Genomic DNA, 57671 nt, shown 5'->3' on the forward strand with positions numbered 1-57671 from the left:
GGCGTGGTGCTGGAGGATATTCCCCTGCTCGTGGAGACCGGCGACCCGTCCGCCTTTGAGGGCGTGGTCGTGGTGCGCACTCCCCTGGCAACTCGCCTGCAGCGCCTCGTATCGTCGCGCGGCATGAGTGAGGAGGATGCACGCGCCCGCATCGCCGCGCAGGCAACCGACGAGCAGCGTGAGGCGGTCGCAACCTGGATTATCGATAACGGCGGCTCGCTGGAGGAAACCGCCGAGCAGGTGCGCGCCGTCTGGGAGCAGATGACCGCCGCCTAAGACCCTTCCCAACAACACCGGGCACAGCAATACAGAGCACAGCAACACCGGGCACGCACCCCGACCCAAACCCCCAATAACGCAAAGAACCCCCTCACCTCCCAAACGGGAGATGAGGGGGTTCCCCTGCTCTAGGCACCCCACGCGGGGGCTACCTATCGGCTATTACGCCTGATGAGTGCTCATCTGAGCGGCAGATTAGTTGCCGGTCAGCTTCTTGCGGAGCTCAGCCAGTGCCTCATCCGATGCGAGGGTACCTGCGGAAGCGGGCTCCTCGGAGGAGTAAGAGGTCGGTGCGGGCTCAGCTGCTGCGGGAGCTGCTGCTGCAGCCTCTGCGTCAGCCTCGAGAGCCTTAGCAACCTGAACCTTGTGAGCCTCGAAGCGAGCCTGTGCCTCTGCGTACTGTGCTTCCCAAGCCTCGCGCTGTGCGTCGAAGCCTTCCAGCCACTCGTTAGCCTCGGGGTCGAAGCCCTCGGGGTACTTGTAGTTGCCAGCCTCGTCATACTCTGCAGCCATGCCGTACAGAGCGGGGTCAAACTCGGTAGCGTTGGGGTCAACGCCCTCGTTTGCCTGCTTGAGGGACAGGGAGATGCGGCGGCGGTCCATGTCGATGTCGATGATCTTAACGAAGACCTCTTCACCAACGGAGACGACCTGCTCAGCCAGGTCAACGTGGCGGGTTGCCAGCTCGGAGATGTGGACGAGGCCCTCGATGCCGTCCTCAACGCGCACGAATGCACCGAAGGGAACGAGCTTGGTGACCTTGCCGGGAACAATCTGACCCAGAGCGTGGGTGCGAGCAAATGCCTGCCACGGATCTTCCTGGGTTGCCTTGAGGGACAGGGACACGCGCTCGCGGTCCAGGTCCACCTCGAGAACCTCGACGGTAACGGGCTGGCCAACCTCGACAACCTCGGACGGGTGGTCGATGTGCTTCCAGGACAGCTCGGAAACGTGAACCAGACCGTCCACGCCACCCAGGTCCACGAATGCACCGAAGTTGACGATGGAGGAGACAACGCCCTCGCGGACCTGACCCTTCTCCAGCTCGTTGAGGAAGGAGGAGCGAACAGCGGACTGAGTCTCTTCCAGGTATGCACGGCGGGACAGAACAACGTTGTTGCGGTTCTTGTCCAGCTCGATGATCTTAGCTTCGATCTGCTGACCGATGTAAGGTGCGAGGTCGCGGACGCGGCGCATCTCAACGAGGGATGCGGGCAGGAAGCCACGCAGACCGATGTCGAGGATAAGGCCACCCTTGACAACCTCGATAACGGTACCGGTAACGACGCCGTCGTTTTCCTTGACCTTCTCGATGTCGCCCCATGCACGCTCGTACTGTGCGCGCTTCTTGGAGAGGATCAGGCGACCTTCCTTGTCCTCCTTGGTGAGGACGAGTGCCTCAACCTCGGAGCCGAGCTCGACAACCTCAGAGGGGTCGATGTCGTGCTTGATGGACAGCTCGCGGGAGGGGATGACGCCTTCGGTCTTGTAACCGATGTCGAGCAGAACCTCATCGTGGTCGATCTTAACGACCTGGCCGGAGACGAGATCGCCGTCGTTGAAGACCTTAATGGTCTGCTCGACAGCCTCGAGGAATGCCTGCTCGTCGCCGATGTCGTTGATTGCGACCTGAGGGATGTTGGTGCTCATGTAGTGAGGGCTCCAATTGGATTTCTAATAGGTCGACGCTACCGGTTCACCGCTCAACACCCCCGGGTGGAGGCGCCGACCGGCTCACTTTTTCACCCCGGCGCGCACGGCATAGGGCCGATAACGCCTTTGAACGGGGTGAGGAAACGTCGAGCTGACGGATACTTACAATGTGTACCACCCACCGGAAGCAGATGCTCTCAGCAGGGTGCACGAGCAGTCCGTGCCCGTTTTCTCCCCGTTTTCTTAAGGAGAAAAAGAGCATAGAAAACCCGTACGTTGGTACACGCGATTAATAGTGTACGGGAATCCCGGGCGTGTCGTCAATGGTTACGCGCCCGGGATTCCCGTACTTATTTGCGGTTTTAGTAACGCTGGGATGCGAGGGGCTGTGCTCGTCCTCGTTCCTACAGGGGCACCCGCCCTCGCTTCGCTTCGGGCACCCTGATGTCACTACGGACGACACCGCCCCTCCTCATGCTCGCACCAGGCTGGAACGAGGGGTAGCTATACCCTCCGGAAGCGACATCAGGGTACCCTCTCGGGTGCTCTCCGCGGCGAAGCAAGGAGAGGGCGGAGCGCCCGAGAGGGTGGGTTCCCCTGCAGGAGCGGAGGAAGGGTATAGCGTACCCACCCACCCCTGCCTGTAGGAACGAGGACGATAACTGCCTTTCCGTGCGGAAATCAATACAAGGTAGTGAGCCTAGTGGCCCGCCTCCTGCCAGGACTTACCCCAGCCGACCTGCACATCCAGAGGAACACGCAGGGAGGCGGCACCGCTCATCTCCTCGACGAGCACGCGTTCGGCGGCTTCACGCTCACCGGTGGCGACTTCGAGGATGATTTCGTCGTGCACCTGCAGCAGCATGCGGGTCTTCAGGCCCTCTTCGCGCAGGCGGCGGTGAATGTTGATCATGGCGATCTTGATGATGTCCGCGGCGGTGCCCTGAATCGGGGCGTTGAGGGCGGCGCGTTCGGCGGCTTCTCGGCGTACACGGTTGGGCGAGTCCAGGTCGGGCAGCACGCGGCGGCGGCCGAAAATGGTTTCGGTGTAGCCGTCCTGGTGTGCCTGCTTGAGCACGCCGCGCAGGAAGCGTCCCACGCGTCCGAAGCGCTTGAAGTAGTTGGTGCGCAGTTCGCCCGCTTCGTCGGAGCTGATGTTCAGCTGCTTGGCGAGGCCGAAGCGGGACAGACCGTATGCCAGACCGTAGGACATGGCCTTGACCTTGGAGCGCTGCTCGGGGGTGACGTCCTCGGGGGCGACACCGAAGACCTCGGAGCCGACGTAACGGTGCAGGTCCTCCCCCGCCTCGTAGGCGGCGATGAGCTTCTCGTCGGCGGCCAGGTGCACCATGATGCGCATTTCGATCTGCGAGTAGTCGGCGGTGAGCAGACCCTCGTACTCCACGCCGTCGATGGGCTCGGGAGCCACGATGAAGGCACCGCGGATGCGGCGGCCCTCCTCGGTGCGAATCGGGATGTTCTGCAGGTTCGGCGCGGTCGAGGAGAGTCGACCGGTGGATGCGGCGCCCTGCTGGAAGGTGGTGTGCACGCGTCCGTCCTCGGTGGCGGCCTTCTGCAGGCCCTCGACGGTCTGGGCGAGCTTGATGTTGTCGCGGTAGGCGATGAGCGCCCCCAGGAACGCTGCGCCGTCGGATTCGGGCGAGATCTTGGAGAGCAGCTCGGTGACGGATTCGGCGTCGGTCGAGTAGCCGGACTTAATCTTGCGGGTGTGCGGCAGGCCGAGGGTCTCGAAGAGCACGGTCTGCAGCTGCTTGACGGAGGCGAGGTTGAGGGGTTCTTCGCCGTCCTCGGTGGCGACCTCCCCGCCGATGATGGCTCGGGCGGATTCCTGCGCCTGGTTGGCGCGTGCCGAGAAGGTGTCGTGCAGCTCGGTCAGGAGCGCATCGGAGACGGCGATGCCGGCCTGCTCCATGTCTGCGAGCACGTACAGTAGCGGCAGCTCGATTTCTTCGTAGACCTTCAGCTGGCCGTGCTCTTCCATTTCGTAGTGCAACAGGCGCGCAAGCTCGTGGATGATGCGGCTAATCTGCGTGAAGTAGCGCAGGTTCTCGACCGGTTCGGTTTCGCCGGGCAGGCTGAACAGGGAGGGTTCTTCGCGCGTCTCGGGCTGGAAGACCAGCTGCGCGTAGGGTTCCTTGGGAATCCACAGGTAGCGTTCGGCGAGATCTTCCATGCGTTCGGAAAAGAGCTTGCGGGTTGCGGTGGGGATGAAGCCGCACATGTACGAGGACAGCGCGGGGTCCTCGACGGCGCCGGCGAGTTCGTAGCCGTAGGCGCGCAGGAGTTTGCGCTGAACCTTGAGGTCCATGACGATTTTGCGGGCTGCTTCGTCGGAGAGCCAGGCGGCGAGGGCGGCGTCGAGTTCCGGGTCGATGGTGCGGGTGTCGATCCAGAGGCTGGTGTTCTTGCTGGTGAGGAGCACGCCGAGCAGTTCGGGGTTTTCTTCGGCGGCGCGGATCTTGGTTTTGGTGACCTTGACGGCGGGTGCGTCGCCGATGGCGGGGCGCGCTACGGGCAGGTTGGTGACCGGGTAGAGGGTCACAGCGCCTTCGAGGCGTTCGGGTACGGCGATGGGCGCGCCCTGTTCGTCGGTGCCGTAGTTTTCTTCGGCTGCGGCGGCACAGAAGGCGCGGAATGCTGCTGCGTCTGCGTTTTTGGTGGGTGCGCTGGTGGCAATGGGTGCGTAGACGGGGCCGGTGGGCGCCTTCTTGATGGCACCCTCCTCCCCTGCTTCTGCGGCGGAGCTTGCAGAGCCTGCGGATCCAGCGGCGCGCACGATGGGGCCGAGGGTGTCGGCGGCACGCTTGCGGATGGTGCGGAACTCCACCTCGTCGAAGAAGGTGTTGAGTGCATCCAGGTCGGGGGTGAATTCGGTGTCTTCGAGGGTGACGTTCAGGTCGAGGTCGTTGACGAGCTGGTTGAGGCGACGGTTGCGTACGACGTTGTCGATGTTTTCGCGTAGTGCTTCGCCCTTCTTGCCGCCGATCTTGTCGCTGTTTTCGATGACGGCGTCGAGGGAGCCGTATTCGCCGAGCCATTTGGCGGCGAATCCGGGGCCCACGCCGGGCACGCCGGGCAGGTTGTCCGCCTGCTCACCAGTGAGGGCGGCAAGGTCGGGGTACATGTGCGGGGGTACCTTGGTTTTCTTTTCGACGGCGGCGGGGTCCATGCGCTGAATACCCTTGGAGGGGCCGGTGGTGACCGGGTAGAGCAGGGTGACGTCGTCGGTGACGAGCTGGAAGATGTCGCGGTCGCCGGAGAGGATGAGGACCTTGTAGCCGGCTTCGGTGCCGCGGCGGGTGAGGGTTGCGACAATGTCGTCGGCTTCGTAGTTTTCGTAGGTGAGCGCGGGGATGTTCAGCGCGCCGAGCATCTTCTTGATGAGGTCGATCTGGCCGTTGAAGGCTTCGGGGATGGCGTTGCGGCCGCCCTTGTATTCGCCGTATTCGGCGGTGCGGAAGGTGCCGCCGGGTAGGTCGAAGGCTACGGCGATGTGGCTGGGCTGGTTGTCTTTGATGATGCTCAGCAGGGTGGAGAGGAAGGCGTGGACGGCTTCGGTGTGCTGGCCGTCGCTGCGCACGAAGATGTGCTGTCCGGTCTTTTCGGCCATGGTGTAGATGCCGAAGAAGGAGCGTAGGGCGAGGGAGTGTCCGTCAATGAGCAGGAGGGTTTTGTTCTCTGTAGTCACTCCTCTAGTGTATCGAGTCTGAGTTTTCTTGGTGGTTGGCTTCGTGGCTGCTGGGTTCGGGGGGCTAGTTTCGGTGGTTACGGGTTAGAGCCCTGTGGGGAGGCACCCGCGCTGTGTTGGGTGTCGGTGCTGTGTTGGGTGTCGGTGCTGTGCCATATAGCGGAATAACGGGGTGTGTGGAAAGAGTTTTACCTCATATATAGGTGCCGGTGGGGTGCGTTTGGTGAGTTTTCCCCTCAAAAATTGTGCCCCAAGCCACTATGTGAGGTGGATAATAATACGGTTTCCAGATAATATATAACCTTATTATCGCCTCCAGCGTAGGAACCCCCACACCCCGTGTATTCATAGGCAGAACTCTACCCAGAATTCACCGGCAGGATTCACTGGACTGTGAGGGCACCTCCCGCGCTTAACACACAACGAACCCTCATTTAGGAAACTATGAAGGCACTCAAAAAACTTCCCCTTCTCGCGTGGATTATCATCGCGATTGCATCGGGTGTGCTCATCGGCATGCTGACCCCCGGAATGATTAGCGGCATCAATGACGCAACCGGCGCAGCCATCCCCACCGACCTCATTGTGCAGCTCTTCGTCTCCTTCTCCACCGTATTCAGCGCCTTCCTGAGCTTCGCGATTCCGCTGATTATTATCGGCTTCATCGTGCCCGGCATTGGTTCCCTCGCGCAGGGTGCGGGCAAGATGCTCGGCATCACCGTGGGTCTGGCGTACATCTCCAGCATCCTTGCTGGCTTCCTGGCACTGACCTGCGCACTGCTGCTCTACCCCATCATCCTGAAGGGTCAGCAGCTCGCTTCCTTCGATAACCCCGAGAACGCACTGTCCAAGGGTTACATCTCCTTCGAGCTGACCCCGATTATGGGCGTGCTGAGCGCACTGATTCTCTCCTTCATCCTGGGCCTGGGTATTACCGCACTGAAGACCCGTGCGATGCTGAACCTCTTCGAGGACTTCCAGGTCATCGTTGAGAAGATGCTCGGCTACGTGATTATCCCCCTGCTGCCGGTGCACATTGTGGGCGTGTTCGCAAACATGACCCTCGCCGGTCAGGTGGCGAAGATTCTCTCCGTCTTCGGTCTTGTGTTCGTCATGGTGATTATTCTGCACTGGGTCACCCTGGCGCTGCAGTACTCGGTGGCTGGCGCGATTTCTCGCCGCAACCCCATCCAGATGCTCAAGACCATGCTCCCGGCATACTTCACCGCAATCGGTACCCAGTCTTCGGCTGCGACCATCCCGGTGACCGTGCGTTCGGCGAAGAAGGCTGGCATCTCCCCCCGCGTGGTGGACTTCGCGATTCCGCTGTGCGCGACCATTCACCTCTCCGGCTCCATGATTACCATTACCTCCTGCTCGGTGGCAGTGCTGTTCATGACCGGCCAGCACCCCGACTTCGGTAGCCTGATCCCCATGATTCTGGTGCTCGGCGTGATGATGGTTGCCGCTCCCGGCGTTCCCGGCGGTGGCGTGATGACCGCAATCGGTCTGCTGCAGTCCATGCTTGGTTTCGATGCCTCCATGATTGCCCTGATGATTGCCCTGTACCTGGCTCAGGACTCCTTCGGCACCGCAACCAACGTGACCGGTGACGCGACCATCGCAGCCCTGACCGAGCGTATCTCCAAGGCAATCGGAGCGAACCCCGATAAGGAAATCCGCGACGAGGACATCGAAAAGGCAGAAGCTATTTCCGCCTAATCCTCTCCGCTTCCATAGCGTTTTTCAGCCCCGCCTCCCCTGTAGGAGGCGGGGCTGACCCGCACCCGGAAGCACCCGCGAAAAGCTATCCCACCCAAAGCAACAAAAACCAAGGAGTACACTGGAAGTCATGACTGAAAACAACACACAGCACACACCCGTCCGCGCGGCAGCGCCCACCACCCTCACCGCAGAAGAAATCAAGGCGCAGCTGACCGAAAGCGGAATCCCCGAGCACCTGCACCCCTACTTCCCCCGCGGTCTGGGCGAGCTCATCCCCGCCATGGGCATTAAGTTCCAGGAACTCACCGCAGAACGCACCGTCGCAACCATGCCCGTCGCCGGTAACACCCAGCCCATCGGCCTGCTGCACGGCGGCGCCAACGTGGTCCTCGCCGAGACCCTCGGCTCCCTCTCCGCAGGTGTGCACGGCGGCGAAAACCTCGTAGCAGTCGGCGTGGACATCAACGCAACCCACGTGCGCCCGGCAGTCTCCGGCGTGGTCACCGCAACCTGCACCGCCGTCAAGCTCGGACGCACCCTGTGCATCCACTCCATCGACATTGTGGATGAGCGCGGCCGCACCACCTGCACGGCGCGCATCACCAATATGCTGATTCCCCGCCCCACTGCCTAACGTCCTACAACTTCAGCAAGTAGCCTAAAATCGTAGAAGCACGGGGTACACGGCACCCCGCCAACACCCCACCAGAAGGTACGACCAGAAGGAGCACCATGGCCCGCGAGCGCACCCCCTATTTCAAGCGTTACCCGAAGATTGTGCGCGCCAAGCGCATTGTCCTGCCCATCGCAATCGGCGTGATGCTGGTGTGCCTGGTCACCGCCATCAACAACCCCGGCAGCTTCTGGTGGCTGGGCGTGATGCTCGGTACCGGCGGCATGCTCTGGGCTGGCTCCCCCACGGACCGCCCCATTAGCGGCCCCAACAATGACGAAGACGATTTGAACCGCTACCTGCGTTAAGTTCCGTGTAGCGTTGGGTTCCCGCCCGCGCTAAGCGCCGGTTTACAACGCACACACGCGAACCGTTAAACACGAACGCCCCGTCCCTCAGCTTCATTGTGAGGGGTGGGGCGTTTGTGTGTCATGAATAAGGCGCTGGTTCATCAATGCACCAGCCGTGTGTGCTCATCGGCGATTCCTAGTCTTCGCCGTAGCGTGCATTCGTACCTGTACTGTCACGTACTTTGCACGTCTTGTGCTTAGGAGAGCTGCTTGATGATGGTGTCAGAAACTTCGCGCATGGACAGGCGGCGGTCCATGGAGGTCTTCTGAATCCAGCGGAATGCTTCCGGCTCGGTCAGGTTCATCTTGGTGATGAGCAGCGACTTTGCGCGGTCAACCAGCTTACGGGTCTCGAACTGGTCGCGGATGGTACCAACTTCCTTCTCGAGGGCGCGAATCTGCTCGTAGCGGCTGATTGCCACCTCGATTGCGGGAACCAGGTCGTTCGGGGAGAACGGCTTGACGACGTACGCCATAGCGCCCGCCTCAACGGCACGGTCAACGAGTTCCTTCTGGCTGAATGCGGTCAGCAGAACGACGGGAGCAATCTGTTCCTTCGCAATTTCTTCAGCTGCGGTGATGCCGTCCATAATCGGCATCTTCACATCCATGAGGACGAGGTCGGGGCGGTGCTTCTGTGCTAGCTCGACGGCGGTCTTGCCGTTATCGGTTTCTGCTACGACGTCGAAACCCTGGTCCTTCAGAATTTCAACGATATCGAGGCGAATCAATGCCTCGTCTTCTGCTACGACGACGGTGCGGGCCGGGGCCTGATTCTCCGCCTGATCCTGAGTGGTCAGCTCTGACATAACTCTTCTCCTTTATCAAATTTCAATCATTTAAAGTCTACAGGACGGATTAAACGTTCATCTACTTTCTCGCCTTGTCTCAGGCGTGTTATATGCGTCCCATGTGCATGTTGAAAAAGTTTTCTGACGCCATTTTGTGACCCTCCATCAGATTTTGCATATTAATGCACATTTTTGTTCTATACTGCTCATGACTGTGAAAACAAAACCGCACAATGCAGAGGTCACGCGGCGAAATTCACACCTAAAACATGGACCCGAAAATGACTCTGACATGCACTAACACCCCCTCGGGTTAGACACAAAAGTAATAAACAAAATATTTATATCGAAACCCCATCACGCGCCGCAGAAGGCCGATACACTGAAATAGGTATTCTCCTCGACTTCTCCGGCACTCACATTTGACCACCCATACTCGATACCCGGAGGGGATTCATGTCAATCACCCGTCAAGCACGCACCCTGTACTCAGACTTCGTCGAGTACAAGGAACTCGATCGCGCCCCGCTGACTTCCATTCACCCCGGAATTCTCATCGCCTTCGACTCCACCGCGCTTGCAAGCCTCTACAACTACCCAACCCACATCAGCGACGAAATCCTCCGCGTCTACTCGCAGCTGCGCGGACACGCTTTCCTCCCCCACCAGGCACTCAAAGAATTCTGGGCAGCACTCGACGGCGCCTCCCCCGTACCCGCCGCCGCAGACCGCGTCCGCTCAGCGCTCGCATCCTTCAAAGAAACCCTGCCCGAAGAACGCAACTCCCCCTGGAGCGCACTGCGTTCAGTCACGCACCAGCTGGACCACTCCATCGCGCAGATCATGAAGATCCTTGAACCCACCACCGACACCGGATCCATCAACATGGCACGCCACGAAGACGACACGATCCTGCCGCGACTGAACCGCATCTTCACCGGCCACGTGGGTGCGGCACCCAGCCCCGAACGCCACGAACAGCAGTGCCGCGAAGCCCTCGCACAGGGCCACCCGTTGCTCGCTAACGCCAGCTTTGACGCCGACTTCGCGCTCTGGAACCAGTGCGTTACCGAAGCAACCACCCGTGTGAAGGGCACCGACTGCGTCTTCGTCACCGGCGGTGTGCGCGACACCTGGCTACGCAACGGTCAGCAGGTACGCGCCGCATCGGGCGGCGAACCCGTACGTCAGCTCGCGAACCGTCAGCTACTGCGTGAATACGCTAAGGCAACCGGAGGCGGCGTATTCCGCATCTACACGGTTGAGGAGATCCTGCGCCTCGCCTCCAACCAGTACGGCGTGACCGTCAGCGACTCAACCTACAACGCGATTCGCGCGGAACAGCCTGTAGCTGTGTAAATTCGCCGTGCACAGTCACCGTTGAGAATAATCCCACCACACCACACTAACCACCACCATTAACCGCGAGAAGCCACATGTGTTTCGAACACATGTGGCTTCTTAGCGTCTGCGGGCAAGGTGTCTACAGAATCAAAGTAGGGCGCGAAAACCTACTTGCCGCGGTTGGTGCGGTACAGCTCCGCGGCGCGCTCCTCCGAGGACTCGTCATCACCGAGCATCAGGTAGCACAGGTACAGGGTGAAGGCGGCGCGGCGGTCGTCAGCGAGCGCGCTGGTTCCTTCGCCGGGCTGGGTGCTGAAAGCGATAACGTCGTGTGCCTGGGACAGGGCGGCAATCAGGTGCGCGGCGGTTTCATAGCCGTCCTGGTCACCAGGCAGGGTGACGTAGTGCGGCTCCGGGTTCTCGGTAGCGCCGGCGCCCTCATGAGCGGCACGGAAATTAGCCTTGAGGACGTCCTCAACACGGCGAATCTGCTCAGTGTCAGGTTGGGTACGCTCATCTGCGGTGAACGCAACGTGGATGCCGTTCAGGGTCTCGTAGGGGTGCTCGCCCGCGTAGTATCCGGCGGCGAGAGCGTAGCCGGTCAGCAGGCGTGCCTCGTCGGCGGTGAAGGTGCCGCGCGCCTCACGCAGGGCGGGCAGCAGAAGTTCGGCCAGGAGCGAGCGCAGGGACTCGGGGGTGTTCGCGATAGCTTCCTGCAGGTATTCGTCTGCCTGCGCGGTGGGCTCGGCGTTGAGCAGGGTCAGGAAAGCCTCATCGGTGCCATCCCAGTAGCGGGCAATCAGCACAAGGGTTGCAACGAGCGCGAGCAGTTCGCGGTAGTCGCCGGAACGGTCAGCGGCGAAAGTGTTAGCAACAACGCGGGCGAGCATACGGGCGGCAATGTTCTCGAGGATGTACTCGTCGTAGGCGTTATCGCCGGGCCAGTTTGCGGGGTCGGGCAGGTAGGTTTCGTCCAGGTATCGCAGCACGGGTTCGAGGGGCGCGGGAGCATCCGCCGCGAGTTCGGGGCAGCACTGCTCAACCCAGCTGTTCACGGTAGCCTCGTCAGCGATACCGGTAGCCTCAGCGAGCTGGACGCGCGAGAGGCTGTACGGTGCAACGAGTGCGGCGAGGTCGTCGCCCGCGCCGTTGGAACGGTAGGTGGGCTGGTAGTTGGGGTCGGGAAGAGTTCCGGGGAGGTGGGTGGCTGCCATGGTAGCTCCTTCGCTGAGGTTCGGGGTGAATTGGGCTGTATGGTGTGCGATGCTCGGGACCGCCTGAGGGGTCGGCACTTTTTCTCGCTACGCATCTTCTAGTTTCAGAATATCCCAGAGCCCCGCATCGTGTGCTGCCCGTCGTCATTACCCGCCCACTAACCGCGAAAAGCCACATGTGTTTCGAGAAGCCACGTCTTTGGTGGCTTTTCGAAACACATGTGGCTTCTCGGCGATTAATTAGAAGTTCAGATCTCCTAGGTGGCCGGCAACCTCATCCACAACATCCGTAAACACAGCACCGGCGCGCTCAATCACCGGGCGGAAACGCAACAGCTTACCGCGAATCTGCACCTTCAGCTTAGCCTTGCCGGTGTTATCCGCAGCGTCCAGAGCCGCAGCATCCGCAACGGAGTCCTTCAGCTGGCGAGCCAACATCACAAGCTCATCCTCCGTCAGAACCTGAGTCAGAATGTCGATTGCGCACAGCTCGTCGTAGACTCGGACCTCGCGAGCAGACAGGCCCAGGCGGCGGCCACGTTCGGCGTCATTCTCAGCCTCGGTAGCCAGCGAGCGAACAGCGAGCAGCAGCTCTTCAAGCTCCTTGCTGCTCTTATTCTCAAAGGCGTTGTAGCGCTTGAGCAGCTCTTCCAGACGCTTCATGAAGTAGACGACTCGTGCCTGCTGGCCTTCCAGGGAGTTCTGGATCTGCATGGTCACCAGATCGGCGGCATTCTGAGCTACCAGAGCGGCCGCATCCGTGCCGGACAGCTGCTCGATTGCCGAATCGGTCAGCTGACGCAGGTCGATAACGCTCTCACCGTTGGCATTCACCGTGATGATGTTGGTGCCACCGGTCTCCACGGCCTCGTTGAACAGGCGTTCCATCTGCTGCTTGATTTCTTCAGCGCTGATGGTCTGTTCAAAAGCACGGTCGGTCAGGCGGCGGTTCTTCACGCCCTTGTGTACTTCACGCAGGAATTCGAGCCGCGCAATCATGGCCGGGGTGAGGACCTTAGATACTTCCTCCTTGTCCTTGAGGGGAATGAGCTGGCGGTACAGGTCGATGATGTGGCTCAGGAGCTTAGTGACCTGCGGTGCATCACCGTGAGGTGCGCGTTCCGCGTCCTGCTCGTAACCCAGGATCTTGCTCTGTACCAGGGTCAGCATGCGTTCGTATTCCCGCGGGTCTACGCCATTTCCGCGGCTTTCAGCCATGGCGTACCAGTCGATGCCCAGGTATTCGGTGAGCTGCGCGTAGGAGGTTTTGAAGTCTTCCAGCAGCTTCTCGCCGCGGGTTACGGGGTTGAAGTTGACCTCTTCACCACCGGTGGCGTACTGCTTCAGGGCCTTGCGCAGGTTGGTGTGCAAGGGCAGGAAGCCAACAATCAGACCGGACTGCTTTTCCTTGTAGGTGCGGTTGATGCGGGCGATGGTCTGCATCAGGTTGTGTTCCTTCTGCAGACGGTCCATGTACATGGTGTGCAGTACGGGGGCGTCAAAGCCGGTGAGCAGACGATCGGCCACCACAATGATTTCCAACTGGTTTTCGGGATCCTTGATGCGACGCTCAACCGCACGGGAATCGGCCTTGTTGCGGCGGAAGGGTGCGAGCTCCTCCGTGTCGCTCGTGGTACCGGAAATCAGCACCTGCACGCGGCCACCGTTGATGTCTTCGGGGCCTTCGGGGGCCCAGTCGGGACGCTTCTCGATGATTTTGTGGAAGAGTCGCACGGCGTGCTCACGACCGGAGGTAACCACCATGGCCTTGCCGATGCCGCCGCTCATTTCTTCACGCATGAGCTCGCGGCGTTCTTCCCAGTGCTCGACAATGTTCTTCGCGACCTCGTCCAGACGCTCGTCAGAGGCCAGCAGCTTCATAATCTGGGTCTGCTCAAGCTTGGTCTTATTGGCCATTTCGAGTTCCAGCGCATCAGTCAGCTCCTCAATGGACTGGCCGATTTCTTCGCTGCCTTCAGTGGTTGCCATCTTAATGTGGCGCGGCTGGTAGAGCAGCGGGACAGTTGCGCCTTCTTCAATGGCGCGGTCGAAGCCGTAGGTGTGAATGTAGTCGCCGAAGACTGCGGTGGTGTTACCGGTCTTGTTGTCGATGGGGGTGCCGGTGAACGCGATGTACTTGGCGTTGGGCAGGGCGGTGTTGAGGTTGTGTGCGTATCCTTCCAGGGTGTCGTAGTGGGAGCGGTGTGCCTCGTCCACCATGACGATGATGTTCGAGCGGTCGGAGAGCTGCGGGAACTTCTCGTCGGGGTCTTCCATGCCGAACTTCTGCAAGGTTGTGAAGAAGATACCTCCGGACTGGATGTCGTTCAGGCGGTTCTTTAGTTCACGGCGCGAATCGAACTGGACGGGTTCCTCGGGGAGCATGTCCTTGGCGTTCAGGAAGGTCGTGTAGAGCTGGCTGTCCAGGTCGGTGCGGTCGGTGACCACGACGATGGTGGGGTTGTGCAGCGCCTTTTCACGCATGGCGGCGCGGGCGAAGAACAGCATGGAGTAGGACTTGCCGGAGCCCTGGGTGTGCCAGACGACGCCTACCTGTCCCCTGCCGGTGTGGGTCTTCACGGCGCGGTCGAGTGCCTCGCGGACGGCGTAGTACTGGTGTGCCTTGGCGAGGATCTTGACGTAGGACTTGCTGCCTTCTTCGCTGCCGGTGCCTACGAAGAGGGTGAAGTGGCGCATCATGTCGAGCAGAATTTCGGGGGTTCCGAAGGCCTGGATGATGCGGTTGAGCGGGGTGCTGTGCTGGCCGTTATCGTCGTGGTAGGTACCGTTGGGGGTTTCTGCACCTTCGGCGTTGTAGTTCCACTGGGCGGTGTGCGAGAGCGGGGTGCCGATGGTGCCGTAGCGTGCGTGGTCGGCCTGCCCCATGATGGTGACGATGTTGTAGATGAATGCCTGCGGGATTTCACGCTGGTAGGTGTTCATCTGGTTGTAGGCTTCGGTGAGCTTCTTGTCCTGATCTTTGAGCTCGATGATGCCTACGGGCAGGCCGTTGCAGTAGAGCACCACGTCCAGGCGGTAGGTGCGTCCGCTGGAGAAGACGGTGACCTGCTGCGCCGCCAGGTAGGTGTTCTGGGCGGGGTCTGCGGATATGACCTGCAGGTTGCGGGTGCGCAGGGTGCCGTCGGGTGCCTTCATTTCCACGGGGATGCCGGCGCTCATGTAGCCGAGAGCTTCTTTGTTCTCAGCCATAATGTTGGCGCTGCGGCGGCGAGTCAGGGTGGTGTAGGCCTTCTGCACGTGGTCTTCGGTGGCGTCCGGGTTGAGGCGGCGCAGGGCTTCCTTGACCTCGCCGGGGATGATGAGGGATTCACGGGATTCACGGCCGTGACGGAACGCCTTGTAGTTGGGCAGAATCGAGTCCGGAACGCGGGTTGCCCGTACGCGCTCTTCGTAGGTGGTGTCTGCCTGAATACCGGATCCGTTGGTTAGCTCCCAGCCCTTATCTGCGAGTTCAGAGAGGACGCTCAGTTCCCAGTTCTTTTCAGCCACGGTGGCTCCTTTCGTTGCTGGTGTCTTGCACCTTGCATGTTGTGTGAATACTTTGCCTGTGTGCCGGTTGCTCATTTTCTGTGGTGAGCTGTGCGGCGTTGTATATCTCTAGAATGCCTGATGACGAGGGGGAATGTCGTTATTGTGTTTTACCCCGGGGTAAGCGAACGCGCTGAGGTGCTGGGTTGATTACCCCGGGGCGCACTGTTGAGGGGAGTATCCGGGCAGTTAGTGGGGCTGTTCCTCGTCGGATTCTCCTGGAGTGGATTCTTCTGAAGTGGCCATTTCAGCCGCCAGAGCTTTCAGGGCTTGTCGGATTCGCGCAGCTTCTTCTGCCTCAAGGCGTTTCCGCTCAGCATCGGCCTCCCAGGTGGAGCGAAGGTCTAGGCGATTAGCCATGAGGTCCCGTTCGTAACGTCCACGGACGGCACGCACATGCTGCAAGGCTTCAGCCAGGGCGGCTTCCACCTCGTCGAAGGCGTTGAGTTCCTGAGTGAGGTAGCGTGCAACGGGGTGGGTGACGTATGCATCCGCGTTTTCGGGTGCGTCACCTGCGGCCTCGGAGTTTTCGGCTTCAGCATCATCAGGCTTTTCGCTGAACCATTCGAGGTCATTGTTGTTCCACGCCAGACCGTCAATATGGGGCAGCGGTTGCTTCTCCCAGCCCTTGATGTCTGTGCTGGTCTTGCGCTTTTCGGGGGCAAGGTGGGTGCTAATCCTGAGGGCGGTGCCTTCGGCTAGGCCGTTGAGGAGCGCTCGCAGAAGGTTCGTGAGCAGCTGGGCGCGCTGAACGTATTCGCTGGTGGCGTGCAGGCTGGAGCGGCTGGGGGTGTAGTGGCGGAATCGGAGTACGGTCATGCCCGGGCCGATGGCCTCTCCCCCGTGTTCGCTCAGGTAGACGGCGGGACCGCCGTAGGCCTGGTCGTAGGCGGGGTAGATGACAATGTCGTTGGCCTGGGTGAGCTGGGTGCCTTCGGTCAGGTCGAGGGCACGCAGGTAGTGGCTCTCAGCGGGCAGCACACCGTAGCGTGCGTAGTGGCCAAGGGCGTGCGCATCGAGAACACGGATGCGTTTCTTGTTGTTTTCGACGTCGCCGTAGCGTGTGCCGGTGATCTGGCGGCCGGTGATTTTGGTGAGTACTTTCTCGGTTTTGATGAGCTGGTTGATGGTGATGTCGTATTCTTCGCCGTGCGGAATGGACCGTTCGTCTTCGGGGGTGCGAAGGTGCGGCACGCTTACAGGCAGGCCGGTGGGGAGAATTTCGAGGAGGGCGGGTAGGTCTCGGGTGAGGCTGGTGAGTAGGCTGAGGCTTTCTTCGGGGGTGTTGTTGGAGACCGGGTTGATGTGCAGCTCGTCGAAGGAGGCGTTTTTGAGCGCGTCGGAGGCTACGATGACGCCGCGGGTGATGTCTTCGGTACCGATTTCTCCGCGTTCGAGGTAGCCGCGGGCGGTGTTTGCGACGAGTTCGGCGACGGAAGTCAGCACCGGCATGCTGGAGCGTTCGGCGAGGGTGTAGAGTTTCTCGTCGTCGAGGGAGCCGAGGTAGACGGATCCCTGGGGTTTGGTTCCGGTCGCGAAGATGCTGAAGAGGCCCAGGCCGAGGCGGGTTTTGGTGTTGACTTTGAGGTGTTCGGGGCCGAGGTCGATGACGGCGCGTAGGCGCATGCCGTGGTTGCCGGGCTGCACGGTGATGGCGGTGAGGAAGTCGTCGACGAGCTTGTCTTGGCGGGTTTCTTCGCCGCGGTGTGCGGCTTTGAGGTGGCGGCCGAAGCCTGCGAGCACGTCTAGGGGTGCCAGCACGGCGAGGCGTTCGCCGGCGCGCACCGGGTAGGTAATGGCTCCGTCCGTGCCGATGTTTTCGTCGACTGTGTAGGCGAGGTCCTCGAGGGCGACCCAGGCGTCTTCCTGCTGCGCGGCGAGGTCGTCGGGGCTGCCTGCGGGGGTGTCGAGCGGCAGGATGATGAGGTGGTTGGCGGGTGCCTCGGGCAGGGTTGCTGCGGGTTCGGGTGCTACCGATTCGGAAGCTCCGGCGGTGCGAGACTGCTGTGTAGCCCAGCGTTCGGCATGGTAGAGGTCGGCGGCCTGCCGTTCGGCGGAGTCCTCGTTGGTTAGGAGCAGGTAGCAGAGGTAGAGGGTGAACGCGGCGCGGCGTTCATCCGCCAGTGCACCGGAGCCGTTACCGCCGGTGGCGCTGAAGGCGATGGCCTGGTGGGCTTGGGGCTGGTAGGCGACGAGGTGCGAGGCCGTTTCGTAGCTGGCGTAGCTTCCGTGCAGGATGAGGTTGCGCTGTTCGGCGTGGTTGCCGGTGAGGCCGCTACCTGTGTGGGTGGCGTAGGAGCCGGCGTTGAGGAAGTCTGCGACGTAGCGGATGAGCTCGGCGTCGGGCAGGGCGTTGGTGCGGTCTGCGGCGGCGAGTGAGGTGTGGATGCTGTTGAGGGTTTCGTGGGGGTGGGCCCCTGCGTAGTATCCGGCGGCGAGGGCGTAGCTGGTGAGCAGCTGCGCTTCGTCTGCGGTGAAGGTGCCGCGGGCGGTGCGGAGTGCGGGTACGAGCAGTTCGTTGAGGATGGGGTGCAGGGCTTCGGATGCAGATTCGATGGACTGCTGTAGTTCTTCTTCAGCGTCTGCGTTGGGCTCGGGGTTGAGCAGGGTGAGGAAGGTTTCTTCGGACCCGCCCCAGGTGCCTGCGAGGAGCACGAGGGTTGCGATGAGTGCGAGGAGTTCGCGGTAGTTGCTGCTGTGCGGGTGATCGGTGCTGAAAGTGGCGGCTACGACGCGGGCGAGCATGCGCGCGGTGATATTTTCGAGGATGTACCGGTCGTAGGGGTAGCTGCCGGGCCACTTTTTGGGGTCGGGCAGGTGCGTCTCGTGCAGGTAGCGCAGGATGGGTGCGAGGGGCACGGGGGCGCCCTGCGGGAGGTTGGGGCAGCACTGTTTGACCCAGGTGTTGACGGTGGGTTTGGTGACGATGCCGACGGCTTCGGTGAGCTGGATGCGTGAGAGGCTGTAGGGTGCGACAAGTTCAGCTAGGGCGCTGTAGGTGGAGTTGTTGGGCCGGTAAGTTCGGTGGTTGGTGGTTGCCATGGTAGCTCCTTTGCTGAGGCGGTCGTGAAGTAGGTGATTGCGTGGTAGCGGGATGGCACGCCCTGCCCGGTCGGTGTGAACCAACCGGGCAGGGCGGATGCGGCGCTCCCCTAGCGTCTAGTCAATGAGGCGCTTAATGAGAGCGTCACGGGTTTCAGCAAGCTGAAGGTTCTCTTGTTCAAGAGAGAAAATCTCTTGTTCAACACTTGTTAGAAAATCTTCTACGCCGTTAGAAATAGCAGTCTCACTGAACGGTATATCCAGCTCGGAGAGACCCTTTTTATTAATGGCACTAAAAATTGTTCCTTCACCCTCGAATTTCTCCCAGAGATTAGGATTAGTTTTCAGAGTGTAGAAAAGAGTATTTTCCTGGCCACACGATGAGCGAATAGCTGCCAGACCTCGCCCAACACAACATGCTTCAACCGAACGATTAAGAGCACCAATCGGAGCACGAACACTGAACAGAATATCCAGCGGTTCTGCCATTCGAGTTGCAGCAGTTGTATATGTGCGCGGTGTGGGGTACCTGAATCCAAAATCTTTTTTACCTTGGAAAAAGAGAACTCCAGAACCCTCAGTGTTTAGAGTCTCTCCCTTCGGAGATTGACCCATAACTATATGAGCAATGTCATTAAGTTTCTGAGTTTTTTGAACTGACTTTAGATACTTACGGGTTGCTGCCTCCCCCAAGGAATCTAGTGTCTGGATGAGGCGGGTGTTTGCTTCAATTTTGTCGTCGAGCGAGCCCAAAATCCCGGCAATCCGTTCCTGCTCTTCTAGAGGGGGAAGAACAATATCAACTGACTCAAATGTCTTTCTATTAACCGTAGAGAAAATAGAACCATGAGAATTCTGTCGAAGTTCTCCAATGACAGTTAACAACAGGTAATACAGATAATTCTGGGAAAGCCCGTCGAAGTTCGAACGAATACCAAAACATGACTGGTTGAAAGCCATGGGTGCGGTAAGTTGAGCAAGCTCACCAACAGTACCTCGAGCCGAAAGAATAAGGTCTCCCGGATTCAGTAATTTGGTTGAGCTATTTTCAAGACCCAGTTGCGTGATGCTCTTAGAAGCATGGCTAACATACCTTGAATCTCCAGAAAAATCGACAACAGAAAGCCAGGGAATTGAACCATTCCAGTACTCTTCAACAGTCGTCTTAGGGGTGCCACCGCCAATTAGCTCAATAACGTCTGATAGACGATGCTCAGTCCACCCCGCCTCACGCTGAGCGTCCGACAGTACAGCCACTACAGCTCACCATCCTCAAGGTCCAGCGAGGCCAGCTGCTCACGCACGACCGCGCCCAAACGCTCCGACTCAGCGAACTGCTCCAGCAGCTGCTCACGCAGACCGGCAATACGCGCATCCAGCTCCTGGGCGCTCTCACCCTCAGACACAGCGCTACCCACGTAACGGCCCGGAGTCAGCACAAAGTCCTGCTCCCGCACATCCTCAAGCGACGCCGAGAAGCAGAAACCAGCCTCATCCTCATACACGCCAGCAGTCGGCTCCTCGCCAGCCTTCACCAGCGAACCGTCCGCGTGATACATCGACGGCATACCGCGCCACGCACACCACGTATTCGCAATCTTCGCGATATCCTCCTCAGAGAACACACGCTCAGTACGAGACACCATGTGGCCCATCGAACGGGCATCCATAAACAAAACCTGACCCGAACGGTCCACAGAACCATTCACACCGGCAGACTTATCCTTCGACAACAACCACACACACGCCGGGGAGCTCGTCGTCGTAAACATATTCGGCGGCAACACCAACACAGCAGCCACAGCATCGCCCTCAACCATGGCACGACGAATACCGCCCTGACCACCAGTATCAGCAGTCAACGAGCCATTCGCCATCACCACAGCAGCTGAACCCTTCACATCCAGCTTCGACCACACGTGCTGCAACCACGCAAAATTAGCGTTATTCTTCGGCGGCACACCAAACACCCAGCGCAGGTCATCCTCAACCCGATGCCATTCCTTGATATTGAACGGCGGGTTCGTCAGCACGTAATCAAAACGCTCACCCGGGTGCGAATCCTCAGCGAACGTATCACGCCAGCGGTCACCCACCGAACCATCAATACCGTGAATCGCCAAGTTCAGGCGCGCCAAACGCCAGGTCGCCTGGTTACGCTCCTGACCATACGCCAGCACACGCTGCTCACCCTCACGGCGGCCATCAAACGCGCCACCGGCACGGTGCACAAAATTATTCGACTGCACAAACATGCCGCCCGAACCACAGCACGGATCATACACGCGGCCACTCATCGGCTGAATCATGCCCACCAGGGTGTTCACCACGGTCGTCGGGGTGTAGAACTCGCCGCCCTTCTGACCCTGCGCACGAGCAAACTTACCCAAGAAGTACTCGTACACGAAGCCCAGAACATCCTTCGACGAGGAATGCTCACCATCACGCACCGCCGCAAAGTTTGCGTTCGACAGCAGGTCAATCACCTGCGCCAGGGTGCGCTGCTCCACCTTCTCACTCGCATACATGGGCTCCAGAGCACCACTCAGCGGCGGGTTCTGAGCCATAATCTCATCCATAGCAGAGTCAACCAGCTCACCCACACGGTCACCCTTCGCCTGCTTTACCAGGTCAGACCAGCGGGCACCGACCGGCACGTAGAACGCATGGCGGGCGTGGTAGTACGAAGGGACCTCCAGCTCCTCAGCCAGAGCCTCACCCTCAAGGCCGTACTCCTCAGCCAGCATGTGCTGAACATCTTCACGTGCCTTATCGAAGGTGTCGCCAATGTACTTCAAGAAGATCAGGCCCAGCATGAAGTCACGGTAACCGCCGGACTCCATGGAACCGCGCAGAATGTCCGCGGACTTCCACAGCATCTCCGCCAACTCAGCCGGAGTGGTAGGGGCACCCGACCCCTGAGATACAGGCTCTTTTGCCATTATTGCGCCTTTCAACGTCACCGGGGGTGGACCCCAGATGTCCTCAATGTAAGTGTCTAACTATCTATTATCCCTGCTGGCCGGAGGTGAGGTGGCCGGGGTGGTCATCTCCCCCTCCTCCCCTCTCTTTCCGCCGAGAAGCCACATGTGTTTCGAAAAGCAACATGTTTGGTGGCTTTTCGAAACACATGTGGCTTCTGGAGACTGCTATAAAGCGCCCTCCCGCAGGAATTCAAAGAATATACTCCCTTTCCCCCGCACCCAGTCCGATAATTTTTCGCTTACCCCGGGGTAAATCAAAAAATCTCAGCTACCCTAAACCCTCCCCCTATTGTGGAGGTACAAGGTCACTGCACGACACCGCACCACCTGCCCCGGTGCAGGCCCAAACGGGCCGGGGCAGCCCCTCCAGATAGGAGAAAAACTCATGGACTTTATCAGCAAGGTTATATTGATTTGTTTCCCTCTGCTCACCGTTATCTTTGCGCTCCCCGCTGCTATCATGCAATTCGCCACTAATATCTTGAACTTCCGCGCAGCACGCTTAAAGTACAATGACGCCAAGAGGGCAGCCGCCACCCCCGGAGCGGGAAATACCACTCAGAAGCTCAGCGTCGGCACCATCAACGGCAATGGCAACCACGTGCACAACACCCACCAGCATGTAGGCAACGGCTCCGCAGCCATTAGCGGCGACGGTAACCGCACCGCCATCGACAACAGCCAGCACACGCACAACCACGCCTCCTCCAAGGGAACGCAGGCAAGTAATGACGATGCCTTCGACAGCATCGCACTTGCTGTTGTTGGCAGTCTCCTTATCGCGGGTGCGTTCCTCATCAGCTGGCCCACTATCAGCTGGATCCTCGCAGCCTGCTGGGTTACCTGTCTCGTACTCATCGGTTGGCAGGTAAAGCTTCTCAGCCCTAAGAGCATCAACTCACCTGAATCTGCCATTCTGAATGTGCTCTACCCTGCATCCCTGCTGGCGATTGTTGGCGGCACCTGGCTCGCTCTCCTCGGGGCAGGTAAGTACAACATGGCGACCATCTACACCACCGTCAGCGGACACTACGAGTCTCACCCTCAGGGCAGTATGGTTGCGCGTTTCATTCAGGCAGTTACTGCGTCATACGGTACTGCAGGGTTCACCCTGATTATGCTCAACCTGCTTGCTGCCCTCTTCATGCTGGGGACTTTGATTCAGTGCTTCAAATACTCGATTAACGTAGTAATTGCAGTCCGCCGTGGCACCGTCACCAACCTCTCCATTCAGGAGGCAAGCATGAGCTTCTTCCTGGCTATTGTGAGCCTGGTAGTATGCCAGCCTGCACTTGCCGAGCTGATTGTTTCGCAGTTCAACAGGTAGCATCCGGTAGGTAAAGTACCGGGCCGTATTCGCTCAACTTATCCACACCCCTCTCGTCGAGAAGCCACATGTGTTTCGAAAAGCCACGTTTTTGGTGGCTTTTCGAAACACATGTGGCTTTTCGGCGTAATAACTAAACGTAACACTTGAACATAAATACTCTCATTTGATGCAATTAAAGCATGTTTACCAGAGAAGAACTATCAATGATGATACGCACCCGCACCGAACTCATCACCTCAGCCACCCACACGCGAATCACCCTGAGCCACGCCCTCAACCGCGGCGAACTCACCCGCATCTCAAAAGGGCACCTTCTCCCCACCCAAACCTGGAACAACCTACACCCCAACGACCAGCACTACGTGTGCATCCTCGCCCACCTCAACGAATACCCCGCCAACATCCTTGCCGCTCAAAGCGCAGCCATCGCCTGGGGCATCTCCTCCCTCAGCCCACCACGTCACGTTCAAGTACGAGGGACCGGAGGCGGCCGCCGAGAAAACATCCAGCGCATCCAAGACACCCTCACCGCGGACAGCCCCATCGTGTACACGCCCGAAGGGATCCCCACCGTCACACCACTAACAGCTATCATCACCTGCGTGAAAACGCTTCCCTTTCGCGCCGGGCTCGTTCTGGCCGAAAGCGCCCTTCAACGCTTCGCTCAGGAACCGGAGATGCTCACCTACGAGAAGCTCAAGAAGGAGCTCTCATCTGCATCTGGCCGCGGGTGCCGAACCGCCCGCCTCGTCGGACATGAGCTCAGCCCACACTCAGAATCCGTTGCTGAAACCTGCATGCGGTTACTTCTCGATGACCAGGGAATCCGATACAAGCAGCAAGAAACCATCATCTGCGAAGGTCATGCCTATCGAGTGGACTTTCTGCTACACACCACTAGCCTCCACGGCAGGCCCGTCATTCTGGAGGTAGACGGCAACGTCAAATACATCGCCAAAGAGGACCTGGTTCGGGAGAAGACCCGACAGGATCGGCTACTCCACGCGGGGTATGCTGTCATCCGTGTTTCTGCTAAGGATGCTATCTACCGTCCGAGGCGGGCCCTGCAGGTGCTGCGTACTGCTGGAGGGCCCCAAACTTAACCGCGAGAAGCCACATGTGTTTCGAAAAGCCACGTCTTTGGTGGCTTCTCGAAACACATGTGGCTTCTCGGCGGAGTATGAGGATGTTAGTCCAGCAGCGCGTCCACGAACGCTTCCGGGTCGAACGGCGCCAGGTCGTCCGGGCCTTCACCCAGGCCGATGAGCTTGACGGGAACACCCAGCTCCTCCTGAATGGCCACGACAATACCGCCCTTCGCGGTGCCGTCCAGCTTAGTCAGCACGATACCGGTCACGTCCACGATCTCGCCAAAGACCTTCGCCTGAACCATACCGTTCTGGCCGGTGGTCGCGTCAATCACGAGCAGAACCTCGGTGACCGGCGCTTCCTTCTCAATCACACGCTTGATCTTACCGAGCTGGTCCATCAGGCCAGCCTTGTTCTGCAGGCGGCCCGCGGTATCCACCAGCACGGTGTCGACGCCTTCCTCCTTACCGGTCTTAACCGCATCAAAGGCGACCGAAGCGGGGTCGGCGCCTTCCTTCTCGGAACGCACGGTCTTCACGCCCACGCGGTCACCCCAGGTGGTCAGCTGCTCGGACGCGGCCGCACGGAACGTATCAGCGGCGCCCAGGAGCAGGGTCTGACCGTCAGCGACCATCACGCGGGCAATCTTACCAACCGTGGTGGTCTTACCGACGCCGTTCACGCCAACGACCAGCACCACGCCGGGGTTGCCGTCGCTGCCGGCGGTCTTCAGTTCGCGGTCCATGTCGGGGCGAACGATCTTCACGAGCTCTTCGCGGAGCATCTTCTTCACGGCGGCGGGGTTGCTCGTACCCTCAACGCGCACGCGCTGCTGCAGCGCCTCCACCAGGCGGGTGGTCGGTTCAGAACCGAGGTCGGCGAGCAGCAGAGTTTCCTCAACTTCGTCCCAGACGTCCTGGTCGATGCGGTCGCGGGAGAGCAGAGCCAGCAGGCCCTTGCCGAGCATGTTGTTGGAGCGTGCCAGGCGGGCGCGCAGGCGCACCAGGCGACCCGCGGACGGGTCAGGCATATCAAGTTCAATAGCGCGAGGTGCCGAGCTTTCGGGTTCTTCCGCCGAACCGCCGGAGGCCTTAGCCGCCTCCTGACGCAAAGACTGCAGGTCCGCGGTCTTCTTGGGTCGGCGCAGAACGGCGAAAAGTATACCGGCGATAACCAGTACACCCAGCACGATTGCGCAAATCATCATCATCGTTTCATTCACACTACTAGCTTACCGGTTTGGGCGGTTTGACTGGTCGAGGTGACGCGCATGCCCGGCTGTCGGCGGAGTAGACTGGACACTGTTAAGTTTTTTAGCCGAACACATGATGGGCAGTTGCGGGTGGGGCCCGCGGCTGCCGTACGGCACCGCACTATTTCGAGGATGAGTATGAGGAACCCTGCCAAAACACCGCCTGTTTTTGACCCGCGCACGATTGACCCGAACCGTGTGCCGACCGGCTTGAAGGTTCTGATTGCTGCGTCGTTCATGATTGCGGTGGGTTTTGGTTTGGTGGCGCCGGTGCTGCCGAACTATGCGCAGAACTTTAATGCCACGGTCACCATGGCGACGATGGTGGTTTCTGCATTGGCGATTACGCGTCTGATTTTCGCACCGTCGGCGGGTCGGCTGATTACCCGCTGGGGTGAGCGTCCGGTGTACACGATTGGCATGCTGATCGTGTCGGTGACGTCGTTCATGATTGCGTTCGCTTGGGATTATTGGGTGCTGCTGGGTTCGCGTGCGGTGGCGGGTATCGGCTCGGTCATGTTCACGGTCTCTGCGATGGGTCTGCTGGTGCGTCTGTCCCCGGCGCATATGCGCGGCCGTATTTCGGGCTATTATGCGACGGCGTTCCTGCTGGGTAACCTGCTGGGCCCGGTGATTGCGAGCGCCCTGGCGCCGTTTGGTATGCGTGCGCCGTTCATTGTGTATGGTTTTTCGCTGCTGGCGGCGGGTCTGATTGTGTGGTTCTTGATGCCTTCGCAGGCGGCTCTGGAGGCGGAGCGTGACGCGATTATGGAGGCGGCGCTGCTGGCTGAGGGTAAGGGCACCGGGGTGCTGCCGTCGGCGGCGGGCTCCCCCGCTGGCGCCCAGGCTGGCGCATCCGGTAAGGGCGCTAAGCCTGCTGCATCCGGCGGCGCTGCTGGTAAGAGCGATCTGCCTGCGATGACGGTTCGTGACGCGTTGAAGTTCTCGAATTACCGTTCTGCGTTGGTTTCGAATTGGGCGATTGGCTGGTCGGTGTTTGGTGTGCAGTCGTCGATTATTCCGTTGGCGGCGGCGTATTTGGCGACGGGCGGTGACATGTCGGATTCGGTGGCGGCTACTCTGTTGGCGTCGTTGGCGATGGCGACGAACTCGTTTGGTAATGCGTTGACGCAGACGTTCTCGGGTCGTTTTTCAGATCGTTTTGGCCGCCGCGTCATGGCGTTTTCGGGTCTGCTGTTGGCGGGTTCTGCGGTGACGTTTATGGGTTTCGCGCCGGTGGCGTGGGTGTTTGTGTCGTTGACGGCGTGTCTGGGTATTGGTGCGGCGTTTATGGGTCCGTCGATTCAGGCTGCGGTGTCTGATGTGATTGGTACTCGCCGCAGTGGTGGTCAGGTGTTGGCGGTGTATCAGATGTGTAGCGATTTCGGTATGATTTTGGGTCCGCTGGTGGCTGGTTTGATTGCGGATGCGTGGGGCTTTGTTCCGGCGTTCATTATCAGTGGTTTGTTGCTGGTGGCGGCGGCGTTTACGTGGGCGCCGTTCCGTAAGGCGCGCTGGCCGAAGGATATTGCGGACGCGGACTATACGGGCCGCTAAGCACTCTATAACAAGTGAAAAGCCGGTGTCTGCTGTGAAGCAGGCACCGGCTTTATGTGTACGAAAGGCGAGCTGGCAGAGCAAGCCAACAACCTGGAACCCCAGACTCAGGCAAGCTAACCAGAGAAGGTAACCACGTACCAACCCCTACCTCAACCAACCCGAGGGGTAGGCGACCTAGAGGGCGTACCGGACACGCGAAGCGGGGGCTCCGTCCTCAAGGCGCCCCAGCGCCGCAGAGGGGGCACTCCCCCGCAAGCGGCGTCCGGTTATGCCTTCTCAAACAACTAACCCACGGAAGCCTCACTCCCCCGCGAGTGTGAACCGGTACAACCTCTCCAAACAACTAACCCACAGGCTAGCGGGTCACAGGCACCTTGGAGAATTCGCGCACGGTACCTTCGGGGTCGCCGGAGCGAACCAGCGCTTCACCGATGAGGATTGCATCCGCACCGGTACCGGCGTAGGCTCGCACATCCTCGATACCTGCAACACCGGACTCGGCAACCTTAATCACCGAGTCGGGCAGGTGCGCGGCGAGGGATGCGTAGTGCTCGTTATTGACCTCAAGGGTCTTGAGGTTGCGCACGTTGATGCCCACAATCTTGGCGCCGATGCGCTGGGCGACCTCAATCTCTTCGGGGGTGTGGGTCTCGACCAGGGCGTTCATGCCGAGCGACTCGGTGAGTTCCAGGAACTCGCGCAGGGTCTTCTCGTCGAGGGCCGCGACGATGAGCAGCACCAGGTCGGCGCCGTGCGCGCGGGCCTCCCAAATCTGGTACTCGTCGACGGTGAAGTCCTTACGCAGCACGGGGATGTTCACGGCGGCGCGCACAGCGTCCAGGTCGGCGAGGGAGCCGTTGAAGCGGCGCTGTTCGGTGAGTACGGAGATCGCTGCGGCGCCACCTGCCTCGTAGCGGGCGGCGAGCGCGGCGGGGTCGGGGATTTCGCCGAGGGCGCCCTTGGAGGGTGAGGAGCGCTTCACCTCGGAGATAATACGTGCGGTCGAGCCGTTGCCGCCGCCGGGTACCTCACCGCGCAGGGAGGCGAGCGCGTCACGGGCGGGTGCGGCGGCGAGGGCTCGCTTCTTCATCTCCTCGAGGGGAACCTGCTGTACGCGGGCGGCGAGGTCTTCGCGGACGCCAACGATGATGTCGTCGAGAACGGTGCTCATGGTGTCTCCTTGGGTTACTGGGCGGCGTTGACGGCCGCGTCCGCGTCGAGGGGTGCCAGGCCGGAGGCGGTCAGCACGGCGCGCAGCGGGGCAGCGGACTTGTTGACGGTTTCGAGGGCTTCGGAATCGGGGTTGGAGTCCATCACGAGGCCCGCACCGGCCTGAACGTAGGCGGTGCCTTCCTTGAGTACGGCGGTGCGGATGGCGATGGCCATGTCCATGTTGCCGGCGAAGTCGAAGTAGCCGCATACGCCGCCGTAGACGCCGCGGCGGGTGGGTTCGTATTCGTCGATGAGTTGCATCGCGCGAGGCTTGGGCGCGCCGGAGAGAGTACCGGCGGGGAACGCGACGCGCAGCACGTCGTAGGCGCTGAACTGCGGGTCGAGTTCGGCGCTGACGGCGGAGGAAATGTGCATGATGTGGCTGAATCGCTCAATAATCATGAACTGGTCGACGGATACGGTTCCGGGCTTGGCGATGCGCGAGAGGTCGTTGCGTGCCAGGTCGACGAGCATGAGGTGTTCGGAGCGTTCCTTCTGGTCGGCGAGCAGTTCCTCGGCGAGTGCGAGGTCTTCTTCGCGGGTTGCGCCGCGCGGGCGGGAACCGGCGATGGGGTGGGTGCTGGCGATGCCGTCCTTGAGGGTGACGAGCGCCTCCGGGGAGGAGCCGACGATGTGGAAGGGGGTGCCGTTGCTGTCTTCAAAGTTGAAGAGGTACATGTAGGGCGAGGGGTTGGACTGGCGCAGTACACGGTACACGTCGAGTGCCTTGGCGTTGGTTTCGGCTTCGAATCGGCGTGAGAGCACGATCTGGAAGACGTCGCCGTCGATGATGTTCTTCTTGGAGCGGTCGATGGCGTCCTTGAAGCCCTGTTCGCTCCAGGTGAGGGTGACGTCTTCGCGGACCTTACGGTCAACGTCTGCCACGCCGGAGAGAGTGGAGGTGGTTGCGGTGGCGCCGCGCTGTAGGCGGCGGAGCATGCTGTGCAGGCGCGCGACGGCATCCTCGTAGGCGCCGTCAACGTTTTCGCTGGTGCCGTTGAAGTTGATGGCGTTGGCGACGAGCAGGACGGTGCCGTCCTTGTTGTCGTGAATTGCCATGTCGGAGACCATGTTGAGCGCGAATTCGGGCAGGTTCACGTCATCGGCGGGCGGGAACGGCAGGTGCTCCCAGTGGCGCACGACGTCCCAGCCGAGGTAGCCAACCAGGCCGGAGGTGAGCGGCGGCAGGGTCGGGTCGGGTTCGGTGTAGAGCATCTGCAGGGTCTTTGCGATGGCTTCTACGGGGTCGCCGTCGACGGGTGCGCCGGCGGGGGTGCGGCCCTGCCAGTGGACTGCGCCGTCAACGGTGGTGAGGGTGGAGCGGGAGGACGCGCCAATGAAGGAGTAGCGGTCCCAGGCTGCGGATTCGCCTTCTGCGGAGATTTTGGCGGATTCGAGCAGGAAGGTGCCGTGGGGTGCGTCGACGGGTTCGCCCTGGTCGTTTTGGAGTACGAGGGATCGGTAGATGCCGATGGGGGTGAGTGAGTCGGCGAGGATTTTGATGTGTACGGGAATGACGCGGGTGCCGGCTGCGCGGGCGCGGAATTCTTCGAGGGTGGGGGTGATGGTGCCCAAATCCTGCATTGCTGTACTCCTTGGTGTTGGGTTGGGAGCGCGTCTGTGCGCTGTGTCCCTTAGCTGCCGCGCGGGGTTTTTACCGGTACATGGGGTTTTACCGGTACATGGGGTACCGGGACATATGTTCCGGTGTGTATCTCTCTGGCGCATACTTGCCAGATCCATAGACGCCCGATAATGCCTGATAAATCCCGGTAAGCCCGGTGCGCGGGTTGTTTCAGTTTAACCGGTACTACGGCCCAGTTCCACGGTGAAGATTCAATAGTTCTCTTCGTGAAACTGAGCCGCGTACCGTTCAGCCGTGTTAGTTGCTGAACTGCTTGAGGGTTGCTGCGGTCTGCAGTGCCGCTGCGGTCGCCTCGTAGCCCTTGTCTTCGTTGGAACCTTCTAGGCCTGCACGGTCGAGTGCCTGCTGCTCGTTGTCGCAGGTGAGCACGCCGAAGCCGATGGGGCGGCCGGTCAGCACGGACACGTCGGTCAGGCCGTTGGTTGCGCCCTGGCAGACGTAGTCGAAGTGGGGGGTGCCGCCGCGGATGACCACGCCGAGCGCGACGATTGCGTCGAACTTCTCAGCGAGGCGGGTTGCTGCGACGGGCAGTTCGAAGGTGCCGGGAACGCGCACGAGGGTCGGCTCGATGCCTGCGTCGCGTGCTGCACGCTGCGCACCGTCGATGAGGCCGTCCATGACCTGGGTGTGCCAGCTTGCCGCTACGATTGCGAGCTTGAAGCCCTTGTAGTCTTCGGGGTTGAGGGTGGTGTCTGCTGCGCCTACGCCGCTCATTGTGTTCTCCTTGTGGGTTTTTGGTTTTTGAAAAATTAGGGGTTTGCAGGGGTGCCGCTACGCGCTTTTGAGCACGTGGCGCATGCGCTCACGCTTGGTCTGCAGGTAGTGTGCGTTCTCGACTCGGGCGGGAATTTCGTCCGGGATGAGTTCGGTGACCTGCAGGCCGAGGCTTTCGAGCGCCTCCTGCTTGGCGGGGTTGTTGGTCACGAGCCTCAGCTCGTTCACGCTCAGTTCCTGCAGGATCAGTGCCGCCTGCGAGTAGTCGCGCATGTCGCCGTCCAGGCCGAGCGCCAGGTTCGCGTCGAGCGTGTCGAGTCCGGCATCCTGCAGCGCGTAGGCGCGGAGCTTGTTGACCAGGCCGATGCCACGTCCTTCGTGGTTGCGCACGTAGATGAGGTACCCGCCGGTGCGGCCAATGATGCGCAGGCCGTTCTCCAACTGGGGGCCGCAATCGCATCGGAATGAACCGAAAATATCGCCGGTGGCGCATTCGGAGTGGATGCGCACCGCGGGCGCTCCCCCGTCCTCGGCGGGTACGGGGGTGCCGTCACGGTCGAGGGCACGGGCACTGAGGTGCTCGGCGCCGTCTGCAAATCGCCAGGCGCGCAAACCGAACACACCCTGCGGGGTGGGTACGGCGACCTCTTCGGTGCTTTCTACCAGCAGCGGGCTGGGGTTGGGCACCATGTCGAGGGGGCTGACTCGGTAGCCTTCAGCGAGCTGGGAGGCGATGCGCAGGGATTCGGCGCTGAGCTCTTCAGCCTGCGCCTCAACCGGCTCGACCAGGGTGCCCGGCTCTGCCAAGGTGACAGCCGCGGGGGTGCTCAGCTCTGCGGGAGTGCCTGGCGTTGCTTGGGTGTTAGGGGTTTCGCTCATGCGTTCTCCTACGCCTTAGCTACGTACTTGATGAGGTCTTCGATAGAGATCATGGGCAGGTTGTGCTCGGTGGCGAAGGCGCGCAGTGCGTCGAAACGCATCATGGAGCCGTCGTCGTGCACGACCTCGGCGATAACGCCCACACCGGACAGGCCCGCCGCGAGGGAGAGTTCCACTGCGGCTTCGGTGTGGCCGGGGCGCTCCGCCACGCCGCCGTCCACGGCGCGCAGCGGGAAGATGTGGCCGGGGCGGGTGATGTCCGCCGGACTGGAGGAGGCATCGGCAAGAATCTGCACGGTGCGTGCGCGGTCCGCCGCAGAGATGCCGGTGCTCACGCCGGAGGCCGCATCGCAGGAGACGGTGTAGGCGGTGCCTTTGGGGTCCTCGTTGTTGGTGACCATGGGCGGCAGCTTCATCTCGTCGGCACGCTTGTTGCTCATGGGGGCGCACACCACGCCGGAGGTGTAGCGAATCATGAAGCCCATCAGCTCGGGGGTTGCGTGCTCGGCGGCGAAGATGATGTCGCCCTCGTTCTCGCGGTCCTCGTCGTCCACCACGACCACGGCGCGACCGGCGGCGATAGCGTCCACCGCGGTCTGCACGCTGTCGAGAACGCTTGCGGCGTCGGCGCGGCGGGGTGCAACCTGCTCACCGGAGTGCGCAGAGTCAGCCTGGGGCACGCCTGCGAACGCGGTCAGGCGCTGCACGTACTTAGCGAGCGCATCGGTCTCAAGGTTCACGCTGTCGCCGACCTTGAGCGCGCCGAGGTTGGTTGCCTTCAGGGTTTCGGGAATCAGACCGACCTCGAACCATGCGGGGGTAACACCGGGCTCAGAAACGGCGGTGACGGTCAGGGACACGCCAGAAACAGCGATGGAGCCCTTCTCCGCGAGCAGGGGTGCCAGCTCGGCGGGCAGGTTGAAACGCAGGGTGCTCCACGCCTCGTGCGCGGTGACGGATGCGAGGGTGCCCACCGCATCCACGTGGCCCTGCACGACGTGACCGTCGAGGCGGCCACCGGCGGGCAGGCAGCGCTCCAGGTTGACGGTGTCGCCGGGGTTCAGGTTGCCGAGGTTGGTGCGGCGCAGAGTCTCACCCATAGCGTAGGCGCGGAACTGGCCGGGCTGCAGCTGGTCGAGGTCGATAGCGGTGAGGCATACACCGTTGACGGCGAGGGATCCGCCGTGTTCGAGGTCGGCGACGATGTCTCCGGCGTTGAGGGTCAGGTAGGCTGCGTCGCTACCTTCGATGGGGGTGATGGATTCTACGGTGCCGAGGGCGCCAATAATTCCGGTAAACATGTGTGCTTTCCTTTTCTCGCCGTGTCCGCCGGGGCGTCGTCGTTGAGGGCGACGGGCGGCGATGGTTTGTTCGTCGGTATAACTATACGTATTTTTCGAATATTCCCCGTGACGGGGAGCTTTTGTGCCAGCATACGAACCAGCCGGCACAAACTAGCCGGGCGCAGGCGGGGGGTCCTTGAGGTACTACTCCCCCGCCCGCGCTCAGCCGAAGGGAGACTAGCCCAAGCGGAGGCTAGTCCAGCCGCGACTAGTCCAGCCGCTGCTAATCTAATCTCGGTTCGGGCGCGTGGCAGGCGTCCAGCTTCGGCAGGGTACGCCGCTCACCCGGTTCCTGCGCCGTTCCGCGAGGTGCCGGCACCAGGTGCGTTGCGGTGTCATTACCGAGCACGCGCACCGCCGGGAACATGCCCAGATCGTCCAGTTGCAGGCGCGGTGCCTGCGCGAGGGTGTCCACGAGCAGACGGTACACGGCACTCTTGCCCTGCCCCATGATCATGGGGGCGCGGTACCAGACCATCTCGTCGATGAAGTCTTCACCGGCGAAGAGGCCGACCATGCCGGGGCCGCCCTCAATCATGAGGTGCCGCACCCCGCGGGCGTACAGCTCATCGAGCAGTTCGCGCGGGTCGTGGGTGAAGACCTGTAGGAAGTTCTGCGGGTCCGCCTCCACGCCTTCGGGCGGGTTGAGGCCGCGCACGCGGTAGTTCTCGGTAATCTCGGTTTTGCCCATGACCACGCGCAGCGGCTGCTTCTCGAAGCGTTCACCGTTGGCGTCGCGCGCGTCCAGGGTCGGGTCGTCCATGAGGGTGGTGCGGGTGCCAATCATGACGGCGTCGGCGCGGTGACGAATCAGGTGCCCGTCAACGCGCGCGGCGGGGCCGGTAATCCACTTGCTCGTGCCATCAGCAGCCGCAATGAACCCGTCCAGGGTGGAGGCGCTCTTTGCGGTAATGAAGGGGCGGCGTTCGGCGGCGGCAATGAACCAGCGTTCGTTCAGCAGGTAGGATGCGTTCGCGAACTCCTCCATGGCGTGCACGGTGACGCCCTGCGAGCGCAGGTAAGCGGCGCCTCCGGCGGCGTTTTCGGTGTCGTCGCTGTAGGCGTAGTAGAGTTCGCTGATGCCCGCCTCAGCGACGGCGTGGGAGCAGGGGCCGGTGCGTCCGGTGTGGTTGCAGGGCTCAAGGCTCACGTACATGCGGGCGCCGGTGAGGTCGGTTCCCGCGGCTCGGGCGGCGGCGAGCGCGTCGGCTTCGGCATGCGGGGTGCCTGCGCCTCGGTGGTAGCCCACATGTAGCAGGTGCCCGTGCGCGTCAGTGATGACGGCGCCGACGAGGGGGTTCGCACCGCGGATACCCTGGCGTGCCGCCTGCAGTGCCAGGGTCATGGCCTCTGCGTGGCTGAGCTCTTGCTCGGGGCCGGGCAGCTGGAGGGTGCGTGCGGCGGGCAGCCCCGCGAGGTGACCGTACTCCGCGGCGGAGTAGTCCACATCGTTGCGCGGCGAAGATACGCTCGGGGCGATGGTTACGGGCAGGTGCGCGCTCACCAGCACCTGCAGCGAGGGGTTCTGCGACATTTATGCACGGCCCTTCTTCACATCGGTTACCTCAACGGTCACGTCGGGGAACTGGGTCTGCACCCGAGTCTTCTGCGCCTCCAGGTTGCGGGTGCGCCACCAGACGAAGAAACCAACCAGGGTGAAGCATCCGTAGAACACGTACATGAAGGAGGTCGCGTAGTAGCCTGCGCTCCACAGCAGCGGCACGCCGACCAGGTCGACGGCAACCCAAATGAGCCAGAATTCAACCCAGCCGCGCGCCATGCCGTAGGTGGCGAGCAGCGAGCCGGTGAAGATCCAGGCGTCGGACCAGACCGGTTCGTAGGAGCCGAGGGCGCGGAAGATGGGGGTGAGCAGCAGGGTGCCCGCGACCATGGCGACAACCAGGCCTGCGCGTTCGGTGTTGGTAGCCCACTTGGGGATTACCGCGGCACCTTCGGAGGCGTCACCACCGGCTGCGCGGGTGGCACGCCAACGATGCCAGCCCCAGATGGACACTGCAATAAACATGATCTGGCGGCCTGCCTGGCCGAGCATGGTGACGGGGTGCGGGCTGCCGACGAGGGCGCCCAGGAAGACGGTGAGGAGCAGCAGGTTGCCGAGAATGCCGACAGGCCACGCCCATACTTTGCGTCGCATTCCGCCGAGCGCCGATGCCAGGCCGAATGCGTTTCCGAGAACTTCGCGCACGAGGAGGGACTGGTCCCCCACGTGAATTTGTGCGTCGAAGAGCCACCGCAAGATGTCCATTGTTTCTTTCCTCTCTGAGTTGGACCGTGTTTCGGATGCGCTGGGTGCGCATCTGCGGCGGCTCCGGGGAGAGGAACAGAAAGGGCGGCTACCGCGGGCCTCTTAGGGAGTGCCCGGTATCCGTGGTGAGGCGGGAGCGCGAATCAGCCAACCGTGGCTGAAAACCGTAGCTGAGATCAGCCGGCTGCGGTCGAGGGGAATAACGTACCGGCACCTACGAAAGGTGCCTCTCCCCTGTCTTACAGAAAGCCGTCTCGCAAAAAACCGCTGCGCTCTCGAGCAACAGTTTTCTCAAGTAACTGCTTTGGTGCACCCTGCATGCTATCCCGGTTTTCGGGAGGTGCGGCGGAGTGCGCTCCTGCCTTTTTCTGCTCGTGCTACCTTCCATCCAGACTGTACTGTCGGCACCGGATTTTCACCGGTTCGGCCTCTCTTGCGGGCGGGCTTCTCTAGCGGAGTCTTGGCGTCCTGTGCGGATGCGAAGATTCGTACGATTTCTGCCTGCCTGCGAGAGCGGTTCGCGGGCTGTGACCGCCGGTTCGGAATTTCACCGACCCCGGAGCACGATGTCGATACTGATTATGCCACAGCGCACGCCGGGGGTTTAATTTGTTTTCTCTGGGATAACTTCCGTGACAAGATGACGTTTTATGACTGTACTCTCGGCGCATCTTCAAGCCCCTCTCAACAAGTCCCCACAGCAGCCACTCGCGGGACCGTTTTGGAACCCGATTCTTCAATTTTCGGGAATGATTTATCACGGTTTCATAACGGTGGAGAGCGCCAAACAGACCAAAGAGTTATGAGGGTCTCCAGGGGGTTACTCAGAGCATATTGAACACTCTTCAATACCTTTATGACAAGGAATTATAACAATAAGGTTAAATTATTGGTTTAAGGTTTACTCTAGGGGTAATTTAAGGTTATTCTTATCTACAGGAGCTCCCATCACCGATAAAACCGGTTCCGTTGAGAGCGACATGATTCGGACCAACCGAGCACTCACATCAAACCCTTAAGCTTCTGCCATTTGAAGCTGGAAGACTACTCCGTGGACTGCATTCTTTGGATAGTTTTCGACGCAGCATCTGCGCGCACTAAACTGCGCGGTTTATGCGGCACACGATGCTGAGGTGCTTCACCATCGGGAGGCAACCACACCGAATTGTTTTTCTCAACGGAACCGGCGTGGGAGCTCTTCCGAATAAACTTCCGGAAGAACGCGTAGCGTGCGCCTTTGTAAACCTTTACGAGGGGGCGTTGTGCGTGTCGAACGGTCATAGACTCCCATTCTTCTGTCGTCGCCTACCGTGGTGCGCGATGGGGGTTACGGGAACCTTGCGGGATGGTTGATCCCGCGCGCTCTGCATTGTCTTGTGGAGTGTGGTGTGTTTGGGTGGCGTATTCGCAGTGCCGGAGCGAATACGCCACCCGTTTTTAACATCTAAAACAGGGGCACCCCAGACTGAGGCAAGCTAGCCTGAGAAGGAAACCCCGCACCAAGCCACCCATATTCCCTACCCCAAGGGATTGGCGCGTTACCTCTGAATCCCAACCACAGACCAACCCCTATATAAACCCCACCGAGGGGTAGGCGACCTAGAGGGCGTACCGGACACGCGAAGCGGGGGCTCCGTCCTCAAGGCGCCCCAGCGCCGCAGAGGGGGCACTCCCCCGCGAGCGGCGTCCGGTATGCACTTTCCAAACAACTAACCCACGGAAGCCGCACTCCCCCGCGAGCGGTGTCCGGTATGCCACTCTCTCGCAAACGCATTCAGAAAACGTAACGCTCCCCCAGCTACACACGGTAGTTGAGGGAGCGTTATATCTATATAAGGCTAGAAGCCCTGAGGGATTAGCCCTCTACGGAACGGAATGCTACAACCGCGTTGTGACCGCCGAAACCGAAGGAGTTCGACAGTGCCACGATCTCGCCGGCGGGCAGCTCGCGTGCCTCGGTCACCACATCCAGGTCAATCTGGGGGTCCTTGTTGTCCAGGTTGATGGTGCAGGGTGCGGTGCGGTGGTGCAGTGCCAGTACGGTGAGTACGGCTTCGAGTGCGCCCGCGCCGCCGAGCAGGTGGCCGGTCATGGACTTGGTTGCGGAGACGGCAATGTTCTTGGTGTGCTCGCCGAAGGTTTCGTGCATTGCGGTTGCTTCGGGCAGGTCACCGGCGGGGGTGCTGGTGGCGTGCGCGTTGATGTGCACGACGGTCTTCGGGTCGATGTTGCCGTCTTCGAGGGCTTCGCGCAGTGCGCGGGTTGCGCCGAGTGCTGCGGGGTCCGGTGCGGTGATGTGGTAGGAGTCGGCGGATACGCCGGTGCCTGCCAGTTCCGCGTAGACGCGTGCGCCGCGTGCCTTGGCGTGCTCTTCGGATTCGAGGATGAGCGCTGCTGCGCCTTCACCCATGACGAAGCCGTCGCGGTCGACGTCGTAGGGGCGGGATGCTTTTTCGGGTTCGTCGTTGCGGGAGGAGAGTGCCTGCATCTTGGCGAATGCTGCCATGGGAAGCGGGTGGATTGCCGCTTCGGCGCCGCCGACGATGACGACGTCTGCCTTGCCGCTGCGGATCATTTCAGCACCGAGCTGCATGGCTTCGGTGGAGGATGCGCATGCGGAGACGACGGTCTGTGCTGCGGCGCGTGCCTTGAGGTTCATGGAGACGGCTGCTGCGTTGCCGTTGGGCATGAGCATGGGAACGGTCATGGGGAGGACGCGGCGGGGGCCCTTTTCGCGGAGGGTGTCCCATGCGTCGAGGAGGGTCCACACGCCACCGATGCCGGTGCCGAAGGCTACGCCGGTGCGTTCGGGGTCGACTTCTTCTGCGGAGTCGGCGTCGGGGCCGGAGAACCCTGCGTCTTCCCATGCTTCGCGTGCGGCGATGAGGGCGAGCTGGCCCGAGGGGTCCAGGCGCTTTGCTTCTACCTTGGTGAGGCGTCCGGAGTCGAGGGCGGGCACAGCGAGCTGGCCTGCAATGTATACGGGCAGGTCGTATTCCTTGACCCAGGGGTAATCAAGGGTGGATACACCAGATACGCCCTTGGTTGCGTTTGCCCAGGTGGTGGGGACGTCGCCGCCAATGGGGGTGGTCGCGCCGAGGCCGGTCACCAGCACTTTTCGAGACATTGTGGCACTTTCTCTTCGGTGGTCGATTTGGTGGTTTATCCGGTGGTGTGTGGATAAAAACCTGTAGGGCCCGGGGGTATGCGGTGTGTATTCCGCGCGGGGTCCACGCTACGGGGTCCGCGCTGTGCTCCCGGGGGTATGTTGGGTTGATACTGAGTGAATAGCGATGCGGCGCGGGCCGGTGAGAGCCCGCGCCGCCTCGTTATTGGTTATAGCTTAGGCAGCGTTCGCGATGAACTCGACTGCGTCGCCAACGGTCTTGAGGTTCTTGACCTCTTCGTCCGGGATGGTCACCTCGAACTTCTCCTCAGCGTTCACGACGATGGTCATCATCGAGATGGAGTCGATGTCCAGGTCCTCGGTGAAGGACTTGTCCAGCTGAACGTCCTCAACCTCAACGCCGGTCTCTTCGTTAACGATTTCTGCCAGACCTGCGAGGATCTCTTCCTTGTTAGCCATTCAGGGGCTCCTTTGTTGTTCGATGGTCATCGCACCCGCCGGGTGGGGGTACGCGTGCATTACCGAGTTTATCGTGTCTGCGTGGTGTACGCATGCGGCAACTCGGAGTTTAGGGGATGCTTTCCCGCTTTATTTTCTTTCTCGTGTACCGGCACTGTGCCGGTCGTGAGGGGCGGTGAGCATCGGGCTCCAGGGTTTTCCTTAGGGAAGGACGACTACCTGAGCTGCGAATGCCAGGCCGGCACCGAAACCAATCTGCAGGGCGAACTTGCCGGAGAGTTCCGGGTTCTCCTTGAGCAGGCGGTGTGCGGCGAGGGGAACCGATGCGGCGGAGGTGTTACCGGCATCAACGATGTCGCGTGCCACTGCCACCGTGTCGGGAAGTTTGAGGGTCTTGACCATCTGGTCAATGATGCGGGCGTTTGCCTGGTGCGGGATGAGTGCGCCGAGCTCGTCGGGGGTGATGCCGGCAGTTTCGAGTGCCTGCTTGGCGACCTTTGCCATTTCCCATACTGCCCAGCGGAAGACGGAGGGGCCGTCCTGGCGCAGGGTGGGCCAAATCTTTTCGCCTTCCTGCACGGGGTTTGCTACGAAGTCGCGGTTGCGGATATCCAACAGGGAGTGAGTCATACCCACAGTACCCCAACGGGAGCCGTCCGAACCCCATACGGTCGGGGCAATGCCGGGTTCGTCGGAGACGCCTACGACTGCTGCGCCTGCGCCGTCGCCGAGCAGGAAGGAGATGGTGCGTTCGGTGTTGTCGATGAAGTCGGAGAGCTTCTCAACGCCGATGACCAGCACGTGCTTTGCGGTACCCGCGCGGACGAGGGCGTCTGCCTGGGCGATACCGTAGCAGAAACCTGCACACGCTGCGGAGATGTCGTATGCGGGGCACTTGGAGCCGATTGCGTCGGCGACCAGGGTTGCCAGGGAGGGGGTTGCGTAGGGGTGCGAAATGGTCGAAATGATGACCGCCTCAATGTCCTCACCGGCTACACCGGATGCTTCGAGAGCATCCTTGGCGGCACCGATGGCAAGGTCTGCTACCGACTGGTTTTCGCTGGCGCGGTGGCGGGTTGCGATACCGGTGCGCTGCTTGATCCACTCGTCGGAGGAGTCGATTGCCTCAACGATGTCGTCGTTGGGGACGATGACCTCGCCGCGGGCTGCGCCGTAACCGAGGATGCGGGAGTAGCGGTTGATTTCGTACTGCTTGAGGGTAGTCACGTATTCAATCCTTAGTGCTGATGCTCGCAAGACACTGTGTGCCTCGCAGGTCTAAAGTGCATGTCTAGTGTGAAGGGTTCCCAGTGCGGGGAGGGCGGGGTGCTCTCCCCCGGTGTTTAGCCCTTCAGCGAGGCGAGGTCCTCGGGAGTGTTGATGGAGGTGCCGGGCACGCCGCGCATCGCGCGCTTTGCCAGGCCGACCAGAGTGCCTGCGGGGGCGACCTCGATAATGCCGGCGACCTCACGCTCGAGCAGGGTTGCCATGCACAGATCCCAGCGGACGGGGCTGGTGACCTGGGAGACGAGGGTCTTGACGAACTCTTCACCGGATGCCACGGCGGAACCGTCGCGGTTGGTCAGCAGTGCGGAGGTCGGGTCGGAGACCTGCAGGGACGCGGCGAACTCTTCCAGTGCGGGCACGGCGGGTGCCATTGCCTCGGTGTGGAATGCGCCAGCAACCTTCAGGGGGATGACGCGAGCGCGTGCGGGCGGGTTCGCGGCGAATGCCTCAATGGCGGGGATGGGGCCTGCGGCTACGATCTGGCCGCCGCCGTTGGAGTTTGCTGCGACGAGGCCTGCTGCGTCGATGGCTTCGCGGACGTTTTCTTCAACGCCGCCGAGTACTGCAGCCATGCCGGTCGGGGAGGCGGCTGCCGCCTCCGCCATGCCGTTGGCGCGCACGCGTACGAAACGCATTGCGTCTTCGTCGCTGAGCACACCGGCGAGAGCTGCTGCGGTGATTTCGCCGACGGAGTGGCCCGCGAAGATGAGCTCTTCACCGTCGAGTTCGCGCAGGGCGAGGCGGCCGGTGACGATGCCTGCAGCCACGATGAGGGGCTGGGCGATTGCGGTGTCCTTGATGGTTTCTTCTTCGGCTTCGGTGCCGTAGTGAATCAGGTCGATGCCTGCCGCTTCGGAGAGTCGTTCCAGGTGCTCACGCACACCTTCAATCTCGAGCCAGGGGCTCAGGAAGCCCTTCTTCTGGGAGCCCTGTCCGGGGCAAACGAGTGCGCGCATGCGGTGCGACCTTTCTGGTTTTTAGTACTCGTACGCGGTGCCGTTATAGAGACGGAGACCACGGTTAGTCTGTTACCTATGCTACCTTGTTCAGCCGCCCTGTATAAACATCACTGTGCAGAAACTTTGGGCTGCACTGGGAACCTAGACAGAGAGGTTGAACAGTGTATAGCTTAGATTGAACTCACCCATTCGTACAACCCGGACGGGCAAGGTTCAAATAGAGAGACATTAGCGGCGGCGTTCAGAGTACCCTTCAAAGCGCTACCCAGAGCTCTATTTACGGCACAGTCCAGCAAAGCGCAGGCCGGAGCGCTCCCCCGCACCTGCGCATGACCCTTAGACACACGAATGTCCTACGCTCGCGGATGCGCCCGCGCGTACGTCTCCGCCAGACGCTTCATCGACACGTGCGTGTAAATCTGCGTGGTCGCCAACGACGAATGCCCCAGAAGCTCCTGCACCGAACGAATATCGGCACCACCATCCACCAGGTGAGTCGCCGCCGAATGACGCAAAACGTGTGCACCCGACGCCTGAGTATTCTCCACCGTGCGCAGCAGGCGGGTCAGGTCCTCACGAATCTGACGGGCATTCGCACGCCCACCCCGAGGACCAATAAACAGCGCCGTCACGCCCTGGGCCCCCTCCTGGATCCACTGCGGACGACCATAGGACACCCAACGATTCAGCGCCTTAAGCGCCGGGGTACCCAGCGGCACCACGCGCTCCTTATTGCCCTTACCCAGCACGCGCACCGTCTTATTCGCCCGGTCCACGCTCTGCAAATCCAGGCCGGTCAGCTCAGAAATACGCATGCCCGAGGCGTACAGCACCTCAACCACAGCTTCCAGGCGCAGCAGGCGCGCATCCCGAGGATCCTGCGCCCGACGCTCCTGCAGGGTAGTCAGCAGCTGGTTCATCTGCTCACGGCTCAGCACCGGCGGCAGGTGATTCTCCCGCTTGGGGGTGCGCATACCGCGGGTCGGGTTGGCGTGTACCAGCTCCTCTTCCTGAGCCCAGGTGAAGAACGTGCGCAGGGTCGAACCGCGGCGCGCCACCGTAGAACGAGCCGCCTGCCGCAGATGTAGCGAACCCAACCACTCACGAATCAGGGACGCATCAATGCTGTCCAGATGCCGCACACCGCGGCGCGCCATATAGCCGAAGAAGCCCTCCAAATCGGAGATATACGAGCGGATTGTCTCTTCGGAACGGTGCTTCTCGTAGCGCAGAAAACGCTCAAAACGGTCCAGGACGGGGCGGAACACCTCGCCGGAAACCCCTAGCGCCGATTCAGGCAGTGCAGAATCAGGTAGAGCAGAGCTCTCTACTTGCTCCGGCGCAAGCGTGCGAGTATAGGTCACCGGCAGGGTCGTGGAGGGAGCATCATCCCGGTACTCTTCCCGGCTTTCGCTCCGGTTCTCTGCCTGGTTTTCAGCCTGGTTTTCGTGCTGGCGGGCGGGGGTCATGCGTCCCTCCTTTCGGGTTTCTGGTTCCTGGCTCTGCTCTGGCGGCGTTGATGCTTCTCGACGTTGTATTTCTGCCCCCGGCGTATCTGCTGATAGCGTGGCGGCGGGGTAAGCTCCGCGCCAGTATGCGCAAGCCTACCCCCAATTGTAGAGAGGTTCCGAGCTCTCCACGTGCCGCCCCGTCATCAGGAAGAACCCTACGCAGCGACAGTCGGGCGGACCTTCCGCCAGCTCGTTCCGCTACTCTCCGCCAGACCGCAACGACCCAGGTGGAACAGGTCAGCCATCACGTCGCGAGCGCTCAACCCGAGGGCTGCGGCAATCTCGTCCACGCCGCGGTAGGAGCGCGGGCTCAAATCATCCCAGACCCTACCCTGTCGTTCGGTCAGCTCATCCAGCGCGCTGGAGGAGGCAGCCTGATCCCATTCGCTCTCGTGCTCGGTGCCCAGCTCGAAACCCGCGGCGGCATCGTACTCGAGGATGTCCGCAGCCTCGGTGAGTGTTTGCGCTAGTCCATCGCGCAACAGGCGGTTCGTGCCCACCGAGTTCGGCGAATTAATCTGCCCCGGAACCGCCCAGAGGGTACGCCCAATCTCCATCGCGTGACGAGCCGTGTTCAGGGCACCGGAACGCCAGCGCGCCTCCACCACAATGGTGTGCCGCGCCAACGCCGCAATCAGGCGGTTACGCTCCAGAAAACGCCAACGCGTGGGGGTGTTACCCACGCTCACCTCGCTCATAATGAGCCCGCGATCGACAATCATGTTCAGAGCATCCGAGTTCTGCGCCGGGTACAGCCGGTCCAGCCCACCCGCCATGAAAGCGATGGTCGGCAAGTCGCTACCCTGCTGGGTCAGCGCCGCCCGATGCGCCGCAATATCAATGCCCATCGCACCGCCAGAAATCACCGTGTACCCGCGGCGCGCCAGCTCCGCGGCGAGGTGGGTCGTCGCCTCCGTACCGTAGATGCTCGGGTCGCGCGAACCGACCAGCGCCACGCTCGGGGCAGAGGCCAAATCCAGCAGGTGCCGCGAATCGCCTCGGCACCACAGCCCGTACGGTCGAGCAGGCCCCAAATCGTTCAGCTGCGGCGGCCACAGCGGATCGGCGGGAGTGACCAGCCACGCCCCGCAGGTTGCCGCCATATGCGCCTCCGCGTTCAGGGTGCGTTCCATACGGCGGTTCCAGCGCAGGCGGCGAGTCGCGAGCGCCTTGCCGAACTTATCGCGGCTCATCTGATGTTCGCCCGGCGTGTAGTAGCCATTCGCGCTACAGAACAGGGCGGACTCCCCTTCCGCGGGTGCACCCACCGAGTGCAGAAATTCACCGAGTTGTTTGTCGGGTTCGCCGTGCTCCCAGGTGTACTTATCCGGGATGTGCCCGGTCAGCAGGTAGTGCAAGGTCAGCGGCGCACCCAGGCTGGCGAGGGATTCAACCACGAGCTCATCGGCGGGCTCCGCGTAGCGCATCAGCTGGGCGGTGCAGCAGCGGATGTACTCGCGGCACGCCGCCTCAACCTGCTCCGCGCTGAGGGCGGGGTTGAACAGGGGTGCTGGATTGAGCAGGGGTGCTGGGTCAGAACCGCTGGAGGCGGTGCCCATCACAGGTTCGGGGCGCTCACCCTGTAGCGCCTCACCCTGTAGCCGCTCCCTCTGCTGTTCCTGCTGATTCATCTCATTCAGGTGCATCTCTTCCAGGTACACCGGGTTCAGGCAGGATGCGAGGAACCCCGGCAACCGCGCCGCGTTATACGGGCTCGGCGAAGGCTCCTGCCCCAGCGACAGGATATGCGCCACTCTCTCACGCGCCAGGGCGTGCGCATCCAGGGTGCGACCGGGCAGGCGAATCTGCAGTTCCTCCTGCACAAAATCCTCCGCCGCGCTCTCTTCAGGCGCGCTCTCCCCCGTTACTTTCTCTTCTGGCACACACTCGTCCGGCGCTGTTTCTCTCAGCCCATTTTCTTTCAATTCGGCCTCTTCAGCTCGTTTTCTGAGCTTCTTCTCACTCATGACGTTCTTCTCCTCTCGTGAGTGATTCGTTCTATAAACCGGCACGCTATGTCAGCGGTCCCTATTTCAATTGCCCCTGCTGCCGCAGAAAAAGCGCCACATCCAGGTGCTCCCGGCTCGGGTAGGCGGCACCCTCCAAATCGGCGAGGGTCCAGGCGATACGCAACACTCGGTCGTAGCCGCGCGCCGTCAGCGTTCCGCGGTCCACGGCGGCGTTCAGCTCGCCGGTGAGCTTCGCGTCCAGACGCAGCGGGCCGCGCAGAATCTTGCCGTTCATCTCCGCATTCGTCTTCAACCCGTACGGTTCCAGGCGCTCCCGCTGAGCCTGCCGTGCCGCCATGACGCGCTCGCGAATCTGCGCCGAACTCTCATTCACCTGACCGCCCGCAAGCTCCGTGGACGACACCTTCGGAACCGTCACATTCACATCAATGCGGTCCACCAGCGGGCCGGACAGACGCCCAAAATAGGCGCGACGCTCACGCGGAGCGCACGTGCACTCCGTACCGGTGCCCACGTTCATGCCGCAGGGGCACGGGTTCGCCGCCAGGATCAGCTGAAACCGCGCCGGATAGGTCGCCGACGCGCTTGAACGATCCAAGGTCACGGTCCCCGACTCCAGGGGCTGACGGAGCGAATCGAGCACCGTGCGTTTGAACTCCGGCGCCTCGTCGAGAAAGAGCACGCCGCGGTGCGCTTTAGACACACAGCCCGGGCGGGGAATGCCGCTACCGCCACCAAGAATCGCCGGCGCGGAGGCGCTATGATGCGGCGCCTCAAAGGGCGGCTGACGCACCAGCTCGCTCAGGTGCTCCCCCGCCGAGCAGAGGGAACGAATAGCGGTCACTTCCATCGCGGCATCATTATCGAGGGTCGGCAGGATGCTCGGCAGGCGCTCCGCCAGCATGGTTTTACCCGAGCCGGGCGGGCCTGTCAGCAGCATATGGTGGCCGCCGGCAGCTGCAATTTCCAGGGCGAAACGGCCCTGTGACTGACCGGCAACATCGCTCATATCGGAGGGAATTTCAGTCGGTTTCGCTACCGGTGCGCTCGCCTCCGTCTGCGGGGCGGGCGGGTAGGTCAGCTTCTGACTCTCCGCGCCGAGCGCGGCAAAAACCTCAGCCAGGCAGCGGAAACCGCTCACCTGCGCGCCGGGAATGAGCGCCGCCTCCTCAGCGTTTTCGGCGGGCACAATCACGCGGTGGTGTCCGGCGTCCACGGCGGCTTTAACTGCCGGCAGGATGCCCGGCACGGGGCGTAGCGTTCCGTCCAGGCCCAGCTCACCCAGGAAGACGCTATCGCCGCTGGGGTGCAGTTTCTTCTCCGCCTGCAGCGCCGCAACCACAATGGCTAGATCGAACGCCGAGCCGCGCTTGGGCAGGGTCGCCGGGGTCAGGTTCACCGTAAGCCGGTGCTGAGTGAGGGTGATGCCGGTGTTTTTCGCTGCGGAGCGCACACGCTCTTTCGACTCGTTGAGGGCGGTGTCAGGCAGACCCAGCAGCACGAAGCCGGGCAGGCCCTGTGAGATGTCAGCCTCAACGTCAACAATGTGCCCGCGCAAGCCCACGAGCGCCACGGAATAGGTGCGTGCGAATCCCATTACGCCACCGCTTTCAGATGCTCGAAGGTAAAGGTTTCGCAAGTTCCGGTCACCGCAATTGCGTCGATGCGAAAGCGCGGAAAATCCAGGTTCTCGCGCAGCCTGCACCAGAGAATCGCCAGCGAGCGCGTGCGGCGCGCCTTATCACGGTCAATGGACGCGAACGGGTGCCCAAAGTCTTCGCTGCTGCGGGTCTTGACCTCAACGAAAACCAGTTCGTCCTCGGGGTCAATGGCGATCAGGTCGAGCTCCCCGCGAATCTGTTCGTGTTCCAGTCCAGCGGGCGGTCGCCAATTCCTCTCCAGAATCCGGTAGCCGTTCGTCTCCAGGATGCGGGCGGTCAGCTCCTCGCCCCACCTACCGACGCTGTGGGCGCGAGGCGAGGTTCTGCGGAGCAGGGGTCTGTTGGGTGCGCTTCGGGTTGCGGCGCGGGCTGTTATTCGGGCTGTTGTCATGGGTCTCTCCCCCGGTAGATAGCGGTAGTGCTTCTACTGTGCCCGCCGCGCGCGTGCCCGAACGCGGTTAACGAAAAACTGTGGATAACCTCGGTTCCCAGAAGGAATTAGAGGTTATCCACAGTCGGTTATTTGAAATTTTGGGGCATATTTTTCAAAAACACCGCTCGAGTGCCGATTCGCCGCGTCATATTCGTGCTGGTTTATCACGCGGTTTCATCACCCAGCGCTGCCGCCCGGTAGCTCAGCAGCCGCCTGCTTCCCCCGGCAATGCGGTGAATCAGGCGTGAGCTAGGTGTTAAAGTCCGGCATTTCCGGCACGGTGAACTCCTGGTTGGGCAGGCGCTCCTCCACGTTCACGTCACGTACCGAGTAGGCGTGCACCTTCTTCACAAAGCGGTTGGAGCGGAATACATCCCACACCCACACGTCGCTCATGCTCACCTCAAAGTAGAGGGTGCCGTCCTGCACGTGCGGGGTGACGTCCACCTGGTTTGCCAGGTAGAAGCGTCGGTCGGTTTCTACCGCGTAGCTAAAGAGCGACATGACGTCTTTGTATTCGCGGTAGAGCGCCATTTGGGCGTCGGTCTCGTAGTTTTCGAGGTCTTCTGCGCTCACTGCTCTTCCTTTCCTGGTTAGTACTGATTCAGCGGTGGCACGTTAGGTTTTCGCCAGCTTCCGAGGCGCGGTTTTCAGGAGTGCCACGCGCCCTAGCCGCGCTGTGCCGCGGCGGCCTCAATCTGCTCGGCGGTCGCCGGAAGCGACCATGACAGTCGATGCTGCGGGCTGGGGCCCTGCACGCTAATCGCCTCGCGGTGAGCGGCGGATCCGTAGCCCTTGTTCTTTGCCCAGCCGTACCCCGGATAGCGGGTATCCAGCTGGACCATCAGCTCATCACGTTCTACCTTCGCTACCACCGATGCGGCGGCAATGGAGGCGCACTTGTAGTCGCCCTTAATGACCATGGTCACCGGCATCTGCGCGGGCTCATCTGCACCGCCTGCGCCTTCCCAAGCCTGGGCGAGCAGTGCGTTGTAGTGTGCCTGCGCCGGGTCCGGTGCCAGCGCACTGAACAGGTCTTCCTGCGGAGGGGTGAACCAGTCGTGCTTACCGTCCAACAGGGCGGCGTCGGCACGGTATCCGCGGCGCGCCAGCTCTGCGAGCGCACGCTGGGCGGCAAGCCTCAGCGAGAGGGTCATGCCGAGCCGGTCAATATCTGCCGGTTCCACGTGCCCGACCGCCACGGCGCACCACTGGCGGATTTCGGGAACCATGGATTCGCGGCGTGCCGGTGAGAGCGCCTTGGAGTCGATCAGCCCGCCCACCTCGAGGGTGGCGTCCGGGGTGAGGATTGCGACGCCCACGGTGACCGGGCCCGCCATGGAGCCGCGGCCTACCTCGTCGATTCCGGCAACCGTGCGGGCACCGGAGGCGAAGAGCTGCTGCTCGTACTCGAGGTCGGCGGCGGGCGGGGTTGTTTTCGCGGGCTTAGCTTGAGCGGGTTTCGTTGCGCTCTTCTGAGCGCTCACCATCATTGCCACGCTCGCTTATTCGCTCGGGGTGGAGGTCGGTGCGGGAATCGAGGAGAACACCGAGCTCTGATCCTGCAGCAGACCGAAGTGGTTCAGCGGCCACGCCACCACGAACACGTTACCCTGCACGTCGTCCTTGGAGATGAACGCGGTGCCGTCGCTAATGTGGTAGCGGGAGTCGGCGGAGTTGCTGCGGTGGTCACCCATCACGAAGTACTTGCCGGCGGGCACGGTCACCTTGAAGGGCATCTCCGAGGGCGGGTTGCCGGGGTACAGGTACGGTTCGGTAATCTCTACGCCGTTGACCTTGATTTTGCCGTTGCCGTCGCTTTCGACCACGTCACCGGGAGTACCGATAACGCGCTTGACCAGGAAGTTCGAGGAAGTATCCGGCAGAATACCCGCGAAGGACAGGGCGTCCTTGAGCGGGCTGCTGGTCTTCTGGGTGGAAGGAATCCAGCCCTGAGAGTCCTTGAAGACGATGACGTCGCCGCGCTTAGGCTCGCTAAAGTAAGAGCCCGCCACGTTAATGAACACACGGTCGTTGACCTGCAGGGTCTGCTCCATGGAGCCGGAAGGAATGTAGAAGCCGCGCAGCAGGAAAGTCTTGACCAGGAATGCGATGACCAGCGCGTAGAGGATGACGGTACCGCCCTCGCGTGCCTGCACCCAGAGCCATTCGCCGAGGCGGCCTTCTTCCTGTGCCTGGGAGTAGGTCAGCTCTGCCTGTTCGGCGCGCTTTGCCTTGCGGCGTTCCTTGGGGGTCATTTCGGAGAAGTCCTTGGTGGTTTCCACGTCTACGGCAGTCTCTTCTTCGGTGGTTTCTTCGCGCTCGGCATTCTTCGCTACGGCGCTCTGCTCGGCATCCGCCTTCTCAGCTGCTGCCTTTTCGGCGGCGAGGCGCGCGAAGTATTCTTCCATTTCGCGGCGCTCGCGGCGGCTTTGAGGCTGGTATCCCTCAGGGAAGGGGCTGGTGTTCGCAGTGTTCTTGTCGTCTGCCATGCTGGAGTGAGCCTTTCGTTTGAGAGATACCTAGCTCGGGTGAAACGGTACCTAGCTATTGTATCGAGAGTGTTTACGCTCTTGGGCTTTTATTTTCTGAGAGCGGCAAGGTTCTCAGAAAGCGGGGTTTCAGAAAGCGGGGTTTCAGAAAGCGGGGTCTCAGAATATGCAAAAACCGCTCCTCTCCCGCGGAATGCGGTTGGGGAGCGGTTTGCAACAGAATTCTGTATCTATAAAGATTAGAACTCGCGCTTCTCGCGGATACGAGCAGCCTTACCGTGGCGGTCGCGCATGTAGTACAGCTTTGCACGACGGACGTCACCGCGGGTCACAACCTCGATCTTCTCGATGGAGGGAGAGTGAACCGGGAAGGTACGCTCAACACCAACACCGAAGGAAACCTTGCGGACGGTGAAGGTCTCGCGAACGCCTGCACCCTGGCGGCCAACGACGAAGCCCTTGAAGACCTGGATACGGTGGTTCTTACCTTCAACGATCTTAACGTGAACGTTCAGGGTGTCACCGGGGCCGAATGCGGGGATGTCGTCACGGAGGGACTTCTTGTCGAGGAAGTCAAGAGTCTGCATAGTTGTAGATCTCCAGAGTCATCTGCCGCAGGTCAAATAGACTCAGATTGCTCTGCCCCACTGCGGGACAGAAAACTTCATGCTTCGGACAGGATTGGTGCCCGAAGGTTGACATCGTTGGTCGCTCTTCCCCCTGCGGCAGGGGCGTGCCCGATGTCAACACAATGCTCCATTATCCCAATGCACCCGCGTTTATGCAAGCATCCGGGGAGCACTTTTAGAAGGGGGGTTCGTCACTCTGCGCTCCCCCGCCCTGGGATGCGCTATTCTGCACTCCCCCGTTCTGTGCAGGAGCACCCGGAGCGGCCACACCCGACGCCTCCGCGTTCTGCTGGGGTGCGTGCGGCGGGGCATAGTGCTGCGTGTACTGAGACATGCCCGGTTGTGGCGCCTCCTGCAACGGCGCACCCGGCATACCCAGCTGAGGTGCGCCCTGCTGAGGCGCGCCCTGCAGGGCCCCCTCATTGACCGTGCGCTTCTCCACGGTGCGGGCGAAGGTGCTCGTACCGTAGTTCAGGTCGTGACCGATGCCGAGGGCATCCACCTCTACGGTAGTGCCCTGCGTGCCGTCTTCGCGGTTCCAGCGGCTAATGCGCTGGCGGCCACTCACGACCAGCGGCTGCCCCTTCTCAATGGAGGTGGCAATGTTCTGGGCGAGGCGGCGGTAGGCTTTCACGGTGTACCAGTTGGTGGTGCCTTCTTTCCAGGTGCCGGTGGCGTCCTGCCAGCGCGGGGTGCTGGCGAGGCGAAAGTTCACGACGGGCACCCCGTTGGGCAGGGTGCTCAGTGCCGGGTCGGAGGCGGTGAATCCGCGGATCAGGATGGTGTCGCTCATGGTTTCTCCTTAGAAGCTAGTGGGTGGGTTCCTTCACCTTGCCAGCGCTGACCCGCTCCTGCACCCGGTGGTTACCGGTTCTGTGGATAACCTCGCGTTTTGCGGTTTTGGGCACCGCCTGTGGATAGAGTTTTTGAACTTTTCACCCCGTTTTTTCAAAAATCACCCGAGGGCAACACACTCCCTGCAGAAATATGACGGCTACGCCCCATCCGACGTCGTGATAGGTATCTCAGCGTCGGGGCGGCTATTTTTGCCCTCAAGTTAACTATTTCAGCCCCTCGCGCTCTATCCTTGATGATGCGGTGCACTCAGCCGCATCCCGTCTACCCGCCTTGGAGAACCCGTGAGCAAAAAGCCCGCGAACAACAACCTGCCCTCCCTGCAGGAACTTCAGCAGCTGCAGCGCAACCTACCCAAGCTGCCCGATTCGATGGACCCGCAGAAGAAGCGCCTCATTTACGGTCTGCTCGCCCTGTTCACCGTGATCGTGCTGATTATTGGTCTGGTCTATGTGAGTAAGAACGGTGTGGACGGGCTGCTCGGTTCGGATAAGACGACCTCCGCCACCGAGGATGAAGAGACCAACGTTCAGACCGAAACCCTCGCCGAGGTCAAGAACCCGTACAAGGCGGTTGATCCCGCGACCGCGCTCGCACCGGATCTGGCGACCGCGAAGAGCGAGCTGGCGTCCCTGCAAGTGAAGGAACGCGCGTCGAAGGTTGGCTACTCTCGTGATCAGTTCGGTCCCGCCTGGGATGACGTTGACGGCAACAAGTGCAACACCCGCGACGACATTCTGCGCCGCGATCTGACCAATGTTCGTTTCAAGGTGAGGACCCACGCTTGCACCGTCATCACCGGCACTCTAGCTGACCCGTACACCGGCAAGACCATCGAGTTCAAGCGCGGTAAGAAGACCTCCTCGGCTGTGCAGATTGACCACGTGGTGGCTCTTTCGAACGCATGGCAGACCGGCGCGCAGGATCTGACCGCAGAGCAACGCCGCCAGCTGGCGAACGACCCGGAGAACCTGCTCGCTGCAGACGGCCCGGCGAACCAGCAGAAGTCCGATGCGGACGCCGCCGACTGGCTGCCGAGCAACACCGCCTACCGCTGCACCTACGTGGCACGCCAGGTGCACGTGAAGGCGAAGTACAAACTGTGGGTGACCGCGGACGAGAAGAAGGTTATGGAGCGCGTCCTCAACTCTTGCAAGGACACGAACCCCACTAAGAAGTAGCCCCGACCAAGAAGTAGCTTCCCGGCACGCACGCAAAAAGCATAAAGAAAACCGCCCCGCACCCTGAGTTTAGGGTGCGGGGCGGTTTTTGCATGTGGCGCCCCAGGAGGGAATCGAACCCCCGACCAAGAGATTAGAAGGCTCCTGCTCTATCCTCTGAGCTACTGAGGCCTTCCTCTAGGGTACATGAGAATTTATGCTTCTCATGCACAGCGCATCTCACGCGGGGCTGTTCCACTGAGCTAAGCCAGGCTGGCGAACTAGGAGTTCGCGCTAGGAACCTACCTTGGCGGCTTCCCGTTCTGCCTTCTTCACCTCGCGGCGGCGTGCACGGCGGCTTGATGCGCCGGGGAACAGCTGCCACCACAGGCGGATGGTGGTGCGGCGAATCTGCGTGGGGTGCAGGCTCACGTACACCAGGCGGCGGGTTGCCGGGTCGAGGGCGACCAGGTAGATGATGTAGCCCAGGCAGATGACGGTCGCGATGAGTCGGCCCATGTCCTGGTTGAAATCGCGCAGGTAGGGCGACACGTTCAGCTGGTCGCTCACACCGTACGCCATGAAGAACAGCGTGGTGATGAAGTACCACATGAGCTGGAAGTGCGAGCGCAGACCGGTTGCGGCGAGCATCGGGATTGCCCAGAGCAGGTACCAGGGCTGAATCATGGGGCTGCACAGGAGCATGAACAGGATCGCGAGGCCGGCGTGGCGCACGATGTTGCGGTCGCGTCCGACGAATGCCATTGCCACGGCGCCAAGCATGCCGATGCCCTTGCCGACGGTTTCGATGAGCTTGCGGATGACCTCGAATGCGTCGCCTTGAACGAATAGGGAGGCGGCGCCGATGAGCAGACCGAAGGGGGTGTACCAGATGTACTGGCCGCCGGTGGTGGACAGTGCCTTAATCCAGCCGAATTCCAGTCCGGTCGCCCAGCCCATGAGCGCCATTTCGGCGAGCAGTAGCACGCCGGAGAGTGCCCAGAAGATGAACTTGCGCGGCCAGGAGGCGTTCTTACCCGCCCAGAGCAGACCCACGAAGGGCAGCACCACGAGGGCGAGCGGCTTGACGGCAACGCCGAGGGCTACGAAGGTCACACCGAGCGGGCCACCCCACCAGGTGTCGCGGTAGCGCTTAGCGTAGTAGAGGCCACCGAGCATGAACATGGTCATGAGCGAGTCGTTGTGGCCGCTGGCGATGAACGATGCGATGAACAGAGGGTTCGGGCCGATCTGCCAGAGAGCGCGGACCTGGTTGAAGCCGTGTGCCTTGGCAAGTTTTGCTACGTAGAAGAGGATGCCGATGACCGCGAGCACGGAGAGCAGGCGGAAGTAGAAGAGGGAGAGGTCGATGTTCTCCCCCGCCAGGCGCACAATCCACTCTTCGAGCTTGAGGGAGACCGGTCCGTACGGGGGCGGGGATTCCGCCCACATGGGGTCCGCACCGTTCTGCATGAAGTTCGAGATTTCGGAAACGCCATGCTTGTACGGGTTGAGGCCGTGCGCCATGACCATGCCCTGACCGTAGTAGGAGAACATGTCGCGGCTGTAGATGGTGAACGCGAAGATCTGCGGCAGGGACCAACTGGCGGTGACGGCAATCATCCATCGCATGGCGTTGGGTTCGTTCCAGTCGCCCATTTTCTGGTAGATTCGCAGCCATTCGCGGCACATGATCATAGCGCCGAGGGCGAGCATGATAATGCCGGTGATGACCCATGCGGCTTCGAATCGGATGGCTCGAATAATGTCGTAGCGCCAGAAGCTGGAGCTGTCGGCGAGCCAGCCGACGGCGTAGGAGCCGAGGGTGACCATGATGGAGCCGATGGTGCCGATAATCACCGTGCGCAGACGGTGGTTATTGACGTAGTCCAAGAGTTTGGGTGAGAGAGGTGCGTCGTGTGCGCCGGGGGTGGTGAGCCGGTGTGCTAGCTCCTTTGGTGCGCGCATAACTCCCTTTCTGTCTGCATCGTCGTTCCGGTTTTTATCATACCGGAGCCCTTGGATGCACTTGCGAGAATCACTGTTGCGAAGGCACTTGTGGACGTTCCTCAAGGGCACGCAGAGGGGTGCAGTTCTCCCCCATTGCCGCCGTTTGCGCATCCGCCTGTGCCGTCTTGCACCATCTTGTGCCCCTTTGTGACGTGCTGCCCGCCGGGCCGGCGGCATTTGGGGGTAGAGTGGGAGGGTGAGTATTTCTAGTGAACGTATTGTATGGATTGACTGCGAGATGACCGGCCTGGACGTGGAGAATGACGCTCTCGTCGAGGTGGGCGTTCTAGTCACGGATGCCGATTTGAACATTCTGGGTTCTGGCGTTGAGTTCGTCATTAAGCCCGGTGACGAGTCTCCTGCCGGTGCGCTGGAGAACATGAATGACTTTGTGCGTTCGATGCATGAGGCGTCGGGTCTGCTGCCCGATATTGAGCACGGTGTGTCGATGGATTACGCGCAGGAGCAGGTGCTTCGTTACATCAAGAAGTATGTTCCGGTGGCGGGCAAGGCGCAGCTGGGCGGCAACTCGGTGGGCATGGATAAGCGTTTCTTGGAGCGTTACATGCCCGAGGTCATGGCGCACCTTCACTACCGTGTGATTGACGTGTCCACCATTAAGGAGCTAGCGTCGCGCTGGTACCCGGCGGCTCGTCACAGCGCCCCGGCGAAGACCGGTAACCACCGCGCGCTGGGCGATATCAAGGACTCGATTGATGAGTTGAAGTATTACCGCCGCGCTATTTTTGTGCCGCAGGGCCCGGATGCGATTGCTTCGGCGCAGATTGCGCGTGAGGTGGAGGCTGAGCGTGCCGCACGCGAGGCGGCTGAGCGCGAGGCTGAGGCATCCGCTTCTGAGGCGGCAGAGGCGTCCGAGGCGTAAGCACGACATGTAACGAGCATCACGGCTTTTCAACTTGGCAGGTTTCTGAATCTCCTGTACAGTAGTATCCGTTGCATATCGCAAGGGAAACCAAGCGAAGCACATGGTGGTCGTAGCTCAGTTGGCAGAGCGCCTGGTTGTGGTCCAGGAGGTCGCGGGTTCAACCCCCGTCGATCACCCCGATGGAAAGGGTCGTTATGGTTATCCGTAACGACCCTTTCGCTTACCCTCAATCCGGTTCACCCGCGCACGGTGTACCCGGCAAGTTCCCACTCAACAGTTCCCGTTCAACACAAGCAAAGGATAATTCCGTGGCTATTCGCCCCATCGTTATTCACGGCAACCCCGTTCTGCACCGCCCCGCGGCACCCGTCACCGAGTTTAATGATGAGCTCAAGGAGCTCGTGGCTGACATGTACGAGACCATGGACGCATCCAACGGTGTGGGCCTGGCGGCACCGCAGATTGGTGTGGGCCTGCGCATCTTCACCTACAAGATGGAGAATGAGGACGGCGTTCCCCCACGCGGCTGCATCATCAACCCGGTACTGACCCTGGGCAAGATTTCTACCGCTGACCCGGACCCCTACGAGGAGGAAGAGGGCTGCCTGTCCTTCCCCGGTTACGGCTTCCCCCTCAAGCGCGCCGAGTGGGTGACCGTGAACGGTCTTGACGAGCACGGCAACCCCGTCCACTTTGAGGCGACCGGCTGGTTTGCACGCTGTATGCAGCACGAAACCGACCACCTGGACGGCAAGCTGTACGTGAACCGTCTGAACAAGAAGTGGACCAGCAAGATGAAGAAGGTCGTGAAGAAGGAAGGCTGGACCGTCGACGGTAACTCGTGGATGCCCGGCGTGGATCCGGATCCGTTCGGTCACTAATCACGAGCACTTCTGAAGGTCAGAGACCTTTCGAGAAGTTTAAAACGAAGACCGCGAATGCACTCTCAAGCGCATTCGCGGTCTTCGTTTTCCATCAGCCGATGATGTTTTTCATCAGTCAACGGTAGCGTGAAACGGGTCATCCTATGAGCCGGGTTCTGTCTAAAACGCCGCCCGAAGGGGCGTTTCGAGGCAATCATCTATCTAGAACGTACGTTGCCGCACGTCTCAAGCAGCCTACCCGAATACGCACCCCACCTCCGTGAAGGAAGCTGACGGGGATCGGGCGCACTACCCTACCATGGCGTATTCTGTTTGACCTTGCTCCGAATGGGGTTTACCTAGCCGAGCGCGTCACCGCGCCCGCTGGTGGTCTCTTACACCACCCTTTCACCCTTACCGCGGCGAACCGCGGCGGTTTACTTTCTGTGGCACTGGCCTGCGGGTTACCCCGAGTGGATGTTATCCACCATCCTGTGCTGTGGAGCCCGGACTTTCCTCGAAGCACGTATGCCTCGCGATTGCCCAGACGGCCCGTTTCACCCAACCCATTATACGCACACCCTTGGAGGTGGCTATGTTCCGGGTTCGTTTTGCGGGTACACGGACGTACTGGGGCACGCCGGCGCCTCGCAACTACACAGCGCCTCGTAGCTACACTGCGTCTCGCGGGTACACTGGAGAGATGCTGATTCTTCTTCCCCCGTCCGAAGGTAAAACTCCCGCCCCCGCAGGCAACGCGCCCGTATGCTTTGCTGACCTCTCGTTCCCCGAACTGACCGCCGAGCGTGAGAGCGTCCTGGAGGAGCTGACCGTAGTCAGTTCGGGCCCCGATGCTCTCACGGAGCTCAAGGTGGGTGCTTCCCTCGCAGCAGAGGTGGAACGCAATACGCGCCTGCTGACCGAACCGGCACAGCCCGCGATCCGCACCTACACGGGTGTGCTCTTTGAGGCGCTAGATTATGCGAGCTTCTCCCCCGCCGAACGCGATGCCGCGCACTGGTCGTTGCTGATTTCTTCGGCGCTGTGGGGTATTCTGCGCCCCGAGGACGCAATTCCCGCCTACCGCCTGTCGATGGGCGTGAAGCTGGGTTCGGTGGGTGCGCTTGCATCCTTCTGGAAGGGTGCGTTGGGTACCGCCCTGGAGTCGACCGCGAGGGACCAGCTGATTCTGGATTGCCGCTCTGCAGCGTACGCGAAGTCGTGGGTGACTCCCCCGTCGCAGACTCTGGCGGTTCGTGTGGAGCGTGTGGCGGCTGATGGGTCGCGTAAGGTCGTTTCGCATATGGCGAAGCATTACCGTGGCTTGTTTGCGCGTTACCTGATTCAGTCGGGTTTGGCGGCTCGTCCTATTGATGGTTCTACGGCTGGTATTGCCGAATTTTTGGAGGCGGTCAGCGAGGACTGGTCGGTGGAGTGCACCCTACCGACGGCGCGTAAGGCAGGCGTTTTGACGTTGCTGGTACATGAGCAGTAGGTCGCCCAACTATTTGTTTTCGCCTATTTTTTGCATCATATTGAAAATTTTTTAACTATTTTTCTAGGGGCTTAAGTCTGTATTTCCCCCTGTAAAACCACATTTCCCCACATTAAGCAGGTAGGTTTTTGCGGGGCAGAAGGCGGGTAGTGTCTATCTATCCGCCTTCTTTTTGTGCACAGAAGTGCTTATAGTATTAAACGTCTCGCCATTGGTGGCGGGTACATCACTCACTAGCATTCACATTCTCAACTCAGCACACATGGAAACACGTCACGCCGCGTACGCATAGCAAACGACTAGAGGCTTAACCAATGGTTATTGGTTTGCTAGCGTAGAAGTAACCACTCAGAAACACATCGATGGGACAATGATATGTCTACTTTTTCCTCTCGTCGCGCCCTTTTTAAGGGTGCGGCAGCGCTAACAGTCGCTGGCGCTTTGGGTGCACACCATGCCGGCGAGCAGAGCGTCCAGGCTGCCACCTTGGACGTTAAGACCACCCCGCTGACGTTCAAGATTACCGAGGCATCGTTTGATATTAGCGGCTTCAACCTCAGCTATGAGATTACCGGCTTGCAGGCCGTGATTGATAGCGGCCTGTACACCCCGTACATTGAGGTCGGCTACTACACCAAGGAGAAGGGCTTCACCCAGTTCTATTTCTTCTCTCTTGAGCCGAAGAAGCGCATCGAGAATGATGTCTACATTAGGCATCACGTCATTGATTCTGAGATCACCGGTGGCCCGAATGGAAACTACGGGGTTCGCTTGTCTCTTCGTCCGCGCCGTCAGCAGTACACCATTCTGCGCACTCTTGAAGTTCGCCCCAAGATTGACACGGAGTTCGCGTGGGCACCTTTCATTGTGGACATTGATATGGATGGCGAGTACGCCCCCGATATCTACAGGTCATGTAAGGCAAAGGTTCTGCTGCTCGATAAGGAACGTTGCTTCTACCCTAAGCGTGCGGTGACCCGCGGCGACCTGATGGATGCAATCTACCGAGGCGCCTGCTCGCCGAAGGTGAAGCTTCCTGCGCGTTCTCCTTTCCCGGATTTGTCCCCGAAGGATGAGCGTTACCCGGCGTATATTTGGGCGTATCAGAACGGTCTGACTTCCGGCTGGTCTGACGGTAAGATGCACCCGGAGGCGGTGGCTAGCCGCGCTACGATGGCTGCGTTCTTCTACCGTTACTTTATGCTTACCCCCGGTCGTCGTTCTTATTGGTTCCGTCCCACTACCCCGCAGGATATGAAGCCGGGTGCCCC

43 protein-coding genes, 2 tRNA genes, 1 other RNA gene and 1 riboswitch (2 of these 47 running past the window's edge) are annotated in these 57671 nt (G+C 61.0%); of the genes, 14 read left to right on the forward strand and 32 right to left on the reverse strand.

The features are described from left to right. Positions 1-276: the final stretch of a dephospho-CoA kinase gene (gene coaE / locus HMPREF2710_RS06605; RefSeq protein WP_044150491.1), read on the forward strand. 360 nt of this gene lie to the left of the window's left edge; 276 of the gene's 636 nt are visible here — the last part of the coding sequence; its start codon lies beyond the left edge, outside the window; it ends in the stop codon at positions 274-276. A gap of 198 nt (positions 277-474) precedes the next feature. Here the strand turns inward: coaE and rpsA are convergent, their stop codons facing one another. Both rpsA and polA read right to left on the reverse strand, forming a co-directional pair. Beyond that, positions 475-1929: a 30S ribosomal protein S1 gene (gene rpsA, locus HMPREF2710_RS06610; RefSeq protein ID WP_012903633.1), complete on the reverse strand. Its 1455-nt coding sequence runs from the start codon at positions 1927-1929 to the stop codon at positions 475-477. A gap of 703 nt (positions 1930-2632) precedes the next feature. Then, positions 2633-5641: a DNA polymerase I gene (polA, locus tag HMPREF2710_RS06615; protein ID WP_070600229.1), complete on the reverse strand. Its 3009-nt coding sequence runs from the start codon at positions 5639-5641 to the stop codon at positions 2633-2635. 444 nt (positions 5642-6085) lie between these two features. Between polA and HMPREF2710_RS06620 the strand changes: the two genes are divergently transcribed. The 3 genes from HMPREF2710_RS06620 (at position 6086) to HMPREF2710_RS06630 (ending at position 8347) form a co-directional block, all read left to right on the forward strand. Further along, complete coding sequence (locus tag HMPREF2710_RS06620) at positions 6086-7363, forward strand: dicarboxylate/amino acid:cation symporter (RefSeq protein ID WP_005506227.1); 1278 nt, start codon at positions 6086-6088, stop codon at positions 7361-7363. A 130-nt stretch (positions 7364-7493) separates the two neighbouring features. Next, positions 7494-8000: a PaaI family thioesterase gene (locus HMPREF2710_RS06625; RefSeq protein ID WP_070600231.1), complete on the forward strand. Its 507-nt coding sequence runs from the start codon at positions 7494-7496 to the stop codon at positions 7998-8000. 98 nt (positions 8001-8098) lie between these two features. Next, entirely contained in the window at positions 8099-8347 is a 249-nt protein-coding gene (locus HMPREF2710_RS06630; protein WP_005506231.1) for a hypothetical protein, read from the forward strand. 239 nt (positions 8348-8586) lie between these two features. Here the strand turns inward: HMPREF2710_RS06630 and HMPREF2710_RS06635 are convergent, their stop codons facing one another. Next, a complete protein-coding gene (locus HMPREF2710_RS06635; RefSeq protein WP_070600233.1) occupies positions 8587-9198 on the reverse strand; it encodes an ANTAR domain-containing response regulator in 612 nt (203 codons plus the stop codon). Positions 9199-9636: 438 nt separating this feature from the next. Between HMPREF2710_RS06635 and HMPREF2710_RS06640 the strand changes: the two genes are divergently transcribed. After that, on the forward strand, positions 9637-10539 hold the full coding sequence (locus HMPREF2710_RS06640; RefSeq protein WP_070600235.1) for a PIN-like domain-containing protein: 903 nt from the start codon (positions 9637-9639) through the stop codon (positions 10537-10539). 152 nt (positions 10540-10691) lie between these two features. On the opposite strand, the gene HMPREF2710_RS06645 is transcribed toward HMPREF2710_RS06640, so the two are convergent. The 5 genes from HMPREF2710_RS06645 to HMPREF2710_RS06665 all read right to left on the reverse strand — a co-directional run bounded on the left by HMPREF2710_RS06645 (position 10692) and on the right by HMPREF2710_RS06665 (position 21271). Further along, entirely contained in the window at positions 10692-11738 is a 1047-nt protein-coding gene (locus HMPREF2710_RS06645) for a glycosyltransferase (protein WP_070600238.1), read from the reverse strand. Between the two features lie 240 nt (positions 11739-11978). Continuing rightward, complete coding sequence (locus tag HMPREF2710_RS06650) at positions 11979-15248, reverse strand: type I restriction endonuclease subunit R (RefSeq protein ID WP_070600240.1); 3270 nt, start codon at positions 15246-15248, stop codon at positions 11979-11981. A 228-nt stretch (positions 15249-15476) separates the two neighbouring features. Then, positions 15477-18329, reverse strand: coding sequence for a hypothetical protein (locus tag HMPREF2710_RS09505; protein ID WP_070600242.1), 2853 nt, complete (start codon positions 18327-18329; stop codon positions 15477-15479). A gap of 117 nt (positions 18330-18446) precedes the next feature. Next, complete coding sequence (locus tag HMPREF2710_RS06660) at positions 18447-19586, reverse strand: restriction endonuclease subunit S (protein WP_083303505.1); 1140 nt, start codon at positions 19584-19586, stop codon at positions 18447-18449. Further along, entirely contained in the window at positions 19586-21271 is a 1686-nt protein-coding gene (locus tag HMPREF2710_RS06665; RefSeq protein ID WP_070600246.1) for a type I restriction-modification system subunit M, read from the reverse strand. Before HMPREF2710_RS06665 ends, HMPREF2710_RS06660 begins: the two co-directional genes overlap by 1 nt. Before the next feature lie 427 nt (positions 21272-21698). Here HMPREF2710_RS06665 and HMPREF2710_RS06670 point away from each other — a divergent pair, with 427 nt between their 5' ends. Beyond that, the gene (locus tag HMPREF2710_RS06670) at positions 21699-22640 is read left to right on the forward strand and encodes a hypothetical protein (RefSeq protein WP_070543103.1); all 942 of its coding nucleotides are present in this window, start codon (positions 21699-21701) and stop codon (positions 22638-22640) included. A 206-nt stretch (positions 22641-22846) separates the two neighbouring features. Further along, a complete protein-coding gene (locus HMPREF2710_RS06675; RefSeq protein ID WP_070600248.1) occupies positions 22847-23746 on the forward strand; it encodes a hypothetical protein in 900 nt (299 codons plus the stop codon). A gap of 86 nt (positions 23747-23832) precedes the next feature. Here HMPREF2710_RS06675 and ftsY read toward each other — a convergent pair whose 3' ends face one another. Continuing rightward, a complete protein-coding gene (gene ftsY, locus HMPREF2710_RS06680) occupies positions 23833-24942 on the reverse strand; it encodes a signal recognition particle-docking protein FtsY (protein ID WP_070600251.1) in 1110 nt (369 codons plus the stop codon). 180 nt (positions 24943-25122) lie between these two features. Here ftsY and HMPREF2710_RS06685 point away from each other — a divergent pair, with 180 nt between their 5' ends. After that, positions 25123-26541: an MFS transporter gene (locus tag HMPREF2710_RS06685; RefSeq protein WP_070600253.1), complete on the forward strand. Its 1419-nt coding sequence runs from the start codon at positions 25123-25125 to the stop codon at positions 26539-26541. A 358-nt stretch (positions 26542-26899) separates the two neighbouring features. Here the strand turns inward: HMPREF2710_RS06685 and trpC are convergent, their stop codons facing one another. The 20 genes from trpC to ssb all read right to left on the reverse strand — a co-directional run bounded on the left by trpC (position 26900) and on the right by ssb (position 49924). Next, complete coding sequence (gene trpC / locus HMPREF2710_RS06690) at positions 26900-27715, reverse strand: indole-3-glycerol phosphate synthase TrpC (RefSeq protein WP_070600255.1); 816 nt, start codon at positions 27713-27715, stop codon at positions 26900-26902. A gap of 14 nt (positions 27716-27729) precedes the next feature. Next, positions 27730-29340: an anthranilate synthase component I gene (locus tag HMPREF2710_RS06695; RefSeq protein WP_070600257.1), complete on the reverse strand. Its 1611-nt coding sequence runs from the start codon at positions 29338-29340 to the stop codon at positions 27730-27732. A gap of 298 nt (positions 29341-29638) precedes the next feature. Further along, positions 29639-30115: a 6,7-dimethyl-8-ribityllumazine synthase gene (gene ribH, locus HMPREF2710_RS06700; RefSeq protein ID WP_005506244.1), complete on the reverse strand. Its 477-nt coding sequence runs from the start codon at positions 30113-30115 to the stop codon at positions 29639-29641. A gap of 57 nt (positions 30116-30172) precedes the next feature. Next, positions 30173-30994, reverse strand: a complete 822-nt coding sequence (locus HMPREF2710_RS06705) for a GTP cyclohydrolase II (RefSeq protein WP_141746614.1) — start codon at positions 30992-30994, stop codon at positions 30173-30175. 8 nt (positions 30995-31002) lie between these two features. Continuing rightward, entirely contained in the window at positions 31003-32295 is a 1293-nt protein-coding gene (ribB, locus tag HMPREF2710_RS06710; RefSeq protein ID WP_070600258.1) for a 3,4-dihydroxy-2-butanone-4-phosphate synthase, read from the reverse strand. Between the two features lie 265 nt (positions 32296-32560). Further along, the gene (gene ribD / locus HMPREF2710_RS06715; RefSeq protein WP_070600260.1) at positions 32561-33871 is read right to left on the reverse strand and encodes a bifunctional diaminohydroxyphosphoribosylaminopyrimidine deaminase/5-amino-6-(5-phosphoribosylamino)uracil reductase RibD; all 1311 of its coding nucleotides are present in this window, start codon (positions 33869-33871) and stop codon (positions 32561-32563) included. After that, positions 33872-34603, reverse strand: coding sequence for a nicotinamide riboside transporter PnuC (pnuC, locus tag HMPREF2710_RS06720; protein WP_044150500.1), 732 nt, complete (start codon positions 34601-34603; stop codon positions 33872-33874). 370 nt (positions 34604-34973) lie between these two features. Then, a riboswitch (FMN riboswitch) is annotated at positions 34974-35172 on the reverse strand. A gap of 1286 nt (positions 35173-36458) precedes the next feature. Further along, complete coding sequence (gene fabF / locus HMPREF2710_RS06725; RefSeq protein WP_070600262.1) at positions 36459-37730, reverse strand: beta-ketoacyl-ACP synthase II; 1272 nt, start codon at positions 37728-37730, stop codon at positions 36459-36461. A 216-nt stretch (positions 37731-37946) separates the two neighbouring features. Beyond that, positions 37947-38189 carry an acyl carrier protein gene (locus HMPREF2710_RS06730; protein ID WP_005507475.1) on the reverse strand — a complete coding sequence of 81 codons (243 nt, stop codon included), beginning with the start codon at positions 38187-38189 and terminating at the stop codon, positions 37947-37949. Positions 38190-38390: 201 nt separating this feature from the next. Beyond that, a complete protein-coding gene (locus tag HMPREF2710_RS06735; RefSeq protein ID WP_070600264.1) occupies positions 38391-39416 on the reverse strand; it encodes a beta-ketoacyl-ACP synthase III in 1026 nt (341 codons plus the stop codon). Positions 39417-39532: 116 nt separating this feature from the next. Beyond that, a complete protein-coding gene (locus HMPREF2710_RS06740) occupies positions 39533-40432 on the reverse strand; it encodes an ACP S-malonyltransferase (protein WP_005507477.1) in 900 nt (299 codons plus the stop codon). Positions 40433-40788: 356 nt separating this feature from the next. Beyond that, the gene (locus HMPREF2710_RS06745) at positions 40789-41904 is read right to left on the reverse strand and encodes a tyrosine recombinase XerC (protein WP_049349982.1); all 1116 of its coding nucleotides are present in this window, start codon (positions 41902-41904) and stop codon (positions 40789-40791) included. Positions 41905-42101: 197 nt separating this feature from the next. Next, positions 42102-43829, reverse strand: a complete 1728-nt coding sequence (gene dprA / locus HMPREF2710_RS06750) for a DNA-processing protein DprA (protein ID WP_246824545.1) — start codon at positions 43827-43829, stop codon at positions 42102-42104. A gap of 145 nt (positions 43830-43974) precedes the next feature. Then, positions 43975-45513: a YifB family Mg chelatase-like AAA ATPase gene (locus HMPREF2710_RS06755; protein ID WP_049337706.1), complete on the reverse strand. Its 1539-nt coding sequence runs from the start codon at positions 45511-45513 to the stop codon at positions 43975-43977. Continuing rightward, positions 45513-45968, reverse strand: a complete 456-nt coding sequence (locus tag HMPREF2710_RS06760) for a YraN family protein (RefSeq protein ID WP_012903656.1) — start codon at positions 45966-45968, stop codon at positions 45513-45515. Before HMPREF2710_RS06760 ends, HMPREF2710_RS06755 begins: the two co-directional genes overlap by 1 nt. 291 nt (positions 45969-46259) lie before the next feature. Next, on the reverse strand, positions 46260-46586 hold the full coding sequence (locus tag HMPREF2710_RS06765; protein ID WP_049337707.1) for a DUF2469 domain-containing protein: 327 nt from the start codon (positions 46584-46586) through the stop codon (positions 46260-46262). 92 nt (positions 46587-46678) lie between these two features. Beyond that, entirely contained in the window at positions 46679-47509 is an 831-nt protein-coding gene (locus HMPREF2710_RS06770; RefSeq protein WP_049337708.1) for a ribonuclease HII, read from the reverse strand. A gap of 6 nt (positions 47510-47515) precedes the next feature. Continuing rightward, positions 47516-48502, reverse strand: coding sequence for a signal peptidase I (gene lepB / locus HMPREF2710_RS06775; protein ID WP_049337709.1), 987 nt, complete (start codon positions 48500-48502; stop codon positions 47516-47518). Between the two features lie 239 nt (positions 48503-48741). Next, the gene (gene rplS / locus HMPREF2710_RS06780; RefSeq protein ID WP_049337710.1) at positions 48742-49089 is read right to left on the reverse strand and encodes a 50S ribosomal protein L19; all 348 of its coding nucleotides are present in this window, start codon (positions 49087-49089) and stop codon (positions 48742-48744) included. Between the two features lie 217 nt (positions 49090-49306). Further along, positions 49307-49924, reverse strand: coding sequence for a single-stranded DNA-binding protein (gene ssb / locus HMPREF2710_RS06785; RefSeq protein WP_049337711.1), 618 nt, complete (start codon positions 49922-49924; stop codon positions 49307-49309). Between the two features lie 346 nt (positions 49925-50270). Between ssb and HMPREF2710_RS06790 the strand changes: the two genes are divergently transcribed. Further along, positions 50271-51167 (forward strand): HNH endonuclease family protein, encoded by an 897-nt coding sequence (locus HMPREF2710_RS06790; RefSeq protein ID WP_070506503.1) that lies wholly within the window; start codon positions 50271-50273, stop codon positions 51165-51167. Between the two features lie 95 nt (positions 51168-51262). Here the strand turns inward: HMPREF2710_RS06790 and HMPREF2710_RS06795 are convergent. Continuing rightward, a tRNA-Arg gene (locus HMPREF2710_RS06795) sits at positions 51263-51338 on the reverse strand. Between the two features lie 102 nt (positions 51339-51440). Continuing rightward, positions 51441-53114 carry a polyprenol phosphomannose-dependent alpha 1,6 mannosyltransferase MptB gene (mptB, locus tag HMPREF2710_RS06800; protein WP_070600269.1) on the reverse strand — a complete coding sequence of 558 codons (1674 nt, stop codon included), beginning with the start codon at positions 53112-53114 and terminating at the stop codon, positions 51441-51443. A 238-nt stretch (positions 53115-53352) separates the two neighbouring features. Here mptB and orn point away from each other — a divergent pair, with 238 nt between their 5' ends. The 3 genes from orn to def all read left to right on the forward strand — a co-directional run bounded on the left by orn (position 53353) and on the right by def (position 54923). Continuing rightward, positions 53353-54039, forward strand: coding sequence for an oligoribonuclease (gene orn / locus HMPREF2710_RS06805; RefSeq protein WP_012903665.1), 687 nt, complete (start codon positions 53353-53355; stop codon positions 54037-54039). Between the two features lie 106 nt (positions 54040-54145). Continuing rightward, a tRNA-His gene (locus HMPREF2710_RS06810) sits at positions 54146-54218 on the forward strand. Positions 54219-54350: 132 nt separating this feature from the next. Further along, positions 54351-54923: a peptide deformylase gene (def, locus tag HMPREF2710_RS06815; RefSeq protein ID WP_049334074.1), complete on the forward strand. Its 573-nt coding sequence runs from the start codon at positions 54351-54353 to the stop codon at positions 54921-54923. Between the two features lie 131 nt (positions 54924-55054). On the opposite strand, the gene rnpB is transcribed toward def, so the two are convergent. Continuing rightward, an RNA gene (rnpB, locus tag HMPREF2710_RS06820) (RNase P RNA component class A) lies at positions 55055-55460 on the reverse strand. A gap of 148 nt (positions 55461-55608) precedes the next feature. Between rnpB and HMPREF2710_RS06825 the strand changes: the two genes are divergently transcribed. Then, complete coding sequence (locus tag HMPREF2710_RS06825) at positions 55609-56400, forward strand: YaaA family protein (RefSeq protein ID WP_070600271.1); 792 nt, start codon at positions 55609-55611, stop codon at positions 56398-56400. A 375-nt stretch (positions 56401-56775) separates the two neighbouring features. Then, positions 56776-57671: the 5' portion of an S-layer homology domain-containing protein gene (locus tag HMPREF2710_RS06830; RefSeq protein WP_070600274.1), read on the forward strand. Its footprint extends 175 nt past the window's final position; only the first 896 of its 1071 coding nucleotides appear in the window; it begins with the start codon at positions 56776-56778; the stop codon falls past the right edge of the window.

The sequence above is a fragment of the Rothia sp. HMSC069D01 genome, from assembly GCF_001810135.1.
In the GTDB taxonomy this organism is placed as follows: Bacteria; Actinomycetota; Actinomycetes; order Actinomycetales; family Micrococcaceae; genus Rothia.

Excerpts from the sequence above, each read along its gene's own strand:
- rpsA (WP_012903633.1), bottom strand. The coding sequence starts at position 1,929 with ATGAGCACCAACATCCCTCAGGTCGCAATCAACGACATCGGCGACGAG.
- HMPREF2710_RS06620 (WP_005506227.1), top strand. The coding sequence starts at position 6,086 with ATGAAGGCACTCAAAAAACTTCCCCTTCTCGCGTGGATTATCATCGCG.
- HMPREF2710_RS06625 (WP_070600231.1), top strand. The coding sequence starts at position 7,494 with ATGACTGAAAACAACACACAGCACACACCCGTCCGCGCGGCAGCGCCC.
- HMPREF2710_RS06630 (WP_005506231.1), top strand. The coding sequence starts at position 8,099 with ATGGCCCGCGAGCGCACCCCCTATTTCAAGCGTTACCCGAAGATTGTG.
- HMPREF2710_RS06635 (WP_070600233.1), bottom strand. The coding sequence starts at position 9,198 with ATGTCAGAGCTGACCACTCAGGATCAGGCGGAGAATCAGGCCCCGGCC.
- HMPREF2710_RS06640 (WP_070600235.1), top strand. The coding sequence starts at position 9,637 with ATGTCAATCACCCGTCAAGCACGCACCCTGTACTCAGACTTCGTCGAG.
- HMPREF2710_RS06645 (WP_070600238.1), bottom strand. The coding sequence starts at position 11,738 with ATGGCAGCCACCCACCTCCCCGGAACTCTTCCCGACCCCAACTACCAG.
- HMPREF2710_RS09505 (WP_070600242.1), bottom strand. The coding sequence starts at position 18,329 with ATGGCAACCACCAACCACCGAACTTACCGGCCCAACAACTCCACCTAC.
- HMPREF2710_RS06665 (WP_070600246.1), bottom strand. The coding sequence starts at position 21,271 with ATGGCAAAAGAGCCTGTATCTCAGGGGTCGGGTGCCCCTACCACTCCG.
- HMPREF2710_RS06670 (WP_070543103.1), top strand. The coding sequence starts at position 21,699 with ATGGACTTTATCAGCAAGGTTATATTGATTTGTTTCCCTCTGCTCACC.
- HMPREF2710_RS06675 (WP_070600248.1), top strand. The coding sequence starts at position 22,847 with ATGATGATACGCACCCGCACCGAACTCATCACCTCAGCCACCCACACG.
- ftsY (WP_070600251.1), bottom strand. The coding sequence starts at position 24,942 with ATGATGATGATTTGCGCAATCGTGCTGGGTGTACTGGTTATCGCCGGT.
- HMPREF2710_RS06685 (WP_070600253.1), top strand. The coding sequence starts at position 25,123 with ATGAGGAACCCTGCCAAAACACCGCCTGTTTTTGACCCGCGCACGATT.
- trpC (WP_070600255.1), bottom strand. The coding sequence starts at position 27,715 with ATGAGCACCGTTCTCGACGACATCATCGTTGGCGTCCGCGAAGACCTC.
- HMPREF2710_RS06695 (WP_070600257.1), bottom strand. The coding sequence starts at position 29,340 with ATGCAGGATTTGGGCACCATCACCCCCACCCTCGAAGAATTCCGCGCC.
- ribH (WP_005506244.1), bottom strand. The coding sequence starts at position 30,115 with ATGAGCGGCGTAGGCGCAGCAGACACCACCCTCAACCCCGAAGACTAC.
- HMPREF2710_RS06705 (WP_141746614.1), bottom strand. The coding sequence starts at position 30,994 with ATGAGCGAAACCCCTAACACCCAAGCAACGCCAGGCACTCCCGCAGAG.
- ribB (WP_070600258.1), bottom strand. The coding sequence starts at position 32,295 with ATGTTTACCGGAATTATTGGCGCCCTCGGCACCGTAGAATCCATCACC.
- ribD (WP_070600260.1), bottom strand. The coding sequence starts at position 33,871 with ATGTCGCAGAACCCCTCGCTGCAGGTGCTGGTGAGCGCGCACCTGCCC.
- pnuC (WP_044150500.1), bottom strand. The coding sequence starts at position 34,603 with ATGGACATCTTGCGGTGGCTCTTCGACGCACAAATTCACGTGGGGGAC.
- fabF (WP_070600262.1), bottom strand. The coding sequence starts at position 37,730 with ATGTCTCGAAAAGTGCTGGTGACCGGCCTCGGCGCGACCACCCCCATT.
- HMPREF2710_RS06730 (WP_005507475.1), bottom strand. The coding sequence starts at position 38,189 with ATGGCTAACAAGGAAGAGATCCTCGCAGGTCTGGCAGAAATCGTTAAC.
- HMPREF2710_RS06740 (WP_005507477.1), bottom strand. The coding sequence starts at position 40,432 with ATGCGCGCACTCGTTTGCCCCGGACAGGGCTCCCAGAAGAAGGGCTTC.
- HMPREF2710_RS06745 (WP_049349982.1), bottom strand. The coding sequence starts at position 41,904 with ATGACCCCCGCCCGCCAGCACGAAAACCAGGCTGAAAACCAGGCAGAG.
- HMPREF2710_RS06755 (WP_049337706.1), bottom strand. The coding sequence starts at position 45,513 with ATGGGATTCGCACGCACCTATTCCGTGGCGCTCGTGGGCTTGCGCGGG.
- HMPREF2710_RS06760 (WP_012903656.1), bottom strand. The coding sequence starts at position 45,968 with ATGACAACAGCCCGAATAACAGCCCGCGCCGCAACCCGAAGCGCACCC.
- lepB (WP_049337709.1), bottom strand. The coding sequence starts at position 48,502 with ATGGCAGACGACAAGAACACTGCGAACACCAGCCCCTTCCCTGAGGGA.
- rplS (WP_049337710.1), bottom strand. The coding sequence starts at position 49,089 with ATGCAGACTCTTGACTTCCTCGACAAGAAGTCCCTCCGTGACGACATC.
- ssb (WP_049337711.1), bottom strand. The coding sequence starts at position 49,924 with ATGAGCGACACCATCCTGATCCGCGGATTCACCGCCTCCGACCCGGCA.
- mptB (WP_070600269.1), bottom strand. The coding sequence starts at position 53,114 with ATGCGCGCACCAAAGGAGCTAGCACACCGGCTCACCACCCCCGGCGCA.
- HMPREF2710_RS06825 (WP_070600271.1), top strand. The coding sequence starts at position 55,609 with ATGCTGATTCTTCTTCCCCCGTCCGAAGGTAAAACTCCCGCCCCCGCA.